Genomic DNA, 57671 nt, shown 5'->3' on the forward strand with positions numbered 1-57671 from the left:
GACTATGCACTGCCTGTCAGCTATGTACTTCCGCCACCTCGCGGTGCACTGGAGACTTTCACTCCTTAGTCGATGCGCTGCCAAGCGCACAAAAGAGCACCCTAGGGTGCCCTTTTAAGATCAACTATACTAGTTAGCACTAACCTTCCTGTACTTGAGGAAGCTGCCAATCCGCCACACACAAATGTACAAATACGCCATAACCATCGTTAACACAGCGAATTCTGAGGGATCCAAACCTTTAAAGTATTGAGAAAGTATCAATCGAACCGCAATGACTGCCGCGATCACATATTTAAAGTTTGGATTAGGCTTCGAATAGACGAACCCATCCTCCCGCTTCTCATATCCCGTGTGGTAGAGCATAATACTCCCTAACGCCACGCCGAGAACGCCTGCACATAGCAGCTCCCATAAGGCAGGAATATGAAAAGGATGATCAGGTATATGTGTCAGCGAGTTAATACTCAGCCCGAACACTATCAGAAGCAGGAAAACGGGAATCAGCATGCCTCTTCCTTTATTTCGAATGGGTTTTGCTTTCCCTCGTGTGCGAAGCCAAATGACTAAAATAATAACAACAGCACCGATGCCATAACCGATGAGTGTTTCAGCATTCATTTCATAGTGCTCCTTTCGACGACTAATAGTATGAAAATTATACGGTTACTCGTAAGAATTTACCTCCGTCTTGAGACGGAAAAAGGCACCCCGCAGGGTGCCTAGTTGATTGGATATATGTAGCTTATCCCGATTAGGATTGAAACATTTGCTTCACTAATTCTTTATTCCGCTTCTTGAATGCTTGATTGTGCGAAGAGACCATTCCGAACTTCTCTGCTGTAGGCTGAATGTACTGTTTCGCTTTATTCACCGCATTCGCCGCGTCTTGGAAAGCTCCCGCGATCAGATGCACTTTGCCTGAATGATTAAGAATATCCCCAGCTGCATAGAGTCCTGGTACAGAGGATTCACTGTTCGCATTACCCGCGATATAGTAATTTTCCGCTCTCTCGATCTCAATTTCACTATTTTCAAGCAAGGTTGTATCACGATCATAGCCATGGTTGATAATGACTTCGTCCACTAACACAGAGGAAACTTCTCCCGTTTCATGATTCGTCAGCTCAACACATTCAATAGATGAATCTTCACCAGCAGCAAATAACTTCGTAATGGACGTATTTAAGTGGCAGATCGCCGTGCCGTTCTGTAACTGTTTCACTTGGGCTTCGTGTCCGGTTAGCTGCTCTTTACGATAGCTGAGAATGACCTGCTTGGCGACAGGCTCCAATTCATTCGCCCAGTCCACAGCCGAGTTGCCGCCACCGGAAATGACGACCGTCTTGTTCTTGAAGCGCTCAAGCGACTTCACCGTATAGTTCAAATTCGCAACTTCGTAGCGCTCTGCGCCTTCAATCTCTAGCTTTTTGGGGTTAAGGATGCCGGAACCGACAGCGACGATCACGGTTTTGGAGTAGTGCAGCTGGCCTGAGGTTGTGCGCAGGACGAAGATATCGTCTTCATTTTTACCGATAGCTTCCACTTTCTCATTCAACACAACTTCTGGGGAGAACGTAAGCCCCTGTTCGACAAGCTGATTAATCAGCTTCGCTCCTGGCGTCGGTGTAACACCGCCAACGTCCCAGATCATTTTTTCGGGATATACATGTATTTTACCGCCTAGATGCGGTTGAAATTCAATGATTTTGGTCTTCATTTCACGAAGTCCACTATAGAAAGCCGAGTACAGACCTGCTGGTCCCCCGCCGATAACCGTTACATCAAACAATTCGTTCTCTTCCATGCTTATTTCACTCCTTAAGTACCCAATTGCGATTGAGAATCATTATTAATGAATGATACTGCGTTTTGGCGATTTTATCAACTGAAAAAATGCTGAATACGCTGAGCAGGCCTCCTCTATCGGATAACTGGAAACATTCTTCCTTATATCTGCCTTGTTTCCGCACGAAGATTGGTAGTATGATAGGGTGACACTTATATTAACCAGAGGTAAATTAAATAATGAAGATCAGAGATTGGGACATTAATTTAAAAATCCGCCTCGGCGGAGAAACTGCTTTTAACGTTATTTTTTGGGCATTTTTCCCGTTTTTATCGATCTATTTTGCCAACTCTTTCGGTAAAGGCTGGACAGGCGTTCTGCTGATTTTGTCGCAGGCGCTTTCGGTCTTCGGCAATCTGCTCGGCGGCTACAGCGCGGATCGGTTCGGCCGGAAACGGATGATGGTGATTGCTGCTCTAGGACAAGCCCTAGGTTACGGGATCTTCGCACTCGCCGCTTCTCCCTGGCTGGCTATGCCTGTTATTAGCTTCATGGGCTTCAGCTTAGCTAGCTTTTCTGGCTCCTTGTACTGGCCAGCCAGTCAGGCCATGGTCGCAGATGTTGTGAAGGATGAGCATCGCGCCAGCGTGTTTGCCATCTTCTATACCGCGGCGAACATGGCTGTCGTCGTCGGACCTTTGCTAGGCTCTCTCCTCTACAAGGACAACCCTTATCTCGTTCTAGCCGCGGCTTCGGTCTTCTGCGTTGGGCTCGCGCTTATGATGGCACGTCGCTTAAACGAGACACTGCCGCAGCAGTTAGCCGATCGCCATCGCTTACAAGCTGATACCCCTTGGTACCATGCCATTGCGGTCCAGCTGCGCGACTACAAGATTATCGCTACAGACCGTGTATTCCTGCTATTCGTCATTGCTGGTGTTCTGCTTTCGCAGACCTTCATGCAGCTGGATCTGCTCTTCCCCGTTTTCTTGGAAGAAACCATGCCGTTAACGACGATCTTCTCCTACAATGACTGGGATCTCCAGTTAACGGGCAAGCAGCTATTCGGCTTAATTGTCTCCGAGAATGGTTTATTCGTCGCCATTTTCACGGTCATCGTGACTAAATGGATGCTGATGTATCGCGATCGCTATGTGTTCATCGGCGGGGCGCTTTTCTATGCGCTGGGCATGGTCATGTTCTGCCAGATGTCCACTTTCTGGGGACTGACAATCGCCATCGCCGTCTTCACACTTGCTGAGCTGATGTCAGCAGGACCACAGCAAGCCTTCGTGTCCAGACTGGCGCCGGATCATATCCGCGGTCAATATTTCGCGGCCTCCAGTTTGCGCTACACACTCGGGCGCACCATTGCGCCACTCTCCATTCCGATCAGCAGCTGGATTGGCTTTACGTGGACGTTCATCTTGTTGGCGGCACTTGCTGTTCTGTCAGCAGCCATCTACAACATGATGTTTAATCAATATGATCGACAGTCTGCGTCTGCACAATAGACGTGGTTGAACAGAAAAAGCACCCCTAAGGGTGCTTTTTTGGGAGAGGAGACATGATCCTGTATAGATTCATTTCATTTATCGTTGCTGCCTTAGTCTTCATTTCCATTTATATGATCTCTTTGAAAATTGTTCGATTTGTCATCTTAGATCACTTAACGCTGCGCTTACAACTGCAAAGTCTGGTTGAGATCATCACTCTGCTAATTATCGCCGTTATTTCTCTGGTTTCAACGGTCTCCTTGCTGAGATATCTCGTGCGACATCGATAGCGTTTCACTTGTCGAGTCTACCGTTTGGCCTCACAAGCAACGCCATCGCCGTCACCATCCAGCTTGGCGCTGTAACCAGGCTCACCTCGCTTGATGTTATACGCTCCAGCTGCATTCGCCTCCTTGCAGGAGTTATAGGATGCGGCTGGTTTCGGTTGCGAAGATGGGCTTGGCTTCGCCGTTGCTGTTCCAGCTGTGCCCCCTTTCACCACACCTTCATGAAACCCATCCTCTTGCGCATAATTTTCCACGCTCCAGATGTTCAAGCCTTTCTGCTGTGCCTGCTTCTGAATCTCCCGGAACTGATCCACATATTTCACATTAGGCGGGTAGATATAAGCCACACGGGCATACCCATTTTCCAGCAGCAAGGCGTTGAACATCTGATCCCCAATGTAGAGATAGCATAGCAGTCTGCCGTATTTATCCCGCTCCGACACATCCATTTCCAGTTGGACATCTTTGCCTGTAAGCATTGTTTTTGCATAATTGGACGCATCCAATGCGAATGGTTGCACCGGCTTCTCAGGATCTACGCTCTCTGGCGTATCCACAAGAAGTAAGCGAATTGTTTCTTCCTTGACTTTGCCGCCCTCGGTAAAAGAGACTTTCATCGTATCGCCATCAACGACGCGGACAACCTTAGCTGGAATACGCTTGCTGTTCTGCGCTGCTGAAGGCGCTGTCCCTGCAGTGGTGGCTACGGTCGATGACTTGCTGCCATGTGCAGCTGATTGACTATTCTCTCCCTCGGAGGGGCTGCAAGCCGTTGCCAGCAGCATAAGTAGGCTGAGTCCAGCAGCGACGATCTTCCTTTTTGCGATTATCATGAATGCCTCCAAATGATGACTGTTTCTATCTGTCTATGAAAGTATAGCAGACTTCAGACCTGGATGAATTCCTAAGCATGAAAAAAACGGCTTCCGCCGTCGTATTCGTTCGTGATATGCCATTGTTCCTACGAATCACCGTGTAATCACTTGGCCGTCAGGCTTTACGATCACCAGCCGATTTCTGCTTGTCATTTTGCTCGCAGCAGCCACTCCATTGGTTGGAGGTGGAGGGACAGGAAGTGACGTTCCGCATGAACAATCCTTGCTGCATGAGGTGATGGAAAGGTCACCGTCTGGTACATTTACGTTAAAGGAGCCTAGCAACGAGTTTACACTATCCAAAATATCTAGACCAACAAAAGAAAACATGACAATGTCATCTGTCGCGCCTAGACTTTCTACCAAAGTAATGGCATAAGGACCTTGGAAGGTTATCCCTAGGAAATTAAAATAGCCTGAACCGCTCACTTCTAATACCGTATCTCCCGTAAGCGAAGTGTAACATTTCGGAAGACTAGCGGAGCTGGACGTAAATGAACCGTCCTCGACGGTAAAATAGATCAAGCTCCCCTCCATCCTGCAATTGGGGCAAATTTGCAAACGCAAGGTCATTTCTTGCTCTTCCACATAACTGTTGACCATACCGCTGCAACTGCAGCATTTCTTCTCTTTCTTCGACGACGCGTTGCCTACATTGACATTAATTATTGGTTTCACGGCCACTTCAACTTTGTTTTTTTGCTCTTTCTTTTTATCATCCATAGTCCCTTCATCCTTTCTAGTTGGCATTGGGCCCTATAGGGACAAGGACCAATTACTCTATTCTATGAATAGCAACTAGTTAAGGTATGGGGACATTCCTAGCATTCATGCACCTATTTACGCTTCCTACCCTTATAAAATCACATCGTATTTCATATAAATCTGGTGTCGAATACTCGCTCTTAAACGATTCAGCACATGCATTCTTTCCAATTCCAATTTCAAGAACTCAAAGTTTTGTATATTATTCAAAGCTTCCAGACGATGCTTCGCCAACCAAATTTCTTCTACCTGTCTGCGCGTTTTCACTTTTTGTCTGCTAGTCATCGTAATCATCCTTACATCTCCTCATATCTACTTGTCATTTGTTGTTGCTGTTGTGACAAGCATACGGTCGAGATGTGTCAGACAGATGTCAGGATGTTACTTTTACTAACGTTAGGGCAAATATGGAGCCTTGCTCAGTACTTTCGCGTAAGAATAGCTGCCCTCCCTGTGCCTGAGCAAGCATCAGACTGTAAGGCAATCCTAAGCCCAGCCCTCTCACTTTATGCTTTTTGACACTTCCCCGGTAAAATCTTTCAAAGATATAAGGCTGTTCGTCTACCGCAATGCCCTTCCCCTGATCTGCTACATAAATCCCGATGTGTGTATCATTGTAATCATAAAGTGAAAGCAACAAGGGGCCACGACTAGCTCCAGCATGCAAACTGTTGTTGAGCAAGTTGATCAGAATCTGTTGGATGCGACCTGAGTCTCCTTTGATTTGAATGCTATCTCTTACACTCTGTATGTGAATCTCCAGCTTCTGGTGCTCCTCCTGTGCAATTTGCCACTGATATACGACTTCGCGGACAAAAGCGTTCAACTCCATTTGCTCATTCGTTGTTCGCAGCGCTCCGGTTGCAAAACCGTTGAAGTCGAGCAAATCTTCGACCATATGATGCATTCGCTGCGCTTCTTTCAAGGATAGCTGAATGAACTCCTCGCTCTCCTCGCCTTCAACCACTTTATCCTGAATCGCTTGCAAGAGCCCGCTTATCGACGCAACAGGCGTCTTCAACTCGTGTGTGACGCCCGCTAGCAATAGTGTACGAAGCGATTCCAGCTGCTTTAATCGGCTCGACATCTCTTGAAAAGTTGCGATTAACTGAGCAACCTCCTGCTCCTTGCTGTTACTTTTAAACGTCACATCGTAGTTGCCTTGCATCAATTGTTCGGCTGCGTCAGCGACTTCCTTAATTGGTTTAATTAGACGCCGAGTTAACATATAAATGACGAACCACCCCAACAAAGCACCTCCTGTTAAAAGCATATAGAGCGTGCCGTAGTCGACCTTAACCTCTGTGACCTCTTCCGAGTGAATGCTCATATAGATAGCCCCCACAATCGTATCCTTGTAGGTGACTGGCGCGGAAAACATATAAATATCCATGCCAGCTTCATCTTTCTTCGTTTTATAGCTCGAGGTTGTCGGCAAGATGCCATCCAGCATCTCTTCCGGTGGTCCCAATCGGCGGGGATCTCCGGTCAAATCACGTGGTCCGTCCTCTCCACGGGGAGGACCTTTGCGGGGATCACCACCATCACCTGGAGTACCTGGACCATCTGGACCACCTGGTGGACCACCGGGCTGCGGCCCGCCTTCTTGCGGGGGTGGAAACACAATTCGCTGATCAGCTGATTTGATATGGGCCTTAATCGGATTCTTGAACTCCAAATCTTTCTGTTGATTCCTGAGCAGAACAGCGATATCGTTCGTAGGGATGAATTCCCCCTTATCACTAACGACCTGTTCCGCCATCCGATCTGTAATATGCTGGATCGTTTGAATGCGATTCTGCCTAGTCGTGTACTCCATCCATTGAACAGCTAACAGACCAACCACGATGATCCCGACGAGTAATGAAACAAAATAAGTACGTGACCACACCTGCAGCAGCGATAATCGCTTTTTACTTGTCATTGACATAAAATTGGTACCCCAATCGATGCATCGTTCGAATTTCGCCCTCGTTCGACGACCAATTCTCGAGCGCTTTTCGCACTCTTTTGACTACAAGATCTACGGCTCTATCGCTTCCGTCATAATCAATATCCCACACGCTATCGAGCAAATGTTCACGTGTAAACACTTAATTGGGATTCTCTGCTAGCAATAAAAGGACAGATAAATCTCTCGGTGTCAGCAGCACCTTCGCTCCATTCAGATACACCTCATGCGACTGAAAGTCGATCTTCAGCGAGCCGTAGTAGCGAACATGTTTCCTTTCCATCACATGGGAGAACCGGCGCAACACCGCATTAACGCGAGCAACAACCTCCGCTGCTACGAAGGGTTTCGTTATATAATCATCGGCACCCAAGTTCAAACCGGAGAGCTTCTGCTCTGTTTCGGACAAGGCCGTCAGCATGATGACAGGACAAGCGCTCTTCTCGCGAATAGAGGTTAAAATCTCCCAACCATCCATCCCTGGCAAATGTATATCAAGCAGCACGAGATGAGGTTGAATCCGATCGAACACGTCGATCGCTTCCGCACCGTCGTGTACGGTAACGACTTCATAATGCTCTTTTTGCAAATAGGCAGCGATAACTCTCGCGATCGCAATTTCATCTTCGATAATCAACACTTTTTTCAAGATTTTCTCTCCTTCTAGGCTACGTATCCAGCGTTCGACTTGTCCTTTATTCCACGTAAAGTACGTGTATTCCTCGTTATGTGTCGAAGTATGTCGCAGCTGATGGTTCTCGTAGGCCGAGTCTACACGAATAAGATGTCAGGGGGATGTCAAAGCATGTAGACAAAAAAAACAGTAACTCTTGTGTCACTGGGTCACCAATGATTCATGTTTAGATGTATAAACTACAGCTAATGTGCTCGAATTCTCCGGATTTTCGTGATTAGATGGAAAAAGTGCATCTAATTTGCACGGAATATGAAGAATCGAGCAAATCGAAGATATTTAACTGCAGAAATACAGTTAATCTTCTAAATTGGAAAATTGCGCTACAAATAGATGGAGAAAATCCAGTTAAATTGCGAGAAGCAGGTATACTTACTACGCATCGATCATTAACGAAAAGAGGCTGCTTCAAAGTCTAAACTGACTCTGAAACGGCCTCTTTTTCATATTTCTATCGCGTTCCACTACGAAACGAAAGCGCCAGATCCAACACATGCCCCGTTTCATCATAGGAGCCCATATCCATCTTCTGATTACCGTCAAAATCAGCAACGACAGCACGCCTCTCTTTGCCTTGTGCCCAAGGGCCAAATTCGTTATCCAGCGGCTGGAAATGGTTATCGCCCTCGTTCTGGAATACCCGCCAGATGCCCGTCTCCGCGTTATACACAATCAGGTCGCTTCGCCCATCACCATTTGTGTCGCCGACTAGCAGCTGATCGCTATTCCCAAAGGAAACCCCACCTGCTGTTTGGGGGTCAGCGAACAGGCCTTGCCCTTGACGATACATAATGGATACACGTCGATCCTTATGAGAGACACACAGGATATCATCATCTGCAGCAGTGTTTTGCATATGAGCTGTGAATATTTCGGCATCTTCGGGCAGCTTCGTGTCGGACTCTTGATACGTCAACTGCTGATTCAACCAGTTCACTTGCACGAGCCCCTTGTCTCCTCTAGCAATCAAGCCCATGCCGCTGCTAGATCGAAGCGTACGAAGAGAGGAAAGTCCTAAAGGTAACGCCCCCATTGCGCGAACTGGCAGGAACTGTTTCTGATCGGCTATGGCTACCCGCACATTGCCTGTTTCTGCGTTATACGCGAGCAGATCTTGTCTGCCATCATTATTGACATCCACAAGCAGAATCTGCTCTTCAGGAGCAAACGTTTCTCTTAACCATACTTGCGAAGCTTCCTGCGGGCGATTTCTAGGCATTTCATAATTTCCAGGAATAACTAGAATACGATGGAGCTGTCGCACGACCACATCCGCATGTCCACGACCTGTTACATCGCCTAGCATCACATTCTGCAGCTTCGTTCTAGGTGGCAGTGTAACACGATGTGCAGGAGTAAAAGGGACGATATCGTGCAGTGACATCCAGCGGTAATCTAGCTTTTTAAAGCCTGCAATCAATTTATGCAAGTAAGACGATGTATCTCCCTCTTTATACTGATAGAGAGGAATACCCTCTTTCACTGCTGGATTTCCATCCGTCCCTATTACAGGTTCAAGGTGTGAAAATTCTAAAAAAGGATGGAAGTAAAAGGAGGCTAATCCATCATCCTTTGCTGCCTTATCCAACATTTGATCAACTGATTTGTCGTCGCTGATGTAGCGATATGGCGCAGGGATATAGACCGAACCCAAACTATCTTGTCCGTACGTATTAATCGTATCATAGGTATTCATATCATCACGTGCGCTTTTGGCGTAGAGATCAGGTTGATACATCAGCCCGACGAAAGAACGAAACACGCCTTGCTGCTCGTGGGTATCTTTATAGTGGGGAGACTCCCAGAAAGCAGGATGTAAACCTGCCCTAGCAAAGGCAGCCAAGCTTTCTTTCATCCGTTCCGCTGCATAAGAGAGCTCTTGCGTTTCCGGTGCATCCTTAATGTTAAACTCAGATCCTATTCCTGAGTTTTGCTCGCCATCCGAACGATAGGTCTCCCCATACTGATGACGGTACCCATGCATGCCTAATACACCGCCATGCTGTTCAGCCTGCTGAAGAACCTGAATAAACGCGCTGACAACTTCGTCTGGATTGGGGTCGTCAATCCCCTTTTCCTTCCAGACACCATCATCTTGCAAGCTCATCCTTCTGGGAATTACCGCCACATGAAAGGGTACATCCTCAGACTCAATGTAATTCATGACGGCCCGCAATTTCCCCAGGCCCTCGAGTGTATTGTAATCACCACCTAGTCCAACATCCTCCAGTCGGATCATGACATGACGTTTCCCTGCATTAGGGGAATCATTGGTCTCTGTCTGAGTTGGGATATAAACGGCCAGCGCAACGGCTGCTAACAGGCCACCAACGATACCAATTCCAATCTGCTGCCACAATTTACGTTTCACGCTTGCCTGCTCCCCCATTATGTAAAACGTAGATAATACCTATGATTTCGACATTTTCTCCTAAATTATATATGAATCTAGGTCTTCTTACTATAAGAGTTTGAACAGAGGTCAAAATGAGATAAAGCAAGGCGTGGCGCGCTTGGAATCGCTTCCATTTTAATGAAAAAACTTCCAACACAATACGTTAATAATGCCACTGCTTATAGGTAATAGATTCGCCTGCTGTCTCCTGTTTGCTATTAGCTTGTTTCATTTTGTCGGAGTTGGGTAAGAATAAAAATAACACAATCTCTTTACTTCCAGATAATATTGCAATGACATAAACATCGTATCCTAAAGATATCTTATTGTGACGGAGGCATCCGACTATGACAGCAAAAATCGGTTTCGTATTTTTCTGTATATTGTCCCTATCGGTTCTAGGTGTTGCTGCAAAAGAGAGTCAACCAGAGAAGCTATCAGAGAAACGCACTGACAATCACATTGTTCGTCCTTACTCGCCTGCCCTTTATGACTCCACGGAACAATTCGAGTATGAATTCGAGTGGCAAAATGGAAAGATTATTGCAAATCCACAGTAAGAAACCTTTTCCTACATAAACGTTAATTGACTAGTGAACTCAAATAAACCCCCGACTTTCACAGTCGAGGGTTATACTATTTTATTTTGTCCAATACACTTCTTCTTTACTGACTAAGCTGCTTACCAATCTTCTTACTCATCGTCCCGTTCTTCTTCCCCCACTCGCCCATGCTCTCTAGGATCGGTATGAAGCTTCGTCCTGCTTCCGTCAGTGAGTATTCCACCTTGGGAGGAACCTCCTGATACACTTTCCGATGAACCATGTCATCCTTTTCTAACTCTCTCAACTGCGACGTCAGTATGCCTTTGGATACGCCTGGCACCAGTCGTTGCAGCTCACCAAATCTCCTTGTTTCCCGTAAATGCCACAGAATAAGGATTTTCCACTTCCCAGCAATGACATTTTGGGTATCGGTAATGGGGCAGACTTCGATTTGATCCTCTGGAATTTCCCCCTGAAATGTTGTTCGGGACATGTCGAATCCCTCGCTTTCTCCATGGTCTTATTTTTGTGACTATGTTATATAATTATGACTACTTACATTTTTAGAGATACTATAATAATATATGACTATAACGAATTAACCAACAACTTTTTTATAAATAGGAGGACATTCATCATGTCAAAAATCGTGATTACAGCAGCAACAGGTGAGCTTGGTAAATTAGTGGTTCAGCACTTGCTGAACAAAGTACCAGCGAGTGAGATCGCTGTAAGTGTTCGCAATGTCGAGAAGGCCGCTGAATTTGCAGCATTAGGCATTGAAGTACGATACGGTGATTGGGATCATCCCGCTTCATTGGAGCAAGCTTATGCGGATGCGTCCAAACTCTTACTCATTTCTTCCCCGCAAGATGAATCGATCAGTCGTGTTCGCAAACATGTTAGTGCAATTGAAGCCGCTAAGAAGGCAGGCGTTCCCCACATTATCTACACGAGCTTCGCCTTTGCTGATGTAGATGCTTTCGCTCCTCTAGCTAACGTACATTTAGCAACCGAATTTGCTCTGAAAGCATCAGACATTCCAACTACGATCCTACGTAATACGTGGTATCAGGAGCTTTATGTTAATCCTAGCTTGCAAGCGTACATTGATAACGGCAGTATTATAAATTCCGCTGGTACAGGAAAAATTAATACAGTGACACGCGATGACTTGGCGCTAGCGACAGCAACCGTTCTTGCCGAAGATGGGCATCAAGGCAAAGTCTACGAATTAGCATCATCCGAATCATGGAGCTTCGCAGAATTAGCAGACATTTTATCTGACATATCCGGCAAAAAAGTAACTCACCAATCCGTCTCTGATGCTGAGTCCTTCCAAGGTATGGTTCAGGCGGGGCTTCCTGAAGGTCTTATACACTTCCTAGTGGCAATTGATCGTAAAATGGCCGCAGGAACAGAAGGACACACATCCCCAGACCTTGAGAAACTCATCGGGAAGAAACCAACTTCCATTCATGAAAGTATTGCGCTATTATTCAATAAATAATCTATGTTATCCATTATCGAGGTGAACCTTATGCAAGTTGAAATTTGGTCGGACTTTGCTTGTCCGTTCTGTTACATCGGCAAACGTCGCTTTGAGCAAGCCCTAGCGAGCTTTGCACACCGTGATCAAGTTGAAGTTGTCTATCGCAGCTTCGAGTTAGACCGTCATGCACCTGCAAGCGTCCCGCATGACGTATATGACATGCTCTCTTCCAGATACGGCATGAGCCGCCAGGAAGCGATCTCCATGAACGAGAAAATGCGTCAGCAAGCAGCAGCTGATGGGCTTGACTTTCAGTTCGATGGCCTCGTACTGACGAACACCTTCGATGCGCATCGGTTGCGGCTATACGCCGAGCAATATGGCCAGGGTGCCGCGATCTCCGAGCTGTTGTTCCGCGCCTATTTCAGTGAGTCCAAGAATGTAAGCGACCACAGCATCCTTGCAGACATTACGGAAGCGATAGGACTTGATCGCGAAGAGGCCCTGTCCGTGCTCGCCAGCGATCAATTCGCTGAGAACGTACGCGCCGAAGAGGAGCAAGGCAGTCGCCTCGGTATCCGCGGCGTTCCTTATTATCTCATCAACGGCAAACATGCGTTGTCCGGTGCACAGCCAAGTGGCGTCTACTTGAACGCTATGCAACAGCTATGGGATGCCGAGCGACCGGCACAGGCTGCTGAAACAGCCAGCGACGAGGCTTGTATAGACGGCACGTGCGCGGTTCCGAACAAACCTTAAGTATCGACGTCTACTCCTATTACCAGAAGAAGCACCCAGCGGGGTGCTTTTTTCTTGTTTCTTCGTTCTCAGAAAGCAATTTAAATCGGTTATACAATGTACCCCCTACCCCACTTTCACATAGAATAATCAAGCCACTAACGGAAAAAAGAAGCCGGAAAGAATTATCATGTATTAGTAAATATTTGGAAACACCTTATCTCAATTATATGGTAAAGTAATGTTGATCGACATTTTTTGAGAAATCCCCAAACTTCAACAGTCAGATGAGGTTCGAAATGGATCTACTTATCGATATGAAAACGATGCTGCTGACTCTCGTCATCGGGCAACTTTTTACGGCCGTGTTCATTATTGCCTACTGGCGGCGTAAGGACGAAAGTACAATTCGGTATTTCTTCTATGCCAAATGTACGCAAGCCGCGGCTTGGCTGCTTTTAATGGTTCGTGACGGCATTTCGGATACACTAACGGTATCTCTTGTGAATTCATTGCTATTTATTGGATACACATTTGAAACGATTTCCATCCTGAAAATTCAACATGCACTGAGCAGGCCGATTCGAAACATGTATGTGGCTTTGACCCTTTTCAACATAGTTGGCTTCCATGGCATCTTGCTTTTTTACAACGAGGAGAAGTTCCGGATTTCCTTTGTTTCCTTAGGCATCGCTATGGGACTCCTAGTTCCAGCCTTCCACATGATTCGTAAACGAGCTGCCTCTACATTGACTAAAGTCATTGGCTATTTCTACCTGATCATCGTTACTGTACTTCTTATTAGGGTCGTCAGCGCTTTATTTTTCGGCACACTAATGAGCTATTATCATCTCGGCGGTAATCAGACTATGATGCTGCTTAGCCAGTATCTCGCTATGTTTGCAGGCAATACAGGATTCATTCTCTTGATGAAAGAACAGACCGATCAGGCCTTACTTCGACTGGCCAACTATGACGATTTGACCGGTACGCTCAACCGGAGAATGTTCGTCACCCATACGAATCAATACATGGCTGATTACGAGAAGAAAAAGAAGCCAATTACCTTGATGCTGTTTGATATTGATAACTTTAAGTCAATTAATGATTCGTTCGGTCATGACATCGGGGATCAAGTGCTTGTTGATCTCTCGAAGCGAATGAAGGATCAGCTGGGTGCGGATGATCTATTCGCTAGATATGGCGGAGACGAATTTGCCATTATCATACCCGGCATGAATGAACGGGAATCAACGCTCTATTCTGAGAGGCTCAGACAGGCCGCTGAAAGCTCGCGTGTTTCTGGATTGAATATCTCCTACACGATCAGTATCGGCGTTCTCACGATCACCCCCAATGAGGGGACACACTTTGAAGATCTTTACTCGACTTGTGACCAAGCGCTCTACCAGGCAAAAAGAAACGGACGGAATAGCGTGTATCGCGGCTATATAAGATGAGGCTGTCGCATTCAGTTTGAGCGATAGTCTTTTTGTTGTTGTGTCAATAGGCTGAAATCCGTTTACATGAGCAGCGACGGCTTAATCACTGTTTGTGACAAACTATCAAACACTTCCTTTTTTCAAAATAAGGACGACAAATTTCCTGATACTTTTTAACTCATTCTTGTTAATTTAAGGCTAAGCACAAATAACCCTCACAGAGAGTAGGTAGGTAAGATGATTTCTCTAAATGATAAGCCCATGTATCTAGCACACTTTGCAAAGCTAATCCACATGGATGAACATCGGCTATTTCGTATATGTAAGGGGATCGAGGACAACGGCTATCGATTTAACCGTAACGAAAATGGGCATATTGATTTATCGGAGAATGATATTACGGTCGTGTTGAGTTTTTGTTTGTAAAAAGGGTAACAAATAGACCTCCTTAGCCGATTGCGCACAAGAGTGCGCTAGGGCGTCGGCGCTGCCCACGAAAAAGACTGCCCTAAGTAGATAATTCTACTTAGGGCAGCCTCCATTATCTGTATATGCTGAAACAAATTCAACGTTACTTAGGGTCCTTTGGATCTTTCGGATCTTTTGGATCTTTAGGCTCCTTTGGGTCCTTTGGGTCCTTTGGGTCCTTTGGGTCCTTTGGGTCCTTCGGATCCTTATGGTGTTTATCCGTGTAATCCACTTTCGGCGCTTTTAATCCGCCGGCCAGAACGGTGTCTCTGATGTCCTCACCGAGGTAGAAGCTCAAATGCGGCGGCTGATTATACGCCGTGTTCTGCCATGCAATACCGTTTCGATACACGGGATCATGCATAAGTGTATAAATTCGATACTCCGTAGGAATTGTCGTACTGAAGATTCTCAGTTCCGAGCTGTCCGTTGTCGGCAGAAGAACTTCCTCACGCCAATCTCCTAAGATATCGGCTTGTAAGGTAGGCGTCGCCTTGGTGCCATTGTTACTGACGACGTCTGCAAAGCTTTTGAACGGCTCCGCCTTCTTCGTGATTGGATTAAATTTGGTAATGGATGTATTATCCAGCAATTCATTTAATAAATCCCCGTCCCAGAGAAGCGAGAAGTTAACGGATACACCTGCCGTTCTAAAGCTATCCGCTTCAACCTGTCCTTGGACGTTGTAAATGCCACCTCCAGAAGCTGGCGTCGTACCTCCCGTACCCCAGAATTCAAAGCCTGGGCTTGCAGTAATATTGGACGCCAAACCACGCCCTGTGTCTACATAACCATTGTAGGACATCAAGGTTTCACCGGTTGCAGCATCATGGAGTTCTACGGATGCCACAGACGGAACTTCATGTACCGCCATAACCTGAAGGCCTTCCCGTGCAGGATCAAATGCCCCTACATGTAGCGCATCACCGTGTGAGCCCTGTTCACGCTGCATCTCGCCATCCATTTCATAGAGAATGGAACCGTCCTGATCCAGGGTCAACGAACCTGCAATTATTTCGTCGAAACCATCGTTATCAACGTCCGCTGTGGCTAGATTATGGAAGCCTAAGCCCGCACCTCTGCCCACTTGAGCGGAGTCGAAGGTCCACTCTTCTTTGAGCTTGCCACGAACTAGGCTATAGGCCACATACGTCGTCCGTTCATAATAGCCTCTGCCAAAAATTGCGCTCGGCTTCACGCCATCCAAGTATGCTAATCCAGCAAGGAAACGGTCCGAACGATTGTGCCACGTATCTCCCCATGAAGCGACATCCCCTAGCGGGAATGCATAATCAATCGTGTCGATGACCTTCCCCGTTTCTCCTTTAAATACGGAGATATATTCGGGCCCACCAAAAATATGGCCAGCCTCATTCACCCATTTGCCATTATCCGCTGCATTGCCAATTACATTGATAACCTTGGTGCTATCGAACTTCCCGCCCGTTACCCCGTAGACGGTAGTAGCATCCGCCGTTTTAATGAGGAACTCACTTTTGCCGTCTCCATCATAGTCCGCAATAATAAACTGATGATAGTGGGCTCCCGATGTGAGATTAAGCCCCATATTCATCCGCCATAGGAGCGTGCCATCCATTTTATAAGCGTCGAAAATCGTAGGCCCCGTCATAGCGTTCTGCGAGCTGTCGATGGCATTGGAGGGATACCACTTCACAACAACCTCGTACTCACCGTCACCGTCCAAGTCGCCTACACCCGCATCATTAACACTATATGTGTAGCTGCCTGTAGCCGTTGTTCCTCCTTCAGGCTTTTGCATCGGGATAGAAAGATAATCATTAGCCGCAGCTGTCGCCGCTGCTTTCGAATCTGATTTCCCCTTAACCAGCGTCTCCACTTTGTAGTCATCACCTGGGACACCAGCCGCATCCACATAATTGGTAACCGACAATGGTGACGTATTCAGCTTTTGCCCGTTGCGGTAAATGTTGAACTTCACATCGCGATCATACTCATCTGCCAGCAGACGCCAACTTACGAATATGCCTTCAGTTGATTTCAGAGCAATTACTCCTCTATCCAGCCATTCTGTCTGTCTTGCCTTGTCTGGTGGCGTAAGGCGGTTGTAGACATATTGGGTCGCATATCTGCCAAAACCGTTCTCCAAACTTGCCGGAACGGCAAGCTCTCCCTGAAACGTATACACGCCAGGCACACGCGGGTTCCAAGGTGTTCCAACATTGACCCACGAACTTACAGGAACAGTTGCCTTACTATTATTGGCCAGAGTAACGCTAACCGTTGGCGGTAATCCGATAGATTGAATATCCCGCTTCTTGTCTACATACACCGTGTGATAGGCTAACTTATCCACTTTTGTTATCCGATTTTCGGGGATAGGCTTATGATACACACCAAAGTTATCGAGGTACGTCGTCCAGGCAATATTATTGCCAGAAGTTCGCATGCCCACCAGTTTTACCGAAGCTACCGAACCGTCAAAAGCTACCCCTTGCAACGAGGACGTAAATTCTTGACTGGTACCTGCAGCTTTGTCGGTAAGCTTCAATTTAACGGCTTCATTTTCCACATCCAGATTGATTCCTACCTTATACCACGCCTGAGGATTAGTGATCCCCGTACTAGCAGCAGGCTGCTTTCCTGCAAAATATTGCAATGGCGAGTTATTCGTATTATTTACCGTAAACACCGTATTGCCCGTGCTATCTAGGAGTCTAAACTCACCGCCATTTTCGCTAGGATTACTCGCGGCTTTATCATTAACCTTGCCAGGATACCAATCAAATTCAACGAGAATTTGGCTGCCTTTGACCGAAGTACTAAAGTTCTTGGTCGCTACTCGCCCACCACTTTGGTTCGTCTGGGTAAACTGCAGCATCGGGGTGCTATTCCCCGCTACGCCATATGTATTAATAGATACGGTGGCATTCGCCGTCGTAAACCCCCAGAATGCAGGATCCACCGCAGCCGTATCGCCAAAATCACTATAATAAACGCTGTCGAGTTCGGTCCCGCTTGTCCCTTCAGCTGCGGACGCCATGGACCAATTTGGCATAAAGAGAGCGCTTGCAAGAAGTAACGAAACGACTTTTCTCCATGGTCTGTTAGATCGCATTGTTATTTTCACTCCTTCTATTCGAGTTATGAGAGACTCTTGATTACTCTCGCTACTTCCTCGTCGTGCAAGGTTTTACATAACTTACGAATCACCTTTTTGCCATCGGTCAGAACCGCTCCCTCATTCCCTCCCCGCCAGACAAGAATCGATGACCATGCCCCATACAGCTCCTACTTGCTGGTAAGTTGGCCCCTGTACTAACTGTAGAACCTGACAGATTGCACCGTCTATTAGACATTTTTATAAAATGAAACACTTAAGCAGATAGCCATTTGACAGGTATATGACATTTTTGACTCGACTTCTCTTTTCTTGATTGGTTAGGTTAAAAAGTAAAAAAAACACAAAAAATAGACCTCCTTAGCCAATTTCAGCCAAGAAAGATCTATTTCCTAGTAATATTTATGATTTACACGGTTTTCGTAAGCTCCATCATCTTGGCCTGCGATTCCTTCAGAATACGCACCAGAGATTGCACCTTATCAAACTCATGATCCCCTGGACCATAGTTGTCCATGAACATTTTTTTCAGCAAATCTGCGTAAAAAGTAACCCGTTGCTCCAGCGCATCATGCTCGATCTGAATAATTTCTTCAATGGAATGATTGCCTATGAATTCTTCGGTCTCATCTACAGGATCTTGCCATCTGCCGCCCCTGCGCTCCGCAGGATTAGACTCTTGTCTCTCATGTGACGGATCCAATTCAATCGATGTTCGTAAACTGGATAAAGCAATATTTTCTTTTGCCAACATGATTTGAAAATATTTGTTTTTGAATAAATCAATGATGACGAGTTTGCATAACTCACGGTTTTGAAGGAGCATGCCATCAAAGGGATGGATGGTCCAGTAACCATTTTTCAGAAAAAGATTTAGTTTGAACATTTCGCTGCCATAGACATATTCGATGTTAATATTTGATTCGGACATAATCTCAAATGAGAACTCTAACATAGATGATACCTCCCGGAACGATAGACATTTCCTTTTCGCAGCTATTCTATAGGTCTATTTACTGCCGACAACCCATCTTAAACCCCAATTATAAGCTTGATCCATTTCGGGGTGTCCCTTAAAATGCCGTACGATTCGCTCAATACTCAACGTTTCATCGTTCACATTTTGAATCAGAGCAATTGCACACATCGGGAGATCGTTCTCGTGCTCATCGAGTTTAACAATGATGTCTGGCCCGCCATTTTGTTTTACGGTTACTAGGCCATCGGCCTCCGACCATCTCGACACACCCTCATAGATGAAGGTAAAAATGAGTATCCGTTTGAAATGAGCCAGCTTAGTTCCATTAATTCGAATGTTCTCTCCGGTTTTAACAGAACCTGTGCGATCATCTCCATCAAGAGCTATAAAGGGTTCCCGCGTAAGTGATCCAAATGTATTCCCCAGCGCCTGAATTAACCCTTTACTACCATCCTTCAGTTCATAGAGGCAGGCCAAATCAAGATCGATCCCGTTTGGTGAATCTATCCAGAAGGCGATGTCTTCTTTTGGCTTTTGATTCCAGTTTAGGTTGATTAAGATTTCCCCCAGATTTCCCGATTTCTTCTCGAGGTTGATTTTATCTCCCTTTTTCGTTAACTCGATTTTCGAAAGTTTAATCGGTGCTAGCTTAGCCAACTCCGGCTCCGGCTCCGACTTCTGACTCTGCTTCGGTTCCGGTTCTGGCCGTGCGCTCTGCTGATCCTTATTTACAACGACACCATAGCTCTGACAAAGCGCTTTAAGGCCTCCAGCATAACCAGCGCCGATCGCGCCAAACTTCCACTCACCGTTGTATCTATATAATTCTCCTATAACAATCGCCGATTCTATAGAGAAATGGTTGCCCAAGTCATAACGAAGTATCTCTTGCCCTGTTGCTTGATTTGCGAAACGGATATAGACATTGCGAATCTGGCTAAAGTTCTGACGCCTCGCCTCACTTTCATAGATCGTAAGCGTAAAAGCCATCTTATCCACGGCTGTCTGTACACGTTTCAGATTGATCTGCAGTTCTCTTTCATTCGCCTTCTTCTCGATGTATGTCATAAAGCTATTGCTCGGGTTCCCGTAAAAGATAAGATCCTCGTCACCACGAACTTTATTGTTCTGCGCAAGTAAAAAGGCCGACGTATCGAGCTCGATTTGATTGGGAGTCTCCCAACCGATGAAGACAGCCAAGTTAGTAAGTGTTGTATGTACTTTCGTTACATCCACCTTTTGTCCTTTGATCACAGCAACAGCGCTCATGTTGACTTCACCCTTCTTCTAAACATATATAAACAGAAGGGTGGCAACCAGAAGGCAACCACCCTGTACAAGCGAACCTAGCTCAAGCCATAGTTCGTTACTAGCGCAGCCAAACCACCTGCGAAGCCACTACCGACTGCCTGGAATTTCCAATCTGCCCCATAACGATAAAACTCACAGAAAACAACCGCTGTTTCGATGGAAAAGTCTTCTCCCAAATCATAGCGAAGAATCTCATTCTTGTTCGCATCATTGACTACTCTGACAAAAGCATGACTGACTTGTCCAAAGTTTTGGCCGCGTTGCTGTCCATCATGAATCGTAACCGTAATTCCAATTCGACTGATCGCTTGTGGAACTTTGGCGAAATCGATCATAATTTTCTCATCATCGCCGTCGCCTTCCCCCGTACGATTATCTCCTGTATGAACAACAGCACCATCATAGGCTTTCAGGTTATTATAGAACACAAAATCACCAGCTGATTTTGCTTTACCATCTTCATGAAGAAGAAACGCAGAGGCATCGAGATCGAAATCTCCACCACCATTATATTTATTCGTATCCCAGCCAAGTCCTACAATAATTTTGGTTAGACCTGGGTTGGTTTTGGTTAGGTCAATGCGTTGACCTTTGGATAAATCAATCGACATAGTTATCTCACCTTTCAAATAGATCATAGACATGCATCATTGGGTTCTCTATCCAGTATATAGGTTTGGTTACATAAACCGCAATGATTCGACGCCTAAAATCCCCTAAAGTGGAACATGTCTAAGCCGAATTGACTAATCAGCAGTCACTTCTTCCCATGCAAGATATTTTTTATATAGCTAGGCAATACAAAGGAAGCTTTGAACGTTTCAGGATCGATATACTTCGTATCCTGCCACTGCAAATGACTCAAATCTGCCTCCAGAGGATCCCATTTCTTTGAGGCAATTACAAAGCTCCATATTCCCCCAGGAAACGTAGGAATAGTACATAAATAGGGATGTACTATTGGGAACAGCTTGCTCAGACTTTGAACTGTATTCCTAAAGATACTCTGGTTGTAATAGGGAGAACCTGATTGAAAGACAACGATGCCATCATCTGTCAAACTATTGTATACGTATTGATAAAATTGTTGCTTGTATAGACTGGTTGCTGGTCCATAGGGATCAGACCTATCTACAAGAAGTACATCTAAATTCTTTTTCTGTTCTTGAATCCACTTATACCCGTCCCTATATATCATGCGGATACACCCTTCACGCTCATGGCTGCCTTCTTTGGTCATCCATGCCCGGCATACGTCAACAACTCTTTGATCAATTTCCACTACGTCGATCTGCCCCACACTTTCATATTTCAGCGCTTCACGGGAAGGGCCACAATCGCCCCCGCCGATCATTGCCACTCTTTTAGGTTCGTTATGAGTGGTCATTGCAATGTGCGTAATCATTTCGTTATAAATGAAGCCGTCTTTGGTTGTAACCTGAGGGGTTCCATCGAGAACTAACATACGGCCGAAACCTTTCGTATCAACGATACTTATTTCCTGAAAAGGTGATTGTTCGTAATAGAGCAGCGCTTCGACTTTATAGCCGACCTCCATATCAAGTTCCGGTATATCGTCCCATAGCCACAGTTCCTCATTTGTTTCTTTGTAATAGCCAGTCAAAGAACTCTTTCTGTTCGTCACACGTTTGCCCCCCCATTTGAGCATTGTGAAACTCTATCTAGTAACAACCCATCGGACCCGTTATTTTCGCCTGTAACGAAGTCTTTCATGTAATACGAAAGGTATTTACCATATCCACTGTCTGTTTGAGACAACAGTTCGTCAACAAAATAAATACCTTTAGGAATTTCATCAAGCAACAGCGTGGATATAGCCCCATAGATACCGCATGCTACCTGGAAATAGGTGGCGTTCGTCTTGAATTCGGCAAATACGCTTTGATTACTCATGACGTTGTACATAAATCGTTCCTTATCTTTATACACGAGCAGCACACCTACCAAATCTTCCCCTTCCAGCTCGGCTTCTGCAGGGTCTAACACCCTATGATTCCAATTCCAAAGCTCGTCAGCATTGCTGAGATTGGCACAAAGTAATTCCGTTGTAACGTCATTCACCCGATATATAAAGCCTGTCTCCATGTCGTATGCTTTTCCCAACGTAATAACCTCTTCATGTGGCATCAAGCATCCATAAAACTGTTTGTTCCCTAGAGACACCTTAAACGCCAGTTCATACACATCGTTATAAAGAAATACAGGCATATTTCGCTTCATAAACATAGGATAATTCAATATGGCTTCATCCAAGAAGCATTCGGGAGACCATGTGGTATAAATCGTTCTTTTCTGAACTATCGACTGATCGATATAAAATGAATTATCATGCTCAATGATATAGCATCCAAGCGGCATTTCGCCGGGAGCTTGCTTCATCACTTCCAAAGCCATCCACTGCACGACGCCTGGATTCATACCAGATCCGATAATCGCTTTCATATTCGTGAAGCGTCCTCTATTTTCTTGAAAAATACGGTATCGTTCCAATAATGTAAATCCTTCAAGCTCTTCGTTTTCGTCCACCCACGTATTCTCTAAAGCTGAATTAATATACGGAATGCCCAATTCATCGCAGCATTGGAGCATCTCAACGGTATCTGCCCAAGAGATATCGATGACAAGCGTTGTCTTCGTACGGGTTAAATGCTGTCGAAACATTTTCAGATTACTCAAATCAAACTGATGTAACGTAATTGCATGGCTTAAATGAGGGAGCATTGATTCGTAATAGGCCACGTCCTTTTGCTTCAAATCGATTAAATGAATGTTACACTGACTGATAAAATGATAGATAGGGTCATTAACATCTTGAACCGACTTGTCTAATATGGCAAAAACGGATTTAGCTACTCCTCCAGCACTTCCAAGAATACTTATAATAACCTTCTGGTTGTTCACATCTACTCATCTCCTATTTACTAAAAATACAATCTAGTAATAATTTTCATATACAACTCCCTTCCTTCTTTTCTTTTGTCTATCATTGATAGAATATGTAGATTAATTATCATTTGACAGAGTCAGCTATCTTGTAAGGGTAGTGATTCTGACACGGAATTTATATGTCAATCATATTTCCTTTTCCTATCGGGCTATTAAACAAACCATTCCTACTAGAATTGAATACATATAGTAGGAATACTAGTGAAGGAGAGTGGTGGCTTATCAAAACATTCCGAGCAATCTTAAGAGGTCGAAATGAGGTTCCCCCAGTACGAACTATTGCCAGTGGAAACGCCTTATTACAGCTGAACAACAGAGGGAACCAACTCAGTTTTATTCTTGTTGTACGAAACATTTCTCGCGTGACACAAGGGCATATTCACCTTGGACGAGCAGGTCAGAATGGTCCCGTTGTTGCCTTTCTGTTTGGTCCATCTAAATTTGGTATTTCTGTAAGACGAGGAGTCGTTCGAGGCATCTTGACGAGTGCAGATTTAGTCGGCCAACTTAGAGGAAGATCCCTCCAGGATTTGGTGCGCGAATTCGAAAACGGCAATGCCTACGTGAATGTCCACACCATTCAAAATCCTGATGGGGAAATTCGAGGCCAAGTCACTCGTTAAGGACTCACTCCACCCACGTACAAAAGAAGAAGCACCTCAATGGGTGCTTCTTCTTTTTGCATTATGGTGTCACGTACTACTTTTTAAGCGCACTCACAATGGCATTAACGCCGTACAATCTGCTGATCGGACCAAAACCATAGGCAATTGAGCCATCCATTTTGTACACATGATTTGCTTTCACGGCTTTAAGTGATTTCCAAACGTCCGTTTTCTCCCATTCGTCCGCTAGAGCAGGTAGGGATTTATCCGTGTAGTTAAAGTATCCTAGGAAAATATAATCTGGATTGATTTTAGTTAAACCTTCAAGGCTAAGCTCTGCGCCTTCTCCATTCGCTTGCTCCGGCGGCTTCAGACCTAGCGGCTCGTAGTAATGACCGGCATATTTGGTGCCTTGCAGCCACATATTTTTCTCTCTGACCTGAGCGTAGGCAACCGTTCCTTCTACACCTTTCAGCTGATCCTTCGCTTGCGCGAACGCCGTTGTGAACTTCTCTATTGCTTGCTTCGCAAGATCCTCTTGTCCAAGCATTTCACCAAACTTCGTCATCACACCTGGCCAGTCATTCCAAACATCCATCTTCGTTTCATCAAGGAACACAGTCGGCGCAATTTTCGACAATTGATCTGCCACTTTTTTGTTCGTCTCTGTACCCGCGATGATAAGATCAGGAGCATATTGCAATAACTTTTCCAAGTTGACTTCCGTATTCTCACCAACGATCGTAATATCTTTATATTTGCTCGTATAAGGCTTGTACAACTCACTGCCCATTTGCGATTGCTTTTCCGTAAAAGGAAGTGCAACAGCAATTGACGGAACTTCAAAACTTAGGAAATCCTCCGTCAATCCCCAATGAACAAGCGCGACCTTTTCTGGTTTCTTCGCGATCGTCACTTGTTTCCCGTCGCCACTGGCGATCGTTCTTGGAAAGCTTGCCTTAGCCGTCGATGCGCTAGCTGTAGGCGTCGCAGACGGGCTGCTGCTGCTCTCACTGCTGGACTTGGAGCTGCTGGAGCATGCGGTTAGTAAAAGGAATGCCACCATCACACACGCTGTTAGAAGGGGCATGTAACTTTTTTTCATCATCATAATCTTCCTCTCGTGAACGCTGAATGAGTGATAACGATTATCATTATCGGTTTAATATTACCACTCTGTCCCGCTCACGCAAATAGAGATTTTCCCGATAGCGGGATGGATTTATTCCTTATTCGTTCCCTTTCAGCGAGGTTGGCGACCTACCATAATGCTTCTTGAACAGTCTACTGAAATAATAAGCATCCGGGTACCCTACACTTCGGGCGATGTCCCTCACGGCAAATGGCGTCGTCATCAGCAGCTCATAGGCAACCTTCATCCGATATTGAATCAAATAATGGATGGGTCCTATCCCTGTGCATCGTGAATGACAAAGTCACGTTAACCGCTAGCGGCTTGCCAGCGGGCAAAGAAGTCCAAATCGACTGGAACACGATGGTGGGTAGTCGTGTGACGGCTGCAGGATTTTCCGAGAGTGCCAAAAAGTTAACTGTGCTGACCTCTGATGAACAAGGGAAACTTACCTATGATTTCCGCATTCCAGTCGATTTGGGAGGCGTGCCTCATCGGATTGACGTTAAGATCGGCGACGATATTTATGGGCAGGCCTACTATACCATCCATCCCTCCATTGTTAGCATGACGCCCACTTCCGGACCTGCCGGCACCGCGGTTACTGTTGAGATTCATGGCGTGGGCTGGACGGAGTATGATAATGCTTTTTATTTGACCTATGATAACAGCTACATCGGCTATATGTGCGGCTTTAACTCGCAAGGGCACGTCAAGTTCACGATCAATGTAACCGGGGAACCGGGCTATCACATCATGGATCTCTATCCGGGTATTTATCGCGGACAGAAACAAAATCCGAACATTTATGTAACGCCACAGCTCACCTACGACCAAGATCATCCAGGTTCAGCGATTCCAGCGATCCGATTAGGCTTTGAGATTACGGCTCCCGATAAAGAACATAAGGATGAAGTTAAGAAGTAGCAGCAATGCACTATAGTTCTAGATCAAAAGAAAGAAGCACCTTCGATGGGTGCTTCTTTCTTTTATATGGTGGCGTATTTTATGTGCCCCTTGAATTCAAAGCTCAAGATGCCTTTTAAATGTCAATGCTTACTGCTGTTAATGCTGGATTTGAGAAAGCAATTACGTATTGTCCAGGGAACTCTTCGTTGGATACATTATCTATCCTAATTACAGTGAAATGATAATGATTTCTCAGGTAATCAGCCACGAGATTAATCGTTGTATCATCTGCTCCCGTTACGGTGACCCCACCTGGACTATTGAGATACCAAGGAAATCCACCTGCTGCAATATGAAAGCCGAGATCTTGGGTTACAGCCCAATTTTGCAATCCGAAATAAAACACGGTCAGTGATTGTTCATTATTCTTAAGATTGATGTAATCTATTTCATTCATTTCCGGTGGAATTTCGCCAGCTGCAACAGTCGTTCGGTCAAGCACGATTTGACCAGTAACCGGATCAATGGGTACTGGAGTTGTTGCAGACCATTCTATATTTCCAATATATCCATTGTACACGAACGCCACAACATCGTTCATATATTGAACATGAATAGAATGTCTTACAACGCCCTCATTTTGTGTTAACGATTCATTGACATAGGCAAACCAAGTTCCACTAAAATCAGTTGCATCACAATATTTGTTTACTATGGTGGCATTGTTTTTTACCCATGTCGTTTCTTCACCATACGGACTTTTCCAATCATTTGGTATAACTAACAATGACTCTACTTCTGCTTTTGTCATTCCTACTTTAACCTGATCATAATTGGCAAGCGTGCCTAAATGGGATGGTGTTACGGGGAAAAAGCCATAGTTTAATACTACTCTACCATCAACATAATACAGCCCTGCTGTTGAAACCCCATCAGCTGATTTATAGATTTGTGTATAATTCGTTCCCAGTATTGGAAATAAATTTCCTGTTGTATCTGTTTCACCATCCGTTCCAAATATAGCTGCTACTTGCTCTCTGGACATCCCATTTTGAATCAGGCTGAATGTGTCCTCTGTGACAGCTGGAGTTGGTGTTGGTGTAATTACCACGTTTGCCAATGTAGTCACTGTCAATGGTGCGCTAGCTGAAGATACGTTACCTGCCGCATCAATCGCTTTTACTGTATATACATAGCTAGTATTCGCAGTTAATCCATCTACCGTATAACCAATGGTTGCACCAGATTCAGTTCCTGTTACAGTCGCAACCTTTACGTCATCTTGATAAACATCATAGCCCGTTATGCCTACATTGTCAGTCGATCTCGTCCAACTCAATGTCACGCCTGTTTGGGTGATATCTGACGATGCAAAGTTTGTTGGTGCTACTGGCGCTGCGGTATCGCTTGGTGGTAGATATCCATCGCCGCCACCGCCACCAGTTGATGCAGGAGGAGGAGTTAGTGCAGGTGTTTCCTTAGGTACAGGAGCTGGTGTTACCGTAGGTATTGGAGCTGTTGCTTCGGGCTTATTGTCTTCTTTGACTTGCTCTACACTCTCAATGAAGTTTGAACCCATTTGTGCAGCCTGTTCACGCGTTGCGGTACCCTGCGGATTGAATGAACCATCTTCATTACCTGTAACCAGTTTATATTTGAAGGCAAGTGCAACATATTTCTTAGCCCAATCAGAAACACTTGCTGCGTCAGGGATTGTAAGCTCTGCTGAATTTTCGATTTCACCTTGTTTTTGTAAAGCTTTCACCATGACTACTGCTGATTGTTCGCGTGTCAGCGTCGCGTTTGGTGCAAACATGCTATCACTTATTCCATCTATGATACCGTATTTTTTAGCTGCTTCAATGTACGGAACTGCCCAACCTTCAACGTCCGTAAAGCTTGATACAGCTTTGTTATCAATTGGTAGGTTTAAGGATTTCACCATAATTACGATGAATTGCGCGCGAGTCAACGTTCCTTTAGGATTGAAATGCTCAGCATCCATCCCCGTTAAGATCCCTTCTTTTTGAAGCTGATTGATTGCGTCTTTGGCGAATGAACCACTAATATCCGAGAATGGACTAGATGAGGTCTCTGCCATTGCTGGCATTGCCATAGTTAGTAGGAGTGCACCAGTTACGATAGTTGGTATAAGCTTTTTCATGTTGTTGTATTTCCTCCAAGGTGTTAAATCGTATGTAGGTTTTAATAGCGTTTCAATAATGTATACTAAATGCAACATCATAGGCGAACTCTCAAATTAAATGGAATGAATGTAAATAGTTTCTGTTGATACTTTATTTAGCAGTACACAATATAACATGGAATCACATACCAAGTATTCAGTTAAAAATTTCCTGTTTGTATCTAATAGCTTTTGTCTACAGTCCATCTACATGTCCACCCTTACATAGAAAAAAACCGCTCAGTGAGCGGTTTTTTTCTATGGGGATGAGGCGTGTATTGGTGTACACATTGCGTTGGCATTAGCGTACGCGTTATCTCCATCAGTAACAACATTGAATCTCTTGTTACAACTGTCAATTTAACTCTGCTATGATTCGATGCAATATCTTTTTGCTTTCTAAGTCCTTTTGTCTAGGCTTCCTACCAATTCGCTCGTAAACCTCTTTTTCTTCCAAAAGTTGTCTTGGACTTAAGACAAGTGCCGTTATATTGTTCAACATAAAACTTTGTTGTGACAAGGAATCCGACCGCCATACCCAATCGGGTAAACCATTCATAATAAGATTTCCATCCATGGCAATGGTTATATAGCCAAAAGTAATGTCTACGTCATCCTTACGGAAATCGGACTGCCTACCTCTAAACTCCTCTTTCACAGGTGTCTTTTCAAATCCCGCTTCTGCAAGAGCCTGTTCTAACTTCTCTCGGTTCTGTATCCATGCAATTACGTCTATATCGTCATGCGGTCGAGTGACCTCGCCAAGTAAAAAATCGATTGCCCATCCGCCACGCAACCAGAACTTGCAATCGATTAATGCACATATTGCACTGATTTCGTTTAACACCTTTAATTGTATCTCTGTTTTAGTTCCGAACTGTGGATTTATCATACAAGTCCCCTTGCACAAAAACTAATTGCTTTCTTGCATATTTCTATCTGTTCAATAAAAGTCCATGTTTTATACAGTTTTTCTATGATACATATTGAATATAGGGATCGTATACATATCCCATTTATTTACGTCGTTGGCTGATACCCAAGCTATCTCAATAATATCGTCATTCGCCTCATTATCAGAATCCAGAAACATTTCTCCGCCATTAATCTTAGCTAGATAAGTGTACTTATCGTCCGTACAGTCCAAGAGTTGCTCAATAACAACATCATATCCTGTTTCTTCTTTCACTTCCCTTATACATGCTTGTTCGGCTGTTTCCCCTTCCTCAATGCCGCCACCAGGGAAATTCCATACGATATCTCCACGTTCGACGTACTGTTGAACCATAAGAACTTTATCGTCCTGAATAATCAATGCTTGTGAAATTATTTCTATCATTCCTTTCAAGTAACAATTCAAATCAAACTTTCTCTTTTATTACGTGTGACTCCTTACTCTTTTCCTAAGCGTGAAAATCATCAGAATAAGACCGACTAGATAACAGCCTATCTTCAAGTATTCATTCAATGGATTACTACTAATCGTAATAAGTATAAATACTAATAGGATTAGACCGACATTCTCTCTTGTATGTCTTTTATCACTCTTGCTAATGAAAGTACGATATACAACTAAAGCGTATAGGAATATAATCCATATTAATGTAAAAATTTTTAAGAAAGTATCCATATTGGGTTTTGGCTCCCCCCCTTTGATATTCTTGTTCTAACGTTAAAAATGTACTTTCATTAAAAAATGGTTGTAACTTCAACGTCGTTCCACAAATCTTTTACATGTCTACCTTCAATTGTACCTTTTTCAAATAGATCATTTGTGTCAGCAAACGACTGATAATCAGCGTAAAACTCAGACATAACGATATTGAATTAAGGTAATACCTTCCTACCTGTAACCAGTTCAATACTCCGCAAAAAGAACCATGTAAACCCTGCATAAAAACCTAATAATGGTCGCTTAAAGGAAGCAGGTTTATTTTTTTCAAAGTAAAAATGTCCAATCCATGAAAGTATATAATGGCATACCCCTAGACAAAGGGTAACTTTTAAATTAATAAATAAAAAAATCCAAGCAAGAAAGGCACATAAAAAAGCAAAATAATGAAGTATTTGATTCCATTTATTTTGATGTGCTTTTTGATACTGTATCAAATCAAATTTAAGCTTATCACGCATTGATGTTAACTCCATTCAGATGTAATTAACTCATTTCTTTGATCTAACCACTTATAACTTCCTTGCGCTGTAGCCTCATTATATCACCAATTTTCATAGACATATGCCCTATAATCCTGTAATCTATTGTGACACTAAAGGAATGTGGAGGTGCTTAAGCTTTGGCGAAAGATATCCGTTCAAGAATTGAAATTGATCAAATTAACTGTGAGAAAGAACTCACTCTCGCGTTAATCGGAGGCAAGTGGAAACTTATTATCCTCTGGCATCTGGGCATCGACGGTACGAAGAGATTTAGTCAGCTTCAGAGGCTCATTCCCCATATTACGCAAAAGATTTTAACCAACCAGCTCCGCGAGCTGGAAGAAGACCAGCTTGTCGAGCGAACCGTGTATCCGGTTGTCCCGCCAAAGGTTGAATATAAGCTGACTCCATATGGAGAAAGTCTTGTCCCGATTCTTAAGCTGATGTACAACTGGGGAAAAAATTATGGCGAAGAGGTGCTCGGCAGAACCTCTAATCCTGAGCTAATACCACTTCAAGCTACTGAAAAATAACGAGCATATATTTATTACAAACCGGCAGACACCGCATGGCGTCTGCTTTTTTGCGCTTTACAGTATCCTGCAGGATACAGACTGACTTGAAAGTGCGTACTTCCATAAATTTCGGTATCGTCCTACTATGAAGTCATCCCTAAAATAATAATTCATCTAAAGGAGACATTTCATTATATGGAACTTCAACTGGCACTCGACTTGGTCAACATCCCTGAGGCAAAACAACTTATAAAAGAGGTAGCGCCCTATATCGATATCGTGGAAATTGGAACTCCTGTTGTGATCAACGAAGGGCTTCGCGCCGTTAAAGAAATCAAAGCAGAATTCCCATCGCTTAAAGTACTCGCCGATCTCAAAATAATGGACGCCGGCGGTTATGAGGTGATGAAGGCTTCCGAAGCAGGAGCTGATATCATTACCGTGCTTGGTGTATCCGACGATTCCACGATTAAAGGTGCTGTGGAAGAAGCTCGGAAACAAAACAAAAAAATTATGGTTGATATGATTAATGTGAAAGATATTGCCGCACGTGCAGTAGAAATCGACAACCTTGGCGTTGACTATATCTGTGTACATTCCGGCTACGACCATCAAGCAGAGGGTAAAAACTCTTTTCAGGACTTGGCTACAATTAAGCGTGTCGTAAAACAGGCAAAAACAGCAATCGCTGGCGGCATTAAACTTCAGACACTGCCTGAAGTCATCCGCGCACAGCCTGATCTGGTTATCGTAGGCGGCGGTATTACCGGCGTTGAAGACAAACCAGCAGTTGCAGCTCAAATGCAGCAACTGATCAGACAGGGATAATGGAAATGAGTACGCTGCAATCTGTATCCTCTATTCTTCAAGAACTGGAGCGCACGCTTCAAGGTATTCAACCCAATGAGATTGATGAGCTTGCTCAGCAGATTTTGACAGCTGAAACGATCTTTGTAGCAGGAGCAGGACGCTCTGGGCTGATGATGCGCGCATTCGCAATGAGACTTATGCACATGGGCCACCGTGTTTACGTGGTAGGCGAGACCATAACACCAGGCATTACCCAAGGTGACCTGCTTCTGGTTGGGTCAGGATCTGGCGAGACCAAAAGCTTGACGGCGATGGCATCCAAAGCCCAAAGCACAGGCGCCTCGGTTGCTGCCATTACAATTGCACCGGAATCAACCTTAGGTAAATTATCTTCTACGGTCGTACGCATTCCCGCTTCTACCAAAGAAAGCACATCGGGCAGTTCCATGCAGCCTATGGGAAGCTTATTCGAACAAGCCCTCCTGCTGCTGCTGGATACGGTCGTACTAAGCCTTATGGAGATAAAGGAACTTCAAGGTGCCACTATGTTTAAAAATCATGCCAATCTGGAATAAGGCAACAAAAAAACTCGGTATCCATCCATCGGTATTTTACCGTATGGTGAGGAGGCCGAGTTTTTTGTATAAATGGTTGCAGTGTATTAGATTCTCTTGATGATATACAACAACATTTGTTTATTTAATTGCGTGGTCCCTACTCATACCGCCATAAAAACAAAAGACACTCGAATTGGTGTCTCTCGTAATTATAGAGGTGAGCTGTGGCTTTGCAAATCCACAATTCGCCGCCGCGTGATGCTTAGGTTGTTTGGGGAGGTAGCGTAACCTAATCTTTAGCTAGTACGGTCAGTTCCTTAGAATCAATCACCAGTCCAGATAAACGTATGAAATCAAACCCGAGTATACCGTCTATCTCCATGCCGTAATTCATATTTTCTACTTCAAACGATGACAACGAAACCTCTCCCTCCTTCACAAAATCGAAATGCTTGGAATACACGATTTCTACTCCACCCACGCCTCTAATCTTGTTCAAAAAATCACCCAGTTCAATCCTAACCCCAACAGAATCCACTGCATCCGCACTGAAAATAGTTCCTGCCGAACCCGTATCGAGCAATACATTTTTCAAATGTAATTCTTCACCTCGATAACAAATTGTTACTTCTATAAAGGGTAATCCATACTTTACATCTATGTTCATCTGGGTCCCCGTACCCCCGCCCATTTCTCCCGAAGCTCCAGTTTTTCGCGGGATGTGTGAAAGAAGCCGTATTACCGATAAGGCTGCTCCCGATGCAATTCATAATAACGTTTCATGGCAACAGTGGAGTCATCAAAGCGATCAATGACAGCCACCTCATCAACAAGCCAGTATCCGTCCTCCGAGCGGGATTTTAGCGCCTCACAAACAACCCATTCATTTGGAAACTGTTCACGAACTTCTTCCCATCTCATCCTTTCCACCTCCAAATCAATTTACCTTTATATTATAAAAGCCTAACCGGAAAATGAAATGCAGTGCTCCCTCCACTATCGCTCCGGTCCGCGCGGGCGAACCCTAGTCTCACCCATACAAAGAAAAAAGCACCCTCATTGGGTGCTTTCATCTTTGTATGGAGGTGAGGGGAGTCGAACCCCTGTCCGAAAATATTGCCACACAGGCATCTACGGGTGTAGTCACAGTTTTGATGTCACCCGAGCATCGCCCCGTAACCGGCTATGCGTTGGGTCAGCCTGATTGTCTTCCTACGTCCGACCCCAGGCGGAGACCAAACGTCGTATCCCACTATAGTTGAGCCCCTATCCCAGTCACATGGGCGATGCTGAGTAGAAGCACGCTAACAGGTTATTAAGCTGCTAAAGCGTAGTTGTTTTGTGTTTTGCCATTTAATAGGCTTTAGCGTTTTATAGTGGACGCGGCCCCACTACCCGCAACCCGCGCTCAAACTATCCCCGTCGAATCCAAGAACACCCCCGGATTGCCTTCGTAACCGTCATAGACGGTGAAGGTTAAAGGACAAGCTGTAGAGCCAAGTTACACTTGAAATCTCTTCGTTACATTTACTAGTATACCACATGCCTCAGCAAAGTGAACACTAGGTTCATGGAAGACAAGGTGGTAGCTTCCAATACATCCAAGCTATCTAGCAATCTTCTGCTTCTCACGCAAAGCACGTTGAATATCGCGTTGAGCGTCTTTCTTAGCAGCGGATTCGCGCTTGTCGAATTGTTTCTTCCCTTTACCAATACCAATCAACAGCTTCGCATAACCATTCCGGATATATACCTTTAATGGAACAACCGTATACCCTTCTTGCTTAGCTTGACCTAGGATCTTGGCGATTTGCACTTTCTTCAACAATAGCTTCCGCGTCCGTGTAGGATCTTCGGGATTGCTTCTGTTCCCTTGATCGAAAGGGCTAATATGCATATTGTGGACAAAAGCTTCGCCATTCCGAATCGTCGAAAAGCTGTCGCCAATGTTGGCCTTACCTGCCCGTAAGGATTTGATCTCCGTGCCGGTCAGGACAAGACCGCATTCATACGTATCTTCGATGAAATAATCGTGTGAAGCCTTTTTATTCTGAGCAAGTAGTTTGCCATCAGCCTTCTTAGTTGCCACGTGAGATCCTCCTCCCGCACGCTAAAATGCAGGTAAATCTTGCTACAATGTGCAACCTATTGTAGCAAGATCCCACCCGAAAAGCAAGAACCGGCGACTATCTCCGCCGCTTCTTGCTGCCATCGCCGTCGTCACTCCGTCGACGGCCGCCCTTGGCGAGCGCGTTCACGCCGCTCGCCCAATCGATGCCGCTGCGCTCCGCGGCAGCGCCACCGCCACCACCCGCTTGGGCTCCCCCCCCAAGCGAAACCCCACGGCCGCGCTCGCCGCTGCGGCCCGCTCCACTATCCGTCCGCCCTGCGCCGACGGATTGCAAACGCTGGCGCAAGCTGCCGCCTTCGCCGATCTTACCGCCTTTTTCGCGCGTATCGCTCCAAGGCTTACTACCACCCTTACCGCGGCGCGATTTCCCTTGACCGGCTGCATTGCCGGAGAAGCCGCCTTGGCCTGTGCCAATGCCCGCAATGTTCTCAGCTTTGCCATCCCCGCTTCCAGCATAGCCATCAGCTCCACCACGGCTGCCCGCATCTGCTTTATTCGAGCCTTTGCCTCTGGATCTTCTACGGCCCTGTTCGGACCCTTCCGTTCCACTAGCGCCTTCGGCTTTGCCACGAGCTGCCATCTCAATACGACGAGCTGCACCATGATCCGCACGGCCACGCTTCTTCCCTGGATTGCCTGTTGGTTGGTTACCAGAAGCATCACCACCCGGATTGGCCCCCGCATCTTGCCCAACAACAGCACCGCGATTGCTGCCAGGTTGTGTTTTGGCGAAACCACCCTTACCTTTGTAGCCGCCCTTACCCTTCTCTGGCCTGCCACCTTTACCTTTATCGGATCGGCCATTCTCGGGCTTGCCGCGGAATCCCTTAAACCCGCCTGCGCCTTTAAATTTACCTCCGCCGCCACCGCCGCGGTTAAATCCGCCCTCTTTACGTGGCTTCATATCCAATAATTCAAAATCAATCGTATGATCTTCCATACTCACGCGAGCAACCCGCACCTTAATGCTATCACCTAGACGATAAATCTTAGATGTGCGTTCACCAATCAACGCGTGCTGCTTCTCGTGATGATTATAGTAATCATCTGTCAAATCACTCAAGCGAATTAAGCCTTCAACCGTGTTATCCAATTCAATGAACATACCGAAACCCGTCACACTCGAGATAATACCCTCGAATTCTTCGCCGACTTTATCCAGCATGTACTGTGCTTTTTTCAAGGCTTCTGTATCTCGCTCAGCATCAACAGCAACACGCTCACGCTCGGAGGACTGTTGGGCAATATCGTTCATACGCGAAGCTAAATAATCATGTCGTTTATCTGGAAGAGTCCCACCGTTCTCCAACACCTCACGAATAACACGATGGATGACCAAATCCGGATAACGACGAATCGGTGATGTAAAATGCGAATAAAACTCCGCTGCTAAGCCAAAATGCCCTAAACTCTGTGCATCATACTTAGCCTGTTTCATCGAGCGCAACATTACTTTACTAATGACAGCTTCTTCCGGTGTATCTTTGATATCTTCTAATAAGGCTTGCAAGGAACTAGCATGAATCGCCCCACCCTTACCACCACGCATCGCATAACCGAAGGTCGTTACGAATTCCATAAAGTTCATCAGTTTCTCAGGATCCGGATCTTCATGGATACGATACAAGAACGGTACTTTCAACCATGAGAAATGCTCCGCAACTGTCTCATTCGCGGCTAGCATGAACTCTTCGATCATCATTTCCGCGACGGAGCGCTCTCTTTTGACAATATCGGTAGGCTTACCATCAGCATCTACAAGGATTTTGGACTCCTCGAAGTCAAAATCAATCGCGCCGCGCTTCATCCGTCTGGAACGCAATCTAGCTGCTAGTTCTTCCATCCGTTTGAAATCTTCCATTAAATACGCATATTTCTCCACGATTTCCGGTTCTGCCTCACCTGTCAGCAGCTTGCGTACATTCGTGTAGGTCATTCGTTCTTTTGTTTTAATTACACTGGTGAAAATCTCATGATTGACGACCTTCAAATCCTGGTCAAACTCCATCTCACAGGACATCGTCAATCGATCCACTTGCGGGTTCAACGAACAAATACCGTTAGATAAACGATGCGGCAGCATCGGAATTACACGGTCAGTCAAATACACGGAGCATCCGCGATTGTAGGCCTCAATATCAAGCGCCGTACCTTCCCGCACATAGTAACTCACATCTGCAATATGCACGCCTAAGCGCAGATTCCCATTCTCCAACAGCTCCACATTCACGGCATCATCCAAATCTTTGGCATCTTCACCGTCAATGGTCACAATGGTTTTCGCGCGAAGGTCACGACGGCCTTGCCCGATGATTTCTTCTTCTGTAATCGAATCTGGAGCCGCTTCTGCTTCCGCTAGTACTTCAGGCTGGAATGCTTCCGGTAGTTGATGTTGGCGTATAATAGCCAAAATATCTACACCTGGATCATCTTTGTGACCCAGAATCTCAATAACTTCGCCCTCGGCGGCCGAGCGCCCTTCCGGGTAATTCACAATCTTCACAACGACCTTTTGACCCGAAACGGCTCCCTTAAAGGAATGCTGTGGAATGAAAATATCCCTTGTCACACGCTTATCATCTGCAATGACGAAAGCATACGTTTCTTGGCTTTGAAAAACACCAACAATCTGCGAATTCGCCCGCGTAATAACACGTACGACTTCACCTTCCAAACGGCCGCCGCCTTGGCTGCGGGCTGTTACTTTTACAAAAACGATATCGCCGTTCATCGCTGTATTCAGGTCATTCGCATTGATATAGACATCCGGATGCTCGCGATCTTCAGGAATTAGGAATGCAAAACCCTTCGCATGCGCTTGCAGCTTGCCTTTCACCAAATTCATCCGCTCTGGAACGCCATAGCGATCATTAGGGCTTCTTACGATGTGACCGGTCTCTTCTAATTTATTTAACGTTTTAATAAACTCTTTGAATTCATTAGCACTTCCAACTCCGAAATGCTTCTCAAGCTCTTTATAGGACATAGGCTTATAAGCCTCTTCTTGCATCAAACTGATAATTTCATTCTCTTTTATCATTTACTCTCTTCACCTTCTTGTGTTGTTCTAGTCCGCTGTCTTCAAGTCCCTTACTCCATAGTATGCCACCTGCAACGAAAGGATAAACGCAGATATATCAGCGTAAATCTGCTCCCGCTCTTGATCTAGCAATAAGCCATGGGATGATTCTTTATAAATATGCAGTTCCGACATCTGCGACCCGACGGTATTCTGTATAAACGCTGCGCTGCTAGGATGAACGACCCCATCCTTATTTCCTTGCCCGATCCAAATGGGGGCATTAACCCGAGGCAGTACTCTTTTCACCTCTTTAACTAACTTTCTTAAGCTGACGACGCAGCGAATCGGCGTTTTGGTATATGCACATGACTCGTCTAACAATGTGGAGATCTTCTTCGGCTTTTTCTCTATGTAAGGCATTACATACTGCATAACCCCTGCTAGCGCCGATTTCCTTGACGTAAAGAAAATCGGTGCAGCCAATGAAATGATGCCCGCAGCAGCACGTTCTCCCGCTAACTTCAAAGCGAGCAGTCCCCCCATGGAATGCCCCATGATGACAACTTGCTTACAACGAGCGGCAAGCTCATCGTAACTCTCCAGCACATGCCCATACCAATCCGTCCATCCGGTGTTTCTCATATCTTCAGGTGAAGTGCCATGCCCTGGCAATCTGACCGCTTGAATCGTATAGCCCTCGTCCCGCAAGGTGTAGCCAATTCTTCTGAATTCCGAAGGAGACCCCGTGAAGCCATGGATCATCAAAACGCCAGTTCCTTGCTTCTCGCCATGACCCTTCCAGTAGAATGGCTCTGTTGACTTATAAATCCGTTCTTCAATAATGAGAACTCATCCTTTCACCAACACTTATACATAAATGAAAAAACAGCAGGAGTATAGTTCCCCTGCTGTTATCGTTTTATGTGTGCTAGCTCTTCACTACGTAGGCTACGACAATCGAAAGAATAAAGAATGCAGCAGCAAGCCCCATTGTTGCACGAGACAAAAATAGTTCCAAACCACGAGCTTTTTGTTTACCAAATAAGTGTTCTGCGCCACCGGAAATGGCACCGGACAAGCCTGCGCTTTTCCCTTTTTGTAAAAGGACAATCGCGATTAATCCAACCGAAGCTATGATTAACAAAATTTTCATAAAGATTAACATATTAGCACCCCAATTGCCTATTCTTTGCCTTATACAACTAGCATGAGTATTTTAACATAGTTCGTCCACAAATACAACCAAATCGCCTAAACGATGCCTCTGGCTCTAATCGCGAAAGGAACCCATCGTAGCAGGTCTGCTTGAACTTCTAGCTCTCTTACTTCGCCCTAAGAAAGCACTCACTGCTCGTTTGGCACACCAAAGTGCAAATAACGTAAAGCCGATCGCCCATATTATGGCGGGTATCCCCGTATGGTTGGCCAAGTTACTCGCATCACCGGCGCCCCCATTTTGCACCGCATAGACAATTAAAGATGCCGGTCCAAATACCGACTCCTCCAAACATAAGAAAGCTAGCAGCAGGTAGTAGAAGTCACGCAGCCATTTCGGCGTTAGCGCCAGCACGACAACTGTCAGAACAATAAATCCAACCAAAAACATAACACCAAACCCGTTACGCACGAATAACACCAAGGACAGAATGGATACAGCAGCCGTCACCTGCAAGCCAAGCCGTTGCTTCCCTTTTGCGTAAGCCGAGAATAGAAACCAAGCAAATACCGAGGCTGTCATATAGCCAGCCAACGACACTGGAATGATCGCCCATGACTTTGTCATCGTGGATAACGTGACACCGCTATGATTGCTATATAACTCGATATACATGACTTTACCGGATAACGCCAAGGTAGCGACCGCATGCCCAAACTCATGCACCATCGTGTCTAGGTTTCGAAAAAACGAAGTAGGGAGCCAGTGGGTTAGCACCGCGGAACCTATTAGAAACAGAATCGTTTTTACCCAGTTGCTCATAAACAGGCATCCTCCTTACCTAAGCGACTTCTACTACCATTATACGCCAAAACGGGCAGGTGTAAGCCACCTGCCCGCCTTGTATTTATATACGAAGCGAATTATTTGAAGTTTCTCAAGTTGTAGAATGCTTTTTTACCAGCGTATTGAGCTACAGTGAACAACTCATCTTCGATACGAAGAAGTTGGTTGTATTTCGCTACACGGTCCGTACGGGACGGAGCACCTGTTTTGATTTGACCAGCGTTTGTAGCAACAGCGATGTCAGCGATTGTGCTGTCTTCGCTCTCACCGGAACGGTGGGAGATAACTGCTGTGTAACCAGCGCGTTTAGCCATTTCGATTGCATCGAAAGTCTCAGTAAGCGTACCGATTTGGTTAACTTTAACCAAGATGGAGTTACCGATGTTTTCTTCGATACCGCGGGATAGACGCTCAGTGTTCGTAACGAACAGATCGTCACCAACGAGTTGAATTTTGTTACCCAATTTCTCAGTAAGCAATTTCCAACCTTCCCAATCGTCTTCGGAGCAACCATCTTCAACAGTGATGATTGGGTATTTATCAACCCAAGCAGCTAAGAAGTCAACCCACTCAGCGGATGTGAAGGATTTGCCTTCGCCTTCAAGGTGGTATTTACCATCTTTGAAGAACTCTGTGGAAGCAACGTCCATACCCAAGAATACGTCAACACCTGGTTTGTAACCAGCGTTTTCGATCGCTGTAAGGATTGTCGTGATTGCTTCTTCGTTGGATTTGAAGTTAGGAGCGAATCCGCCTTCGTCGCCAACTGCTGTGTTAAGGCCTTTTTCTTTCAATACGGATTTCAAGCTATGGAAAATCTCTGCGCCGATGCGAAGAGCTTCTTTGAAAGTTGGAGCGCCTACTGGAAGAACCATGAACTCTTGAACGTCAACGTTGTTGTCAGCGTGCGCCCCACCGTTGATGATGTTCATCATTGGAACTGGAAGCGTTTTGGCATTGAATCCACCAAGATACACGTACAATGGCACGTCCAAAGCGTCAGCAGCTGCACGAGCAACAGCCATGGAAACTGCTAGAATTGCGTTAGCTCCCAATTTAGCTTTGTTAGGAGTTCCATCAAGCTCGATCATTTTGTTGTCGATGCCAACTTGATCAAGAGCGTCTAGGCCGATGATTTCAGGAGCGATGATTTCATTTACGTTCTCAACAGCTTTAAGAACGCCTTTACCAAGGTAACGACCTTTGTCACCATCACGAAGCTCAACAGCTTCGTATGCGCCTGTGGAAGCGCCTGAAGGGACGATAGCACGGCCGAATGCGCCGGACTCAAGGTATACTTCTACTTCAACTGTTGGGTTACCGCGGGAATCCAATACTTCGCGTGCGTAAACATCAGAAATAATTGTCATTGTGATTAAACACTCCTTCAATAATATAAATTATTTGTTTAGAATCGTTGCACCCGTCATTTGCTGTGGTTGATTCAATTTCAAAAAATCTAGCATCGTTGGTGCAATATCTGCCAGAATACCGCCATCTCTTAGTGTAACAGATTTGTCCGTCACAATAAAAGGCACCGGATTCGTTGTATGTGCTGTGTTGCGTGAGCCGTCTGCATTCGTCACTACATCCGCGTTGCCGTGGTCCGCTGTGATGCAGACAACGCCACCTTTGGCTAGGATCGCTTCAACCACTTTACCAAGACACTCGTCTGTCGCCTCGATCGCTTTCACCGTTGGCTCAAGCAAACCAGAGTGACCTACCATGTCTGGGTTAGCAAAGTTCAAGATGATAACATCATGCTTCTCAGCTTCAACTTCCTTCACAACCGCTTCCGCTAATTCGTAAGCGCTCATTTCCGGTTTCAAGTCATACGTAGCAACCTTCGGTGAAGGAATCAACAGGCGAGTTTCACCTGGCAGTTCCGCATCACGACCGCCGCTGAAGAAGAACGTTACGTGCGGGTACTTCTCGGTTTCTGCTGCACGGAGCTGCTTCAGACCGTTCTGAGCCAGCACCTCGCCCAGCGTGTTATCGAGATCCTTCGGTTTGTACGCTACGAAACCGTCTACGGACTCGCTGAACAGCGTCAGACACACGTAGTAGAGGTTCTTTGCTACTTTAGGACCGCGATCGAAGCCGCGGAAGTCTTCATTCGTGAAGACTTGCGATAACTGAATCGCACGGTCTGGACGGAAGTTGAAGAAAATGACGGCATCGCCTGATTCTACAAGTCCTACCGGCTTACCGTTGTCACCAACGATAACCGTTGGCATAACGAACTCGTCATAGACGGATTTCTCGTAGGATTCAACAATCGCTTGCATCGGATCCGTATAAGTAGGTCCTTCGCCATACACCATCGCGCGGTAGGATTTCTCCGTACGCTCCCAGCGTTTGTCGCGATCCATCGCATAATAGCGGCCTTGTACGGTCGCAATTTTGCCTACGCCGACTTCCGCGATCTTGTTCAAAAGCTCTGCCATATACCCCTTCGCAGAATCTGGAGCCACGTCGCGGCCATCCAGGAATGCGTGGATGTAAACTTCGCCGAACTGTTCTTTCTTGCACAAATCCAGCAAGGCAAACAAATGCTTAATGTGACTGTGCACGCCTCCGTCCGAAAGCAAACCGTACAGGTGCAGCTTCTTCGCGTGTTCTTTGGCATGACGAACAGCGCCTAGAATGGTTTCATTATCGAAAAATTCGCCATCACGAATCGATTTCGAAATCCGCGTCAGATCCTGATACACGGTACGGCCAGCGCCGATGTTCAGGTGTCCTACTTCAGAATTCCCCATCTGGCCTTCTGGCAAACCTACAGCCTCACCGCAAGCAGTGAGGGTAGTATGAGGAAACGTCGACCAGTAACGGTCGTAGTTCGGCTTTTTGGCATGAGCAACCGCATTCCCCTGCTCTTCCGAGCGGAGTCCGAAGCCATCGAGAATGATGAGTGCTACCGGTTTCGGTCTGGACATGTTACTTCGCCCCCTGGATGAGTTGGATGTAAGAAGCAGACTCTAAGCTCGCTCCACCAACAAGTGCGCCATCGATATCAGGTTGTGCCATGTATTCAGCAATGTTGTTAGGCTTCACGCTGCCGCCGTATTGGATGCGAACTGCATCTGCAACGGATGCGCCATAAAGTCCACTAACCAATGTACGAATGTAACCAATCACGTCTTGTGCATCTTCCGCTGTGGAGGATTTACCAGTACCGATTGCCCAGATTGGCTCGTATGCGATAACGACTTGTGCTGCTTGCTCTGCACTCAGACCAGCGAAAGCTGCTTCTGTTTGTACTTTACAAACGTCTTTCGTTTGACCTGCTTCACGCTCTTCCAATTTCTCGCCTACGCAAAGAATTGGTTTCAAGCCGTGTTTGAAAGCCGCAACGACTTTCTTGTTCACGATTTCGTCGGACTCAGCGAAGTAAGCTCTACGCTCGGAGTGGCCGATGATGACATATTCAACGCCAAGATCTTTCAGCATCACGCCGCTGATTTCACCTGTGAACGCGCCGTTATCTTCAAAGTGAAGGTTTTGTGCGCCAACGTGTACGTTTGTACCTTTTGTAGCTTCGACAAGTGCAGGTAGGTTAGTAAAAGGGGAGCAAATAACTGCCTCTACGCCTTCAACCGTGCCCCCTTTTACTTCGTTCACGAAGCTGATTGCTTCGGAAACGGTTTTGAACATTTTCCAGTTACCCGCGATAATCGGTGTTCTGCTCATGAGTCAGGCTCCTTTTTTATGGGGAAATAATTTTTATTTATCGTTAAGTGCTACTACGCCTGGCAATGCTTTACCTTCCATAAACTCCAAGGAAGCGCCGCCGCCTGTGGACATATGGTTCATTTGCTCAGCCAAGTGGAATTTCTCAGTTGCTGCAGCGGAATCTCCACCACCGATCACTGTGTAACCCTCAGATGTTGCACAAGCTTGTGCTACTGCACGTGTACCGTGGGAGAAAGGCTCAATTTCGAATACGCCCATCGGTCCGTTCCAAACAACTAGTTTGGATTTCGCGATAACATCTGCGTACATTTCACGTGTTTTCGGTCCGATGTCAATGCCTTCCCAATCTGCAGGAATGCTGTCGATATCAACGATTTGCGTGTTTGCATCTGCACTGAATTTATCCGTAACAACGATATCTACAGGAAGCAAGAAGTTAACACCTTTTTCTTTGGCTTTCGCAATAAAGCTAAGCGCTAGATCAAGTTTGGAGTTATCCAAAAGCGATTTACCAATTTCATAACCTTGTGCTTTCAAGAATGTATAGGACAGACCGCCGCCGATCAAGACGTTATCTGCAATGTTCAGGAGGTTTTCAATAACTGCGATTTTATCTTTTACCTTGGATCCGCCCACAATCGCTGTGAAAGGACGCTCAGGGTTGTTCAACGCTTTACCAAGAACATCAAGCTCCTTCTCCATCAAAAGACCGGAAACAGCTGGGATGTAAGCTGCGATGCCTGAAGTTGAAGCATGTGCACGGTGAGCAGCACCGAATGCATCATTCACGAAAAGATCAGCAAGATCAGCGAAAGCTTTAGCAAGCTCTGGATCATTCTTCTCTTCACCTTCGTTGAAACGAACGTTTTCAAGCAAAAGAACATCGCCATTTTCAAGCGCATCCACTTGTGCTTTTACGATTTCACCAACGGATTGATCCGCTTTGATCACGTTTTGACCAAGAAGCTCAGCCAATTTCGCAGCAACTGGTGTTAAACGAAGCTCTTCCACCACTTGTCCATTTGGACGACCAAAATGCGCTGCAAGAATAACTTTAGCGCCTTGCTCTACTAAGTATTTAATTGTAGGAAGCGTTTCTCTGATACGGGTATCGTCAGTGATTTGACCGTTTTCTACAGGCACGTTGAAATCAACGCGAACAAATACTCTTTTACCAGCTACTTCAACATCGCGAACACTTTTCTTATTCATCGTAAAAGCCTCCTGAACGTATGGTTTTCTTCCGCTTCTATCCATTTACATGGTAAATCGCACATAAAGAGGAGAATCGCTTCTCCCCTTCATGTGGTTTTTTTATGTGATGATTATGAAATTACAGGCCTTTTTTCGCGATGAAAGCTACCAAGTCAACAACGCGGTTGGAGTAACCCCACTCGTTATCGTACCAGGAAACTACTTTCAACATGTTGTCGCCAACTACCATTGTGGACAAAGCGTCGATTGTGGAAGAAGCTGGGTCACCATTGAAGTCGCTGGATACAAGTGCATCTTCTGTGTAGTTAAGAATGCCTTTCATAGGGCCTTCAGAAGCTGCTTTCAAAGCTGCGTTTACTTCGTCAACAGTTACGTTAACTTTAAGCTCAACAACCAAATCAGTTACGGATACGTTAGGTGTAGGAACACGCATAGCCATACCGTTCAATTTGCCTTTAAGCTCAGGAAGAACTAGACCGATTGCTTTAGCTGCGCCAGTGCTGGAAGGAATGATGTTCTCAGCTGCTGCACGAGCACGACGAAGGTCTTTATGTGGAACGTCAAGAACGGATTGATCGTTTGTGTAAGAGTGAACAGTTGTCATCATACCTTTTACGATTCCGAATTGATCGTTGATTACTTTCGCGAAAGGAGCTAGACAGTTTGTCGTACAAGAAGCATTGGAGATGATTGTGTGAGCAGCTGGATCGTATTTGTCTTCGTTAACACCAAGTACGATTGTGATATCTTCATCAGTCGCTGGAGCGGAGATGATAACTTTTTTAGCTCCACCGTTCAAGTGAAGAGCTGCTTTTTCTTTCGCTGTGAAAATACCAGTGGACTCGATTACGATTTCAGCGCCTACAGATCCCCATGGCAGATCCCCAGGGTTACGCTCAGCAAAAACCTTGATGGAACGACCGTTAACGATCAATTCACCTTCGCCAGCTTCAACTGTAGCGTCTAGTTTACCGTGAGTAGTGTCATATTTAAGCAAGTGAGCCAATGTTTTAACGTCAGTCAAATCGTTTACTGCTACGATCTGTACATCTGGGTTGTTCAATGCTGCGCGGAATACGTTACGACCAATACGTCCGAAACCGTTAATACCTACTTTTGTTGTCATAGTCAATTCCTCCTAGGTTTACATGCATTTTATATATTTCAAAACGTAAGCCGATAAGGGCACACGTTATGATGTCATACTTCTTCATTGTACATGCTTCATAATTTCCAAAGCCGCTGCTTCATCCGTTACTAGCACATCTTCCTGCCCATGTCTGAGCACAGAAGCGATGGCTTCACCTTTGCTCTTCCCGCCAGCGACACCAATGACCACTTCCACCCGATGCAGATCCTCAAGCCGTAATCCGACTGTCGGCATCTTATGAACCACATTCCCTTGGCGGTCAAAATAATACCCAAGCGCCTCAGCAAGCGCCCCATCGGCTGTCAGACTACTCGTAGTCCCCGCATCCACCTTACGGCGGCGTGCCATGACCATAGCATCTCCGATACCATGTACAACAATGCGACAACTGCGCACTGCGTCAACAACTTCCTGAATCTGTGGATCCTGAATGAGCGATTGATACGCTTCTTCTCCAAGATGATCGGGCACATGCAGCAATCTGTATTTCCCGCCAGTTTTCTTAGCCATGATGGAAGCAATCGTGTTGGCTTGCATATCCACGCTTTCACCAAGTCCACCGCGTGCAGGAACGAACAAGCTGCCTTTCATTGATGATGAAAGTGCCAGGTTATTGGCTATTTGCGCCATCGTAGATCCACCCGTAACCGCGATGATATCATCTTTGGCAATATATTTACGTAAGGCGGCCGCGCCAGCGCGTCCAAGCTCCTTCTTCGTAAATACCGACGTGTCGGAATCCCCTGGAACGATAATCACATTCGACAGGTTAAATGCCTTGGCAATACTGTCTTCCAAATCTGTCAGACCGAAAGCCATCTTAATGATCGGCTGCATATCCTCCAGCAACTGACGACCAGACTCGCTGATCTTCATACCGCTTGCGTCAAATTCCAGAAGCCCAAGCTCCTTCAAGAAATCAACTTCACCGCGGAGCACGCGCTCCGTCATGTCGAGTGAGGACGCTAAGGTCCTTCTTCCAACGACGCCGGAAACCAAGATGTGCTGCAGAATCGAGTACCGCTTCTTCATGATGTCCATAAGATCAGGCATGAGCTGTTTCTGTATGTCTAGAATCTCTCTCATAGGACGACTTTGAACGCTCCTGATCCATTGTTGGACGTTTTATGTCCCGGGTATACATTTTGCGTCCCACCCGGGTGAAAAAAAAGTTCCTTGCGCATTTCTTATAATGTTTCTCGATTACAGTTTTTATTATAACCATTTCCTGCGCAACATTCAACATTTGTTCAAACATTTTTCTCCAAATGGGCCTGTAAGGGCTTACCTTCTTGCTTTTTCTAGAAAGCTGACTTATAATAACCCTTGCTTCACTATTTCTATACTATGCGCCCGTGGTCCAATGGATATGACGTAGGCCTCCGAAGCCTGAGATAAAGGTTCGATTCCTTTCGGGCGCGTCCAGTAATAATTAGATAGGCAGTACCCCAAATCAGCCTTTAGCTGATTTTTTTTGTGTTTAGTTTGACCTTTCTTGACCTTCGGAGGTTTTTTCGTTATCATACTTGTAGATACTGTAAATAGTATGTACCCAATAGTAGGTAACCCAACCCCAAGGAGGTCATTCTCATGAGTTTTATTCCTATGGTCGTCGAACAAGACGCGCGCGGTGAAAGAGGATATGACATCTACTCTCGCTTGCTGAAGGACCGCATTATATTCTTAGGCACGGGTGTCAACGATGTTGTGGCGAATTCCATCATTGCTCAGTTGCTCTTCTTGGCCGCACAAGATCCTGATAAAGATATCTCGCTTTACATTAACAGCCCAGGCGGCTCCATCACAGCTGGTATGGCGATCTTCGACACGATGCAGTTCATCAAACCAGACGTATCCACGATCTGCGTTGGTATGGCAGCTTCCATGGGCGCATTCTTGCTCACAGCTGGTGCCAAAGGCAAGCGTTACGCGCTTCCGAACAGCGAAGTCATGATTCACCAACCGCTAGGCGGCGCTGAAGGCCAAGCCTCTGATATTGAAATTCGCGCGAAGCGCATTTTGAAAATGAGAGACAACCTGAACACGATCCTTGCAGAGCGTACAGGACAATCGTTCGAGCGCATCGAGAAGGATACAGACCGTGATAACTTCATGAGTGCGAAAGAAGCAGCCGAATACGGACTCATCGATAAAGTCATCGAGCGCGTCTAATTTTATACATGAAAAAAACCAGCTTGATCCTCACGCTCCTGAGCGCTGAAGATCGGCTGGTTTTTTGTTTGTCTTATTTCAAATCTTCCAATGGGTAGAAAATTAAATCAATCGGGAACGCCGAGCCTGCTGGAGGTGTAAACTCAATATCGAGTGCATCTTCCGTCCCTGTCGTGCGTGCTAACACTTCCATGCCGTCGAACGCGGTAATAACACCGGAGTAAGGCACAGGAATGATCTCACCGTTAATTTTGAACGGCCCTTTGAACACACCGCCTCTGGCCATGATCATCACAGCCATTTTGCGCGGCTTATCCGCATGAATCTTATAGACCACACCGTAGTTGCCGCCATTCTCCACATCTTGCTTACGCATCACATCATACCCTTTGACGAACGGATCCGTTTTATTATCACCGATCGTTAAGACAGAAGGTTTCGTAAAGCTGGAAGCGTCAATTTTCCATTGAATCTCAGAAACCGGGAACGTACCCCGAACATGCCCATTAAACGCGAGTAAAGGCAACTCCTTTACTGTCGTTGGCGTCAGCATTTTATCCGTTGCGATAAAGGACATTTGAAGCTCGCCATTCGTCTCCACATCATAGAACAAATTCACACCTTGCCCAGGATAGAACTCAGGCAATTTCGCATACACATAACTCGCCCCTGGCAGAACCGTCATTTCATCCGTGTACACATTGTTAAGCAAGAAATCCACCGAAGCTTCGCTGCCGATCAAGTTCGCGTAAACAGAAGGATATACTTCACCTTTGTTTGTTGTTTTGATCGTAATCGGTTTATCCGTGTTGTTTGTTGCGAAGATAGCCATTGTCATCTTGTTTTTCGTACCATTGATATGATCCGCGTATAAACGAGCTTTACCATTGATATTATCTTGATACAAAATACCGCTGGATGTGAATTCTTCCGGACTGTCGCTGACAAGCAGCGTACGCCCTTGTACTTCTTTCACGTCCTTCGGAAGCATTGGCAATTCATTAAAATGATTCCAAATGGTCGCCCAGTTCGTTTTGATGAACCCGCCAACCGGCTTCATGTATATCGGGAACTCTACTTCAGATAAATACGGTTCATTCACCACAGTTACATAACTTTTGAACAATTTACTTACATGTCCATGACCATCCTTCACCGTTAAGGTTACTGGATATTGGCCAGCTTTGAAGAAGGCTTCTTGATTCCCTGTCCAATCGAAAGATACGATCCCTTCTGCATCTGGATCATAACTCAAATCCAAATACTTAACAGGCTCACCAAGCCTGTATGTAGGCTTCGCAGTCGCAAACTTGGCTACTGGGCGAGAATTGCTATCTTGATCGATGTAGATGCCCTCAGGCGCTTTAAAATGTACGATTTCTACACGTCTTAGTTCATTGTTATACGTGTACTTCGCACCCATGTAATCAGCTAACCATGTCAGCTTCACCAGCAACTTGCCATTCACAATCGCAGCCACTGAATTAAATGGAATGTCGACCCCATTCGTTGTCACCGTCTTGTGATCGGAATCTAGAACAATGTTATAGCCTGAAGGAGTCATTTGAATCGTACGAGACAATTCGTTCCATTCCACTTTAAATCCTAACGTATCACCCAAGAATTTGGCCGGAACAAAGGTACTGCCATCAATAATCGTTGATGGCGACTCTAGATGAATCTGCTCCTGATTCACAAATGCTTCTGCTTTATCGATATAAAGTAAAATAAAGGACGAGCTTGTTGATACTGCGTGCGCAGCTGGTGCTGTAATTGTGCTTACTAGAAATACAAGTACAGCAAGTAGAGCAATCATTTCTTTCTTTACTACATTCATTTCACTTCGGCTCCTTCTTTCAAGCTTAGGGTAGGCGGCGGCTTTTGAAATGCAAATAGCCTTATCCATCACGACCACGCTTATTAGACGTAGCCGAATGAAAAAGGTTTCCCCCTACCACCAATTGTTAACAAATTTGACACTTTTAGAATGCTCCTCATTCGCTTCTACAAAGTGCAAAAAAGCCCCCTCGAAAGGTGGCTTTTAAAGAAATTATTGGTTTTCCAACTCTTCCTTACTAACTAATGTGACTAAAGCGTTTACAGCCTGCTCTGCATCCGAACCTTCTGCACTTATGAAGACTTCGGTCCCTGTGCTGATCGCAAGACTCATAATTCCCATGATGCTCTTCGCATTCACTTTCTTCTCATCTTTCTCAACAAAGATCTCCGATGAAAACTTATTCGCCTCTTGAACAAACAATGCCGCAGGTCTGGCATGAAGTCCTGTTCTCAACTTCACAACGACTGGACGTCTGGACATGGAACTAATTCCCCCTAGTGTGGAGCTTATATGGATTACTATTAATAACAGCGTTTACCTTATGTTTTAATATTATAGCATTTTTCCTTCAAGTACACTAGAAAAAATGCGAAAAACTTATACAAGCGATGTACAGCCCCGTCTTATCTACGAATTTCGGTGTTTTTCGGCTAATTCGTCTATTTTTCGCAGGCGATGATTCACACCTGACTTACTAACACTGCCCGAAAGCATGTCACCAACTTCCTTCAAATTCAAGTCAGGATGCGCAAGTCTAATCTCCGCAACCTCTCTCAACTTCTCAGGTAAGCTATCTAGACCAATCTCACGTTGCAACAACCGAATATTCTCGATTTGCCTAACAGCGGCTCCGATCGTTTTGTTCAAGTTCGCCGTCTCACAGTTCACGATGCGATTAACGGAATTTCTCATATCCTTCATTATACGGACATCTTCGAATCGCAACAGCGCCTGATGAGCCCCAATGATGTTGAGAAATTCGATAATTTTCTCGCCTTCCTTGATGTACAGCACGAACCCTTTCTTGCGTTCAATGAAACGGGCGTTCAAGTCAAACTTGTTCGCAAGCTGTGTTAATGCTTTACAGTGTTCTTCATAAATCGAAGCGATTTCCAAATGATAGGAAGATCCCTCCGGATTATTAACAGAACCACCAGCCATGAAAGCTCCCCGAAGATAAGCACGCTTACAGCAATTGCCGCGAATAATGTCTTTGTTAATCCCCGTCGTAAAGATAAATCCCTCAGAGACAATCTTTAAATCACTGAGCAGCTCCTGTACTTGACCAGGAACCCTAACAATGTACACATTATTCTTCTTAAGACGCATTTTCTTACGCACAAGTAGCTCCGTGTGTGTATTATACGTCTTCTTGATCAGCGAGTAAATCCGCCGAGCTATCGCTGCGTTCTCCGTGGATACATCCAAGACAACACGCTGGCTCGTTAACTGTACAGCCCCATTCATCCGAATGAGTGCGGACAGTTCCGCTTTTTCACAACACGGCTCCGAATCATTGATTAAAGTTAATTCTTTTTTGGTTGTTGCCGCAAAGGACAAGGGACTCACTTCTTCCTTAACAGCCAGCTTTCGACGAGCTGATAGATATGGTCACTCAATTTCTCTGCATCATGACGAAGATAAGTACGGAATAAGACCAAACGATCGGCAATTACTCGATATCCTCTTTTCGTCACTTCATCCAAATCTAAATGAACCGCTTTTGAACCTTTTTCCGCATATTTGGCTTGCACCTGCGGTGGAATCTCACCATTATTCACAATCACATAATCGAACAAATGCTGACCTAAGTGTTCATAAATCGCATCCAGATGATCACTCACGGAATAATCATCGGTTTCACCAGGCTGTGTCATGACATTACATATGAACAATTTCACAGCATTCGATGCCTCGATCTCCTGCGCTATCCCTGGAACAAGCAGATTCGGCAGCAAACTGGTATATAAACTGCCAGGTCCGCACAAGATGGCATCCGCCTCACGTATAGCTTGAATCGCTTCGGTGAGTGGCGTTACACCCGCCGGCTCAATAAATACTTTCTTGATTCGTCCATTCGCCTTCGGTATTTTGGACTCCCCAACGACTAAAGTCCCGTCCTCCATAATGGCTTTCAACACGATCGCTTGATTCGACGCCGGAAGGACTCTTCCACGAACAGCAAATACGCGATTCATTTCTTGCACAGCGGTAACAAAATCACCTGTAATATCTGTCAATGCCGCTAGTATTAGATTTCCCAGACTATGTCCAGCTAAACCTGTACCATTCTGAAATCGATACTGCAACATCAAAGACAATAAAGGCTCGACATCCGCTAGTGATGTTAACACATTTCGAATATCTCCCGGAGGCGGCATCTGCAGTTCGCTTCGCAAGATACCCGAACTTCCTCCATCGTCTGCAACGGTCACGATAGCAGTGATATCAACCGGCTTTTCCTTCAGTCCTCTCAGCATAACCGAGAGCCCTGTTCCACCGCCAATAACGACTATTCGGGGCTTACGTTGTAATTGACCAAGCTCCATACTTCTTTCACCCTCTTATGAGAAAACCTCTATCGAAGTCGTTCAAAGCTGAGCGACCGCTGTAATAGGAAGGTTTTATCGCCAGTTAGAAAGCAGTTTTCGCAATCGGAAACTTATACTCTCTAACGGGGTCACATAGCCGTCTATAAACGGTCCCGCTCGGAATCGCGATGACTTAGACGCACGGTTTCAGTTTCACTGTTCCCCATGACTTTACCTAGATATTCCGTAATGGCAACTGATCTATGTTTGCCTCCTGTGCAGCCAATACCCACAACAACCTGACTCTTGCCTTCTTTTTTATACTGAGGCATTAAGAAATTCAGCATATCCAGCAGCTTCGTCAGAAATTCTTGTGTCTCCGACCACTTCATCACATAGTCGTAGACATCAGGATCTTGACCCGTTTGTGGTCGCAGTTGCTCCACATAATGAGGATTGGGCAAAAAACGCACATCGAAGATGAGATCAGCGTCAATAGGGACACCGTACTTGAAACCGAATGAGATAACATTTATAGATATGCGATTAGCTTCTAGATTGGTGAACCTGGAAATGATTCTTTCCTTCAATTGCACCGGCTTCAAACTGCTAGTGTCAATGACCTGCGTAGCCAGACCTTTGAGTTCCTCTAGCAGCTTACGTTCAAGACCTATTCCCTCAAGCGGCGCCCCATCTGGCGCCAATGGATGGCGACGTCGACTTTCTTTATACCGCTGAACAAGTGTCCCGTCGGTCGCGTCCAAGAATAGAATTTCGTAGCTAAGCGTGTAATTCTCTTGGATATAACGTAAAGACTCTTGGAGCGAAGTGAAAAATTCACGCCCGCGCAGATCAATAACCAAAGCTACTTTGCCGATTTTACCCATCGATTGCACGATTAATTCAGCAAACTTCGGAATTAAAACGGGAGGTAAGTTATCAACGCAGAAGAATCCTAGATCCTCCATACTTTGAACAGCAATAGTCTTGCCTGCACCCGACATTCCTGTAATGATGACCAGTTTCGCTAAAGGGTGGTTTTCTTCCATGAATGACACCTTCCTTTGGGGGGCTTTCGCAGACCAGCTCTGTCCTGTTCATCTACGAACCCGGTCTAGCCTTCTAGCGCAAATTCAACCCTGCAGCTCCAACAACGCCTGCGTCATTGCCAAGTGTCGCAGCAACGATCTCAACGCCTTCAGCAGCTGCTTCTGGTGTAAATTTAAGGAACGTTTCACGAATAGGTTGGAATAGAATTTCTCCAGCTTTCGATACGCCACCGCCAATAATGAAGCGCTTAGGATTAATCACAACAGCTAACGCCGCCATGGAACGCCCAATATAATAAGCAGCACGATTTACGATGCGCATAGCCACTTCATCTCCGCTTTTCGCATCATCAAACACATGCTTAGCTTCAATTTTCTCGTGGAGGGCTAATGATGTACGCTCACCGCGTTCCACCGCTTCCTTAGCCATACGAACTATGCCTGTTGCAGAAGAAACTGTTTCAAGACAACCCATTTGTCCGCATCCACACTGAATCGCTTCAATGTCAGGAACGATGGACATATGACCAAGCTCGCCAGCCATGCCAGCAGACCCTTGATAAATTTTACCGTTAATAATGATACCGCCGCCAACACCCGTTCCAAGTGTATAGCATACTACGTTCGGAATGCCCGCTCCTGCGCCAGCCCAAGCTTCTCCAAGAGCAGCAACGTTCGCATCGTTATCAATTTTAACTTGTTTACCCAGAAGCGCTTCAAGCGTCTTCTTCGCCGGTACGTTATGCCACTGCAGATTCGGAGAGAACTTCACGAAGCCTTCTGGAATATCCATAAATCCAGCTAAGCCTGCGCCAATTCCTGCTACTTGCTCCCACGAAAACTCAGACTCTTCGACAATTTGTCGTACATACTGCGCAATACGTTCAAGGACTGACTCTGCACCTAGTTCTGGTGAAGTTGGACCCTCTAACGTCTTAAGAAGCTTACCTTGCTCATCACAAATACCTACTTTAATATTCGTGCCGCCTAGATCTACACCGATATAAATTTGATTGGACATTACAAGGTCACCTCATGAATAATCATAAAATTTTCGGGCATTTGCTCCTGTTCCCACTATAAGACAACACTGCCGGGAGGTCAAGATTCTTCCATACCCTGTTAAAAGAGAAAACGTGGAAAGCGTAGCCCTCCACGTTAACTGAATTGCCATAACGACTTACAGAGAAATACTCCAGTCGTGTACGCTGTTGCCTTCAAGGAACTTCTCAGCTTCCAGTGCTGCAGCACATCCGCTTCCAGCAGCTGTAATAGCCTGACGATACTTCGTATCTTGCACGTCACCACAAGCGAATACGCCTGGGATATTCGTCTCTGTCGTACCAGGTTTCACGACGATGTAACCATGCTCATCTGTGTCAATTTGTCCACCGAGGAACTTCGTGTTCGGCGTATGACCGATGGCTACGAAGATACCGTCTGTTTCAAGGATTTCATCTTCACCTGTTTGGTTGTTTTTCACTTTAAGGCCAGTAACGCCTTTGTCACCCGCTACAACTTCTAACGGCGTGTTATTCAGCGACCACTTCACTTTCTCGTTACCACGAGCGCGGTCTTGCATGATTTTGGAGGCACGAAGCTCATCGCGGCGATGAACCAAACGCACTTCTGAAGCGAATCGAGTCAAGAAGTTGGCTTCTTCCATAGCAGAGTCACCACCGCCAACGACGATAATCTTTTTACCACGGAAGAAGAAGCCATCACACGTTGCACATGTACTTACGCCGTGCCCAATGTTCTCTTTCTCATTGGAAATTCCAAGCAATCTTGCAGACGCACCTGTGGAAATAATCAGTGTTTCTGTTTCGATTTCGCCTAGACCCTCAACTTGTAGTTTGAAAGGGCGGTTCGTCAATTCAACAGAGTTAACCCAACCTGTTTTAAATTCAGCGCCAAAGCGTTCAGCCTGCTTGCGCATGTTTTCCATTAATTCAGGTCCCATAATCCCTTCGGGAAATCCTGGGAAATTCTCTACTTCTGTAGTTGTTGTCAACTGACCGCCTGGTTCTGGTCCTTCAATAACGAGCGGGCTAAGGTTCGCACGCGCTAGGTAAATTGCTGCTGTTAGACCGGATGGTCCTGTTCCTACTACGACTGATTTGTACATATGATTTCCCTCCTAGTTGCTTTCCTGAGGAAAGCTATCTTTAGTTTAACAATCCATTCATCTATATGTATGAAAGCCGAAACTTTCATAAAGGGATCAAGCTCGGCCATCAAAGATTTGTAAACTTGTTGAAAATTGCATCCATTTTTTCGCGTAAACCACAGGTGTCGTCAATGAGCTTTACATGCCGACTAACCGTGGAAACCGTGACGCCATATCGTGTAGCCACTTCCTGATAGGAAATCGTACGACGATGCATTTTGGCAATCAAATATTCTAACGCTGCCGCCCAGCCCTCCGATTTGAGAATCTTAGGCACATTCGGGTACATCTTCGTTAGAAATTCGACCCACAGAATTTCTAAATCATACTGCTGAACCATATCGTAACGCTTGTGCATATGCGATAGCGCCGTTTCCATGACTCGCTGCCAACTTGCATCCCATACGGGAAGATGAGGCGAGTACGGAGAAGCCTCTACCATGATGTCCTTATTCTCGAGATAGGCAGGAAGGGACTCGCGAATGCCCATGCTTCGCAGTACGAAGATGGCAACCTTCTTCAAATAATCATCCTCTTTGTGATCTAGAATGAAATCCTGAAGAGCGTCTCTCACTTCGTTGTCCGCAATCAAACCAAAGGCTTGAATCACTTGAAGCTTCGTCTCTACATCGCCATGACGCAAAGCCCAGAAGAATGATGACCGCACAAGCGGGTCTTTCTTCAGTTGATCAGGAATGCCTTGCGTTGATTTCTCAAGTGCACGGAACTGCTCTTCGAATGGCAGATGATAGTGATAGCTCCAAGTCAGCGGAAGCGCTGATTTCTCTCTTATCCGTAGCTGCTCTAAGTAGAACTTCGAGATTTCAGCACCTGGATCCAGCTTCTGAACCTGCTTCCATAAGCGGTACGCTTCAGAGAACCGACCGATGTGGCACGCAGCAACAGCCGCATAATGATACAAGCAAGGGTCTGTACCTCCGTCCCCAGCTTTCAACAAACGTTTGAACAGATGGTACGCTTTCTCATGTTGAGCAAGAATACCCATCGTCGTTGCCAGCTTGAACACATGCTCCTGTTGGAACGGATACGTCTTACCTAACAGCTCAGTAAGCTCTGCAAGTTCCTTCTTGTTGCCGAAATGCTGATGGAAAATCGCCATATTACAAAGTGCATGGAGGTTACCAGGATCGATAACCAGCACTTCGCGGATCGTTTCCATTGCTTTCTCGAACTGGCCCATATAATAATAAGCCAGCGCTAAATTGTTGCGGGCTGCGGTGAAATCAGGTTGTTTCTTCACTAATTTCTCCAACTGCCTTACCGCTTCTGCGAACTTACCTTCCTCCAGCAACGCACGGGCTTTATCATGCTCGAACAGCCCTTCTCGACTCTTGATGCTAGTGAGAGGGGCGGGACGATCAAGCTCGTAGCTCAGCATTTCCATCATTTCTTCGGATTCGTCCATGAATTGCCCTGTGGGGTCATTCTCCAAATACCGAACCAATGCTTGTTCTGCCTGCTCGAAGTTTTCCATGTTGGCATAGTTGTTCGCCATATAAAAGTGACATTCTGTCATCTCGGGATCGATGGTTTCAAGGATATGCTGCAAAATTTGGTTCGACTCGTCATAATTGCCCACTTCGGAGAGAACTCCTGCGAGATTGCAGTGATTCACAGGATTATCCTGCTCATACTCTGCCGCCCGCCGGAAATATTTCAATGCCTTATCATAATGAAACCGATCCAAAGATTGAACCGCTCTCTCGAAAAAGAATGCGGCATCCATGTTAATTGATATAACTTTTGGTTTTGGCGCTTCGGATATACGCTTTTTCTTTTCCATAGCAAGACACCTCCGGCAATTTGATTACACTCAAATTATACCATAGATCGCTAAGAAGCCAAAAACATTATCCGAAGGTAAGATTTGGACCTGGATCCTATACAAATAAAGACTTAAAAAGTCGCCTTTAAGTTTCCTTATACGCCGCCGTATTTGAATAGGGAGGATAGGGACCCACCATCTGTAATAATGCGAACTGCATCGGACAACAATGGTGCCACAGAAAGTACATTAAACTTACTTGAATGGCCCTCTGGAATCGCAATCGAATCCGTAATAATGACTTCTTTAATGCTAGGGTGATCCAGACGTTGCAACGCTGGGCCAGAGAAGACAGGGTGTGTTGCACAGATGTAAACATCCAGCGCACCGCGCTCTTTTAAGCTTTCCACAACGTTAACAATCGTAGTACCCGTATCGATTAAATCCTCGATAATAATTGGTGTACGTCCTGCAACATCCCCGATCACGTGCGTAATCACAGATTCATTATGCTCAGGGCGTTTTTTAATCATCATGGCGAAAGGCGCATCGAGAATGTTAGCCATTTTCTCAGCTGTTGTCGCACGTCCCGCATCCGGAGAAACGATAATTGGATTCGGTAAATTTTTCTTCTTAATGCAGTCACTAATAAGATCAAGAGCTGTCAGGTGATCCACAGGGATATTGAAGAAACCTTGAATCGCTGGCGCATGGAGATCAATCGTAACAACACGAGTTGCGCC

General features: G+C 45.5%; 54 protein-coding genes, 1 tRNA gene, 1 other RNA gene and 1 pseudogene (1 of these 57 running past the window's edge). 13 read left to right on the forward strand and 44 right to left on the reverse strand.

The window, feature by feature from the left end:
* Nucleotides 1-129: 129 nt before the first annotated feature.
* On the reverse strand, nt 130-621 hold the full coding sequence (locus tag J2736_RS30680; protein WP_310502382.1) for a CcdC protein domain-containing protein: 492 nt from the start codon (nt 619-621) through the stop codon (nt 130-132).
* A 133-nt stretch (nt 622-754) separates the two neighbouring features.
* Complete coding sequence (locus J2736_RS30685) at nt 755-1807, reverse strand: NAD(P)/FAD-dependent oxidoreductase (protein ID WP_310502383.1); 1053 nt, start codon at nt 1805-1807, stop codon at nt 755-757.
* 221 nt (nt 1808-2028) lie between these two features.
* On the opposite strand from J2736_RS30685, the gene J2736_RS30690 reads away from it, so the two are divergent.
* Nucleotides 2029-3303, forward strand: coding sequence for an MDR family MFS transporter (locus tag J2736_RS30690; RefSeq protein WP_310502384.1), 1275 nt, complete (start codon nt 2029-2031; stop codon nt 3301-3303).
* Nucleotides 3304-3356: 53 nt separating this feature from the next.
* Nucleotides 3357-3575, forward strand: coding sequence for a hypothetical protein (locus J2736_RS30695; RefSeq protein ID WP_310502385.1), 219 nt, complete (start codon nt 3357-3359; stop codon nt 3573-3575).
* Between the two features lie 17 nt (nt 3576-3592).
* On the opposite strand, the gene J2736_RS30700 is transcribed toward J2736_RS30695, so the two are convergent.
* From J2736_RS30700 to J2736_RS30725, 6 genes and pseudogenes are all read right to left on the reverse strand, one after another.
* The gene (locus tag J2736_RS30700; protein ID WP_310502386.1) at nt 3593-4405 is read right to left on the reverse strand and encodes a thermonuclease family protein; all 813 of its coding nucleotides are present in this window, start codon (nt 4403-4405) and stop codon (nt 3593-3595) included.
* Nucleotides 4406-4540: 135 nt separating this feature from the next.
* Nucleotides 4541-5170, reverse strand: a complete 630-nt coding sequence (locus J2736_RS30705; RefSeq protein ID WP_310502387.1) for a hypothetical protein — start codon at nt 5168-5170, stop codon at nt 4541-4543.
* Nucleotides 5171-5302: 132 nt separating this feature from the next.
* The gene (locus J2736_RS30710) at nt 5303-5506 is read right to left on the reverse strand and encodes a hypothetical protein (RefSeq protein WP_310502388.1); all 204 of its coding nucleotides are present in this window, start codon (nt 5504-5506) and stop codon (nt 5303-5305) included.
* Nucleotides 5507-5585: 79 nt separating this feature from the next.
* Entirely contained in the window at nt 5586-7142 is a 1557-nt protein-coding gene (locus J2736_RS30715) for a HAMP domain-containing sensor histidine kinase (RefSeq protein WP_310502389.1), read from the reverse strand.
* Nucleotides 7126-7812: pseudogene (locus J2736_RS30720) on the reverse strand (response regulator transcription factor). Before J2736_RS30720 ends, J2736_RS30715 begins: the two are co-directional and overlap by 17 nt.
* 496 nt (nt 7813-8308) lie before the next feature.
* Complete coding sequence (locus tag J2736_RS30725) at nt 8309-10228, reverse strand: DUF2334 domain-containing protein (RefSeq protein WP_310502390.1); 1920 nt, start codon at nt 10226-10228, stop codon at nt 8309-8311.
* 371 nt (nt 10229-10599) lie between these two features.
* Here J2736_RS30725 and J2736_RS30730 point away from each other — a divergent pair, with 371 nt between their 5' ends.
* Complete coding sequence (locus tag J2736_RS30730; RefSeq protein ID WP_310502391.1) at nt 10600-10812, forward strand: hypothetical protein; 213 nt, start codon at nt 10600-10602, stop codon at nt 10810-10812.
* Between the two features lie 106 nt (nt 10813-10918).
* On the opposite strand, the gene J2736_RS30735 is transcribed toward J2736_RS30730, so the two are convergent.
* A complete protein-coding gene (locus J2736_RS30735) occupies nt 10919-11290 on the reverse strand; it encodes a winged helix-turn-helix transcriptional regulator (protein WP_310502392.1) in 372 nt (123 codons plus the stop codon).
* Nucleotides 11291-11434: 144 nt separating this feature from the next.
* On the opposite strand from J2736_RS30735, the gene J2736_RS30740 reads away from it, so the two are divergent.
* From J2736_RS30740 to J2736_RS30750, 3 genes are all read left to right on the forward strand, one after another.
* Nucleotides 11435-12307: an SDR family oxidoreductase gene (locus tag J2736_RS30740; RefSeq protein ID WP_310502393.1), complete on the forward strand. Its 873-nt coding sequence runs from the start codon at nt 11435-11437 to the stop codon at nt 12305-12307.
* A gap of 30 nt (nt 12308-12337) precedes the next feature.
* Nucleotides 12338-13048 carry a DsbA family oxidoreductase gene (locus J2736_RS30745; protein WP_310502444.1) on the forward strand — a complete coding sequence of 237 codons (711 nt, stop codon included), beginning with the start codon at nt 12338-12340 and terminating at the stop codon, nt 13046-13048.
* A 278-nt stretch (nt 13049-13326) separates the two neighbouring features.
* Entirely contained in the window at nt 13327-14487 is a 1161-nt protein-coding gene (locus tag J2736_RS30750) for a GGDEF domain-containing protein (protein WP_310502394.1), read from the forward strand.
* A gap of 553 nt (nt 14488-15040) precedes the next feature.
* On the opposite strand, the gene J2736_RS30755 is transcribed toward J2736_RS30750, so the two are convergent.
* The 6 genes from J2736_RS30755 to J2736_RS30780 all read right to left on the reverse strand — a co-directional run bounded on the left by J2736_RS30755 (nt 15041) and on the right by J2736_RS30780 (nt 23249).
* On the reverse strand, nt 15041-18034 hold the full coding sequence (locus J2736_RS30755) for a rhamnogalacturonan lyase (RefSeq protein ID WP_310502395.1): 2994 nt from the start codon (nt 18032-18034) through the stop codon (nt 15041-15043).
* Nucleotides 18035-18446: 412 nt separating this feature from the next.
* A complete protein-coding gene (locus tag J2736_RS30760) occupies nt 18447-18992 on the reverse strand; it encodes a hypothetical protein (protein WP_310502396.1) in 546 nt (181 codons plus the stop codon).
* 54 nt (nt 18993-19046) lie between these two features.
* Nucleotides 19047-20285, reverse strand: a complete 1239-nt coding sequence (locus tag J2736_RS30765) for a TerD family protein (RefSeq protein WP_310502397.1) — start codon at nt 20283-20285, stop codon at nt 19047-19049.
* Nucleotides 20286-20362: 77 nt separating this feature from the next.
* The gene (locus J2736_RS30770; protein ID WP_310502445.1) at nt 20363-20938 is read right to left on the reverse strand and encodes a TerD family protein; all 576 of its coding nucleotides are present in this window, start codon (nt 20936-20938) and stop codon (nt 20363-20365) included.
* 146 nt (nt 20939-21084) lie between these two features.
* Nucleotides 21085-21972 (reverse strand): polyamine aminopropyltransferase, encoded by an 888-nt coding sequence (gene speE, locus J2736_RS30775; RefSeq protein WP_310502398.1) that lies wholly within the window; start codon nt 21970-21972, stop codon nt 21085-21087.
* Nucleotides 21969-23249, reverse strand: a complete 1281-nt coding sequence (locus J2736_RS30780; RefSeq protein WP_310502399.1) for an S-adenosylmethionine decarboxylase related protein — start codon at nt 23247-23249, stop codon at nt 21969-21971. The genes speE and J2736_RS30780 overlap by 4 nt, the downstream gene beginning before the upstream one ends.
* A 266-nt stretch (nt 23250-23515) precedes the next feature.
* Between J2736_RS30780 and J2736_RS30785 the strand changes: the two genes are divergently transcribed.
* Nucleotides 23516-23917 carry a CHRD domain-containing protein gene (locus J2736_RS30785; protein WP_397342017.1) on the forward strand — a complete coding sequence of 134 codons (402 nt, stop codon included), beginning with the start codon at nt 23516-23518 and terminating at the stop codon, nt 23915-23917.
* 76 nt (nt 23918-23993) lie between these two features.
* On the opposite strand, the gene J2736_RS30790 is transcribed toward J2736_RS30785, so the two are convergent.
* Nucleotides 23994-24989 (reverse strand): ABC transporter substrate-binding protein, encoded by a 996-nt coding sequence (locus J2736_RS30790; protein WP_310502401.1) that lies wholly within the window; start codon nt 24987-24989, stop codon nt 23994-23996.
* 139 nt (nt 24990-25128) lie between these two features.
* The gene (locus J2736_RS30795) at nt 25129-25278 is read right to left on the reverse strand and encodes an AraC family transcriptional regulator (RefSeq protein ID WP_310502402.1); all 150 of its coding nucleotides are present in this window, start codon (nt 25276-25278) and stop codon (nt 25129-25131) included.
* Nucleotides 25279-25322: 44 nt separating this feature from the next.
* On the opposite strand from J2736_RS30795, the gene J2736_RS30800 reads away from it, so the two are divergent.
* Entirely contained in the window at nt 25323-25958 is a 636-nt protein-coding gene (locus J2736_RS30800) for a hypothetical protein (RefSeq protein ID WP_310502403.1), read from the forward strand.
* 115 nt (nt 25959-26073) lie between these two features.
* Here J2736_RS30800 and J2736_RS30805 read toward each other — a convergent pair whose 3' ends face one another.
* From J2736_RS30805 to J2736_RS30820, 4 genes are all read right to left on the reverse strand, one after another.
* Nucleotides 26074-28041 (reverse strand): S-layer homology domain-containing protein, encoded by a 1968-nt coding sequence (locus J2736_RS30805; protein ID WP_310502404.1) that lies wholly within the window; start codon nt 28039-28041, stop codon nt 26074-26076.
* A 439-nt stretch (nt 28042-28480) separates the two neighbouring features.
* Complete coding sequence (locus J2736_RS30810; RefSeq protein ID WP_310502405.1) at nt 28481-29017, reverse strand: nucleotidyltransferase domain-containing protein; 537 nt, start codon at nt 29015-29017, stop codon at nt 28481-28483.
* Nucleotides 29018-29086: 69 nt separating this feature from the next.
* Nucleotides 29087-29464, reverse strand: coding sequence for an NUDIX hydrolase (locus J2736_RS30815; RefSeq protein WP_310502406.1), 378 nt, complete (start codon nt 29462-29464; stop codon nt 29087-29089).
* 488 nt (nt 29465-29952) lie between these two features.
* Nucleotides 29953-30258 carry a DUF962 domain-containing protein gene (locus J2736_RS30820; RefSeq protein ID WP_310502407.1) on the reverse strand — a complete coding sequence of 102 codons (306 nt, stop codon included), beginning with the start codon at nt 30256-30258 and terminating at the stop codon, nt 29953-29955.
* Between the two features lie 161 nt (nt 30259-30419).
* Here J2736_RS30820 and J2736_RS30825 point away from each other — a divergent pair, with 161 nt between their 5' ends.
* From J2736_RS30825 to hxlB, 3 genes are all read left to right on the forward strand, one after another.
* Nucleotides 30420-30815, forward strand: a complete 396-nt coding sequence (locus tag J2736_RS30825; RefSeq protein ID WP_310502408.1) for a winged helix-turn-helix transcriptional regulator — start codon at nt 30420-30422, stop codon at nt 30813-30815.
* A 177-nt stretch (nt 30816-30992) separates the two neighbouring features.
* Nucleotides 30993-31625 carry a 3-hexulose-6-phosphate synthase gene (gene hxlA / locus J2736_RS30830; protein WP_310502409.1) on the forward strand — a complete coding sequence of 211 codons (633 nt, stop codon included), beginning with the start codon at nt 30993-30995 and terminating at the stop codon, nt 31623-31625.
* Nucleotides 31626-31630: 5 nt separating this feature from the next.
* A complete protein-coding gene (gene hxlB / locus J2736_RS30835) occupies nt 31631-32182 on the forward strand; it encodes a 6-phospho-3-hexuloisomerase (RefSeq protein WP_310502446.1) in 552 nt (183 codons plus the stop codon).
* Nucleotides 32183-32453: 271 nt separating this feature from the next.
* On the opposite strand, the gene J2736_RS30840 is transcribed toward hxlB, so the two are convergent.
* From J2736_RS30840 to J2736_RS30905, 14 genes are all read right to left on the reverse strand, one after another.
* Nucleotides 32454-32831 (reverse strand): retropepsin-like aspartic protease, encoded by a 378-nt coding sequence (locus J2736_RS30840; RefSeq protein WP_310502410.1) that lies wholly within the window; start codon nt 32829-32831, stop codon nt 32454-32456.
* 71 nt (nt 32832-32902) lie between these two features.
* On the reverse strand, nt 32903-33085 hold the full coding sequence (locus J2736_RS30845) for a hypothetical protein (RefSeq protein WP_310502411.1): 183 nt from the start codon (nt 33083-33085) through the stop codon (nt 32903-32905).
* Nucleotides 33086-33241: 156 nt separating this feature from the next.
* Nucleotides 33242-33606: a transfer-messenger RNA gene (gene ssrA / locus J2736_RS30850) on the reverse strand.
* Nucleotides 33607-33770: 164 nt separating this feature from the next.
* On the reverse strand, nt 33771-34253 hold the full coding sequence (smpB, locus tag J2736_RS30855) for an SsrA-binding protein SmpB (RefSeq protein WP_310502412.1): 483 nt from the start codon (nt 34251-34253) through the stop codon (nt 33771-33773).
* A 97-nt stretch (nt 34254-34350) separates the two neighbouring features.
* The gene (gene rnr, locus J2736_RS30860) at nt 34351-37335 is read right to left on the reverse strand and encodes a ribonuclease R (protein ID WP_310502413.1); all 2985 of its coding nucleotides are present in this window, start codon (nt 37333-37335) and stop codon (nt 34351-34353) included.
* A 27-nt stretch (nt 37336-37362) separates the two neighbouring features.
* On the reverse strand, nt 37363-38160 hold the full coding sequence (locus J2736_RS30865; protein ID WP_310502447.1) for an alpha/beta hydrolase: 798 nt from the start codon (nt 38158-38160) through the stop codon (nt 37363-37365).
* A gap of 85 nt (nt 38161-38245) precedes the next feature.
* Nucleotides 38246-38482, reverse strand: a complete 237-nt coding sequence (secG, locus tag J2736_RS30870; RefSeq protein ID WP_056611230.1) for a preprotein translocase subunit SecG — start codon at nt 38480-38482, stop codon at nt 38246-38248.
* Nucleotides 38483-38587: 105 nt separating this feature from the next.
* A complete protein-coding gene (locus tag J2736_RS30875; RefSeq protein WP_310502414.1) occupies nt 38588-39295 on the reverse strand; it encodes a M50 family metallopeptidase in 708 nt (235 codons plus the stop codon).
* Between the two features lie 101 nt (nt 39296-39396).
* Nucleotides 39397-40689: a phosphopyruvate hydratase gene (gene eno / locus J2736_RS30880; RefSeq protein ID WP_056611239.1), complete on the reverse strand. Its 1293-nt coding sequence runs from the start codon at nt 40687-40689 to the stop codon at nt 39397-39399.
* A 30-nt stretch (nt 40690-40719) separates the two neighbouring features.
* Entirely contained in the window at nt 40720-42258 is a 1539-nt protein-coding gene (gene gpmI, locus J2736_RS30885; RefSeq protein ID WP_310502415.1) for a 2,3-bisphosphoglycerate-independent phosphoglycerate mutase, read from the reverse strand.
* A 1-nt stretch (nt 42259) separates the two neighbouring features.
* Entirely contained in the window at nt 42260-43012 is a 753-nt protein-coding gene (tpiA, locus tag J2736_RS30890; RefSeq protein WP_310502416.1) for a triose-phosphate isomerase, read from the reverse strand.
* 33 nt (nt 43013-43045) lie between these two features.
* On the reverse strand, nt 43046-44227 hold the full coding sequence (locus tag J2736_RS30895; protein ID WP_310502417.1) for a phosphoglycerate kinase: 1182 nt from the start codon (nt 44225-44227) through the stop codon (nt 43046-43048).
* A 121-nt stretch (nt 44228-44348) separates the two neighbouring features.
* A complete protein-coding gene (gap, locus tag J2736_RS30900; protein ID WP_310502418.1) occupies nt 44349-45356 on the reverse strand; it encodes a type I glyceraldehyde-3-phosphate dehydrogenase in 1008 nt (335 codons plus the stop codon).
* 84 nt (nt 45357-45440) lie between these two features.
* Nucleotides 45441-46466 carry a sugar-binding transcriptional regulator gene (locus J2736_RS30905; protein WP_310502419.1) on the reverse strand — a complete coding sequence of 342 codons (1026 nt, stop codon included), beginning with the start codon at nt 46464-46466 and terminating at the stop codon, nt 45441-45443.
* Between the two features lie 263 nt (nt 46467-46729).
* Between J2736_RS30905 and J2736_RS30910 the strand changes: the two genes are divergently transcribed.
* Both J2736_RS30910 and clpP read left to right on the forward strand, forming a co-directional pair.
* Nucleotides 46730-46801 (forward strand) — tRNA-Arg (locus J2736_RS30910).
* Between the two features lie 169 nt (nt 46802-46970).
* The gene (gene clpP, locus J2736_RS30915) at nt 46971-47552 is read left to right on the forward strand and encodes an ATP-dependent Clp endopeptidase proteolytic subunit ClpP (protein WP_065851305.1); all 582 of its coding nucleotides are present in this window, start codon (nt 46971-46973) and stop codon (nt 47550-47552) included.
* A 73-nt stretch (nt 47553-47625) separates the two neighbouring features.
* Here clpP and J2736_RS30920 read toward each other — a convergent pair whose 3' ends face one another.
* From J2736_RS30920 to J2736_RS30960, 9 genes are all read right to left on the reverse strand, one after another.
* A complete protein-coding gene (locus tag J2736_RS30920) occupies nt 47626-49389 on the reverse strand; it encodes a stalk domain-containing protein (RefSeq protein ID WP_310502420.1) in 1764 nt (587 codons plus the stop codon).
* A gap of 213 nt (nt 49390-49602) precedes the next feature.
* On the reverse strand, nt 49603-49872 hold the full coding sequence (locus J2736_RS30925; RefSeq protein WP_028555561.1) for an HPr family phosphocarrier protein: 270 nt from the start codon (nt 49870-49872) through the stop codon (nt 49603-49605).
* Between the two features lie 147 nt (nt 49873-50019).
* Nucleotides 50020-50952: a DNA-binding protein WhiA gene (whiA, locus tag J2736_RS30930; RefSeq protein WP_310502448.1), complete on the reverse strand. Its 933-nt coding sequence runs from the start codon at nt 50950-50952 to the stop codon at nt 50020-50022.
* A 5-nt stretch (nt 50953-50957) separates the two neighbouring features.
* Nucleotides 50958-51941 carry a gluconeogenesis factor YvcK family protein gene (locus J2736_RS30935; protein WP_310502421.1) on the reverse strand — a complete coding sequence of 328 codons (984 nt, stop codon included), beginning with the start codon at nt 51939-51941 and terminating at the stop codon, nt 50958-50960.
* A 143-nt stretch (nt 51942-52084) separates the two neighbouring features.
* Complete coding sequence (gene rapZ / locus J2736_RS30940) at nt 52085-52972, reverse strand: RNase adapter RapZ (RefSeq protein ID WP_310502422.1); 888 nt, start codon at nt 52970-52972, stop codon at nt 52085-52087.
* Between the two features lie 73 nt (nt 52973-53045).
* Nucleotides 53046-53993 carry an ROK family glucokinase gene (locus J2736_RS30945; RefSeq protein ID WP_310502423.1) on the reverse strand — a complete coding sequence of 316 codons (948 nt, stop codon included), beginning with the start codon at nt 53991-53993 and terminating at the stop codon, nt 53046-53048.
* A 159-nt stretch (nt 53994-54152) separates the two neighbouring features.
* Nucleotides 54153-55100 (reverse strand): thioredoxin-disulfide reductase, encoded by a 948-nt coding sequence (trxB, locus tag J2736_RS30950; RefSeq protein ID WP_310502424.1) that lies wholly within the window; start codon nt 55098-55100, stop codon nt 54153-54155.
* Nucleotides 55101-55209: 109 nt separating this feature from the next.
* Nucleotides 55210-56946 (reverse strand): tetratricopeptide repeat protein, encoded by a 1737-nt coding sequence (locus J2736_RS30955; protein WP_310502425.1) that lies wholly within the window; start codon nt 56944-56946, stop codon nt 55210-55212.
* Between the two features lie 137 nt (nt 56947-57083).
* On the reverse strand, nt 57084-57671 hold the 3' portion of the coding sequence (locus J2736_RS30960) for a ribose-phosphate diphosphokinase (protein WP_310502426.1). It continues 363 nt past the right edge of the window; only the last 588 of its 951 coding nucleotides appear in the window; its start codon lies off the right edge, out of view — the gene reads right to left on this strand; its stop codon occupies nt 57084-57086.

Origin of the sequence: Paenibacillus qinlingensis, from assembly GCF_031455095.1 — a bacterium.
In the GTDB taxonomy this organism is placed as follows: Bacteria; Bacillota; Bacilli; order Paenibacillales; family NBRC-103111; genus Paenibacillus_E; species Paenibacillus_E qinlingensis_A.

What these genes read in the sequence shown, in the direction of transcription:
- J2736_RS30680 (WP_310502382.1), bottom strand. Translation starts at nt 621, where the DNA reads ATGAATGCTGAAACACTCATCGGTTATGGCATCGGTGCTGTTGTTATT.
- J2736_RS30685 (WP_310502383.1), bottom strand. Translation starts at nt 1,807, where the DNA reads ATGGAAGAGAACGAATTGTTTGATGTAACGGTTATCGGCGGGGGACCA.
- J2736_RS30690 (WP_310502384.1), top strand. Translation starts at nt 2,029, where the DNA reads ATGAAGATCAGAGATTGGGACATTAATTTAAAAATCCGCCTCGGCGGA.
- J2736_RS30695 (WP_310502385.1), top strand. Translation starts at nt 3,357, where the DNA reads ATGATCCTGTATAGATTCATTTCATTTATCGTTGCTGCCTTAGTCTTC.
- J2736_RS30700 (WP_310502386.1), bottom strand. Translation starts at nt 4,405, where the DNA reads ATGATAATCGCAAAAAGGAAGATCGTCGCTGCTGGACTCAGCCTACTT.
- J2736_RS30705 (WP_310502387.1), bottom strand. Translation starts at nt 5,170, where the DNA reads ATGGATGATAAAAAGAAAGAGCAAAAAAACAAAGTTGAAGTGGCCGTG.
- J2736_RS30710 (WP_310502388.1), bottom strand. Translation starts at nt 5,506, where the DNA reads ATGATTACGATGACTAGCAGACAAAAAGTGAAAACGCGCAGACAGGTA.
- J2736_RS30715 (WP_310502389.1), bottom strand. Translation starts at nt 7,142, where the DNA reads ATGTCAATGACAAGTAAAAAGCGATTATCGCTGCTGCAGGTGTGGTCA.
- J2736_RS30730 (WP_310502391.1), top strand. Translation starts at nt 10,600, where the DNA reads ATGACAGCAAAAATCGGTTTCGTATTTTTCTGTATATTGTCCCTATCG.
- J2736_RS30735 (WP_310502392.1), bottom strand. Translation starts at nt 11,290, where the DNA reads ATGTCCCGAACAACATTTCAGGGGGAAATTCCAGAGGATCAAATCGAA.
- J2736_RS30740 (WP_310502393.1), top strand. Translation starts at nt 11,435, where the DNA reads ATGTCAAAAATCGTGATTACAGCAGCAACAGGTGAGCTTGGTAAATTA.
- J2736_RS30745 (WP_310502444.1), top strand. Translation starts at nt 12,338, where the DNA reads ATGCAAGTTGAAATTTGGTCGGACTTTGCTTGTCCGTTCTGTTACATC.
- J2736_RS30750 (WP_310502394.1), top strand. Translation starts at nt 13,327, where the DNA reads ATGGATCTACTTATCGATATGAAAACGATGCTGCTGACTCTCGTCATC.
- J2736_RS30755 (WP_310502395.1), bottom strand. Translation starts at nt 18,034, where the DNA reads ATGCGATCTAACAGACCATGGAGAAAAGTCGTTTCGTTACTTCTTGCA.
- J2736_RS30760 (WP_310502396.1), bottom strand. Translation starts at nt 18,992, where the DNA reads ATGTTAGAGTTCTCATTTGAGATTATGTCCGAATCAAATATTAACATC.
- J2736_RS30765 (WP_310502397.1), bottom strand. Translation starts at nt 20,285, where the DNA reads ATGAGCGCTGTTGCTGTGATCAAAGGACAAAAGGTGGATGTAACGAAA.
- J2736_RS30770 (WP_310502445.1), bottom strand. Translation starts at nt 20,938, where the DNA reads ATGTCGATTGATTTATCCAAAGGTCAACGCATTGACCTAACCAAAACC.
- J2736_RS30790 (WP_310502401.1), bottom strand. Translation starts at nt 24,989, where the DNA reads ATGCCCCTTCTAACAGCGTGTGTGATGGTGGCATTCCTTTTACTAACC.
- J2736_RS30795 (WP_310502402.1), bottom strand. Translation starts at nt 25,278, where the DNA reads ATGAAGGTTGCCTATGAGCTGCTGATGACGACGCCATTTGCCGTGAGG.
- J2736_RS30805 (WP_310502404.1), bottom strand. Translation starts at nt 28,041, where the DNA reads ATGGCAGAGACCTCATCTAGTCCATTCTCGGATATTAGTGGTTCATTC.
- J2736_RS30810 (WP_310502405.1), bottom strand. Translation starts at nt 29,017, where the DNA reads ATGATAAATCCACAGTTCGGAACTAAAACAGAGATACAATTAAAGGTG.
- J2736_RS30815 (WP_310502406.1), bottom strand. Translation starts at nt 29,464, where the DNA reads ATGATAGAAATAATTTCACAAGCATTGATTATTCAGGACGATAAAGTT.
- J2736_RS30820 (WP_310502407.1), bottom strand. Translation starts at nt 30,258, where the DNA reads ATGCGTGATAAGCTTAAATTTGATTTGATACAGTATCAAAAAGCACAT.
- hxlA (WP_310502409.1), top strand. Translation starts at nt 30,993, where the DNA reads ATGGAACTTCAACTGGCACTCGACTTGGTCAACATCCCTGAGGCAAAA.
- hxlB (WP_310502446.1), top strand. Translation starts at nt 31,631, where the DNA reads ATGAGTACGCTGCAATCTGTATCCTCTATTCTTCAAGAACTGGAGCGC.
- J2736_RS30840 (WP_310502410.1), bottom strand. Translation starts at nt 32,831, where the DNA reads ATGAACATAGATGTAAAGTATGGATTACCCTTTATAGAAGTAACAATT.
- J2736_RS30845 (WP_310502411.1), bottom strand. Translation starts at nt 33,085, where the DNA reads ATGAGATGGGAAGAAGTTCGTGAACAGTTTCCAAATGAATGGGTTGTT.
- rnr (WP_310502413.1), bottom strand. Translation starts at nt 37,335, where the DNA reads ATGATAAAAGAGAATGAAATTATCAGTTTGATGCAAGAAGAGGCTTAT.
- secG (WP_056611230.1), bottom strand. Translation starts at nt 38,482, where the DNA reads ATGTTAATCTTTATGAAAATTTTGTTAATCATAGCTTCGGTTGGATTA.
- J2736_RS30875 (WP_310502414.1), bottom strand. Translation starts at nt 39,295, where the DNA reads ATGAGCAACTGGGTAAAAACGATTCTGTTTCTAATAGGTTCCGCGGTG.
- eno (WP_056611239.1), bottom strand. Translation starts at nt 40,689, where the DNA reads ATGACAATTATTTCTGATGTTTACGCACGCGAAGTATTGGATTCCCGC.
- gpmI (WP_310502415.1), bottom strand. Translation starts at nt 42,258, where the DNA reads ATGTCCAGACCGAAACCGGTAGCACTCATCATTCTCGATGGCTTCGGA.
- tpiA (WP_310502416.1), bottom strand. Translation starts at nt 43,012, where the DNA reads ATGAGCAGAACACCGATTATCGCGGGTAACTGGAAAATGTTCAAAACC.
- J2736_RS30895 (WP_310502417.1), bottom strand. Translation starts at nt 44,227, where the DNA reads ATGAATAAGAAAAGTGTTCGCGATGTTGAAGTAGCTGGTAAAAGAGTA.
- gap (WP_310502418.1), bottom strand. Translation starts at nt 45,356, where the DNA reads ATGACAACAAAAGTAGGTATTAACGGTTTCGGACGTATTGGTCGTAAC.
- J2736_RS30905 (WP_310502419.1), bottom strand. Translation starts at nt 46,466, where the DNA reads ATGAGAGAGATTCTAGACATACAGAAACAGCTCATGCCTGATCTTATG.
- clpP (WP_065851305.1), top strand. Translation starts at nt 46,971, where the DNA reads ATGAGTTTTATTCCTATGGTCGTCGAACAAGACGCGCGCGGTGAAAGA.
- J2736_RS30920 (WP_310502420.1), bottom strand. Translation starts at nt 49,389, where the DNA reads ATGAATGTAGTAAAGAAAGAAATGATTGCTCTACTTGCTGTACTTGTA.
- J2736_RS30925 (WP_028555561.1), bottom strand. Translation starts at nt 49,872, where the DNA reads ATGTCCAGACGTCCAGTCGTTGTGAAGTTGAGAACAGGACTTCATGCC.
- J2736_RS30935 (WP_310502421.1), bottom strand. Translation starts at nt 51,941, where the DNA reads ATGGAGCTTGGTCAATTACAACGTAAGCCCCGAATAGTCGTTATTGGC.
- rapZ (WP_310502422.1), bottom strand. Translation starts at nt 52,972, where the DNA reads ATGGAAGAAAACCACCCTTTAGCGAAACTGGTCATCATTACAGGAATG.
- J2736_RS30945 (WP_310502423.1), bottom strand. Translation starts at nt 53,993, where the DNA reads ATGTCCAATCAAATTTATATCGGTGTAGATCTAGGCGGCACGAATATT.
- trxB (WP_310502424.1), bottom strand. Translation starts at nt 55,100, where the DNA reads ATGTACAAATCAGTCGTAGTAGGAACAGGACCATCCGGTCTAACAGCA.
- J2736_RS30955 (WP_310502425.1), bottom strand. Translation starts at nt 56,946, where the DNA reads ATGGAAAAGAAAAAGCGTATATCCGAAGCGCCAAAACCAAAAGTTATA.